Genomic DNA, 54,337 nt, shown 5'->3' with positions numbered 1-54,337 from the left:
GCGATGTCGATGCACGCATAGACCGAATGCCGGCCGTCAGTGCACAGCGCGTCGACTGGCGAGGCGTCGATCTGCCAGAGCTGGTTCGGTTCGGTGATGTGGCGCAGCATGCCGACGCCGGCCGGGGCCAGGTGCGAGCGGTAGCGGTCCGGATTGGTGAGCTTGATCAGCTCGACCTTGTGGCTTTCCTTCAGCCCCTTCAGCGCGTGCTGAAAGGTGCGGACCGGCGGCATCGGAATGATGGTTTCAACGCCCTTTGAAACCGTCTTCAAAGTGTCGCCGAACTCCGACCGGCAGAGGGTCCGCACATGATGGCCGGAAAGGTGCGGCTGATGGGCGATCAGGGCCAGCATAAAGGCGCTGACCGCACCGCCATTGGCGGTTTCGAGAACACCTGTGCCCTTGCGCGCCTGGGCTGGATCATGCCCGAGCGCGTTGATCTTGCCGTCGCGCTTCTGCGACTGCCAGCGGGCGAGCGAGCGCTTCGACAGGGTAGGCACGATCTCTCGCACCCACTCGTCGATGTTGAGCGAGCCGACATTGTATCGATCGGTGAAGACCTGGACGCGGGTGGCGTAGCCGAGCTGCAGGCCGCGCGAAAATTTCTCGAAGGCGGCGACGATCGCCAGCCGGGCGTCACGCTCCTTTTGTGCGCGGGCGGTCAGGCTGGTGTCCGGCGCGGCACTCGCTGGCGTGACCGGCCGTTCAATGACGAGGTGCTTCTGCTGATAGGCGACCTGGGCAAGCACCGGTAACAGCGAGACGTGATATTCGGTAGCACCGCCCCGACCGGCGCGTTGGCGGGCCTGTGTGGCGCGCTCGTCCCAGCCTTCACGCTCAGCCATCAACTGGACGCCGCGTTCGCTCCACGGCATGTCCGGCAAGGCCTCGGCGGCGATCTCGCGGGCGGTCAGGCAGTCTTTCATGCGGCCACCTCGGCACCCATGCGCCGCAGCATCCGGCGGACCAGGTAGCGGCCCTCAGCGGTCAGCTCCAGCCGGCCGGTCAAGCCGCCGCCACGGTATTTCAGGCGACCGCTCAGCAATCCGGCTTTGAGTGCGTCCTTCGTGACGGAGGGCGCGTGCGCCACGGCCAGGTAGAAGCCCGTCGGCCGGCAGAGATCATCCTTCCACCACAACAACACGAGGTTGCTGATGATGTCGGGGCGGAACTTTTCGAGGAGGTCGAGGCGCGCTTCGATCATGGCCGCACCGCCGGAAATTCATCGTGGGTGCGACCGTCGAGCAGGCGGCCGGCGTCGCCCTTCTTCATCCGCAGCAGCGTGGTGCCGTCGCTCTGATGCTCGAACGAATGGCCAAGGAACTTGGCAAGCCAGGCGGCGTCGTCGAAATTGAGCGGTACCGGCGGAACCCAAGTCTTGCCGTCGCGCACGATCCAGGCGGCGCCCGCTTCTGTTACTGCCGCGATGCGACTGGCGACCTGGTCGGCATCGATCAGGCAGCCCCACTGTTTGAACAGGTAGGGAATGCCGTTCGCCGCACCGAAATCGCGGGTTGCACGGTGCCAGTCAGGATGATGCGGGCGAGCGCTTTTGCCGTTCGCATCGCTCTCGCCGCCTGACACGATCCAGTCGAGGAACTCCCAGCCGGTCCAGTCGACCGGGCCAAGGGCGGGCTCGTAGCTGACCCACGTTTTCCAGCCCATTTCCGAGAGCCGGCGCATGCTTTCGCGGCGTTCGTCGGCGTGAGCTTGGTCTTCAACCGAGACCCCGAGCCAGATGTTGGGCGAGGGAAACGCCATGCCGTCGAAACTCGGCCAGGGCGACGGCGGCATCGCATCAGCGAAGCGCTTCACTGTGTTTCGGAAGGGCTCCTGCTCGACACGGGCCAGATAGTCACGCATCCGACCGGGTCGCTTCGTCAGCACCTGGAAGGCGTGTTGCGGCGCCATCGACATGACGGCAAAAACCCTGTCAATCCATACGTCCGGCACAGCCTCATAGAACAGGTCGGCGTGCGCGCAGACGAAGATCATGCGCGGCTTGGTCCAATGCAGCGGCTGGGTCAGCCACTGTTCGTTGAACCGAACCTCGCCCGTCCACACCGGGCCATTCTTGGTGTCGACGGTGAGGCCTTCGCGGCTCGGATGATGCTTCAGCCGAGTGCCGGCGAGCTTCATCGCGTAGCAGAACTTGCAGCCGGGCGATTTGACCTGGCAGCCGGTGATCGGGTTCCAGGTCGCGTCCGTCCATTCGATGTTTGTGCCGTCAGCCATTGGATGCAGCCTCGCTTGCCTTCACGCGGTCGTGCTCGCTGGTCAGCCAGTCGATCGCCGCGTGCATGGTCGAGAACTTGGCGCTGTTGGCTTCGCTGACGGAAATCCGGTGGATCGAATAGGCGACCCATCGTTCCGCGCGGTTGTTGCCGGCGAATTTGGCGATCGTGCCAAGGCGAACGCCGTCGATGACGATGCCTGTCATGCTCGTGCCTGTTGGTTGGCGCCCCCCCCGTCTGTGCGGCGGGCGCTGCTGGCCGGGGCGGCTTGGGAGATCGCCTCGGCGGATTGGAGGGTGCGGATGGCTTCTTGCGTGTAGCCGTGCAGCTGCTCGCGCATGTGCTGCTTGGTGTCAGCATCCTCGCAGCGCAGCATTTTGAACTGCCAGCGGACGAGCCAGTGCGCCTGCGAGGCCGGAAGCCTGAAATAGTGATCGGGGCAGAAGATGCCTGTCGCAGCGTTCGAGCATGCCGGCATGGCGCAGTGGCTCATGACCAAAGGCCTCCGCCATGGACATGCTTCTGGACACGGCGCCGGAATGCCGCGCCGGCCGCGAGACGGGCACCCTGCTGGCGCGTGAAAAACACGTGCAGGCCGTAGAGAAAGACAGCGTAGAGCAAGGCGCCGGCGAGGGCGATTGCGAGGAAGCTCATTGGCCGAGCCTCCAGGCGATGACAGCCGCCGAAATGCCGGCGCTGCCGAAGGTGGCGAAGGCGACAAAGCCGGCCACTGCCAGCAGCGACAAACAGTCTTGTGCAAGGTCGAGAAGATCGCGTTTCATGTGAAAGCCTTTCATCGTTTCGCTTTCCACTGTGCATCGAACGCCTGCCTATCGAGGGTCGCCCGCTGGATGGCCTCGTCGGCCATTTCCCGCATGATCAGCGCCTCGTATTTTTTGGGGACGACGATCATCCCGGCCTCTTCCAGAAGGGTGTTGAGCGCGCGTACGTCGCCGGTGACCGCGATTAGAGCGAGCAGGCGGAGCGCCGAAATCGAATGCTCCTTGGCCTGGCTGGCGTAGGCATCCAGCATCGGCTTGGAGACCTCGTCCTTCAGGTAGTCGGACATTGCCTGGGCAATATCGGCCCGGCTCTTGTCCGCTTCCGTCAGCGTCAGGCTGACGGCCTTCGACAGTCGTCCCGCCATCGACCAGGCCTGGACCTTTTCCGCATCGAAACGCTCGACCACTGGCGCCGGCTGGTAGTCGCGGAACAGATCCAGGGTCGAGTTGTTGCGGGGTGGCCTGGCCATCAGCTCTGCCGGTCTTTCATCCACCGTTGGATGGCGGCCTCGTGCAGCTCGAAGAACCGGTCTTGCTCGCTTGTCTTCATCTTCGAGAAGTCGGTTGCGAGCTTCTGCCAGCGCGGCTCGGTCGCCGGTTTGGGCGTCCGGTCGAGGGTGGCGATAGCATCGGCTACCGAGCCAGCTTGTGGGGGCTCACTGGTCAGCAGCGCGGCAATATCGGCCTGACGCGTTGGCTGTTCGGCTGCTAGCGCCAGAAGCTCGGATTGCTTGTCGGCGATGCCGTGTAGGGCGATCTGGTCGCGGACGTCTGTGGCAATCGTTGCGATCTTCACGGCGTTGAAGATGCTGCGTTCTGACAGGCCGAACGCCTTCCGAGCGGCCTCCGAAAAACTAACTGCAAACTTTGCAGTAGTTTCTTCTAATGTAATCTTCTTCGGCCGCCCCCCACGATTTGCAACGTGCGCAGCCTCGTAGATCTCGCGCCAGCGGGCGATGTCGACGGCGCGATCAAGGGCGCTCAACTCCCGCCGCGCGAGGTTCTCGGTAATTTCGGCCAGCGCGATTTCAGCCTCGGACGCGAAGTCCTCGGGGCTCTTCACGACGGCTGCGATCGCGGGCGAAGCGAGAAGTTTCGCGGCGGCTAGGCGGTGATGGCCGAACACCAGCCGGTAGCGCTCGCCGGTGGCGATCACCTCGATCGGTGTCTTCTGGCCTTGGGTCCGAAACAGATCAGCCAGCGTTTCGACCCATGCAGGATCAAGCTTGCGCCGGCCGGCTGCGACATCGATCAGGCACACGTCAATGGCAGAAATGACGGCCGGTTTGGACAGATTGGCCATCAGAAGCGGCCTCCGATGTCAAAAGCAGCGCTGCGATTTGCTCTAGTCGGCCCAAAATCGGCGCTGATAATCTCGGCGTTCTGTGCTGCGTGGAGTTGCGTGATGTCGAACGGGTTTATTGACGGTCGCCGGATTTCCGGCATGCGTGCAAGGGCGCTCGGCATGGCTCAGGCAGCCTCGCCGGGTATCTCGAAGAACCAACTGTCATCCCAGGACAGGCCACGGCCGATCGCCGCCGCACGAATGCGCTGCATCTCGCGCAATGAAGGGCGCCTGATACCACTTTCCCAGCGCGAGACTTGGCTCTGTCGAACGCCCGCTAAGGCGGCCATTTCAACCTGAGTGATGGCAAATATGTTGCATCGAATGTGATGGAGTTGGTTCATGCTCGCATTTCATCCCAACAGGGATAAAAGTCAATCCCTATTGGGATTAGGTTTTGATTATCCCTTCTGGCATATTGAGGCGATGGATGTTCCGGTCGTTCTGAGGGCGCTATTGAAGGCTACCGGCTGGACGCAGGCCCGGTTGGCGGGACGTTTGGGCGTCAATCAAAATGACATTTCGCGATGGTTAAAGGGGCGGGAACCACGCGGGAACGCAATGGAAGCGATTCGGACGCTGGCCCTTGAGCACGGCGTCCTTGAAGATCCTACGCTTCGCGGATCCCCTCAGGATCCGAACGAACGTCGCCTACAGAGCGTGTTCGCGCGCGTAGCCGCAGCGCCACTACTGCTTCAGGATCGAGTTATCAGTTTCGCGGAATTTCAGCTTGAGCAGTTCGAACGTCAAAAGAAGTCGCGCGAAACCGCTACGTAAGCGCTTTGATGATCGATGGCCCATTCGCCGCCATAGGCGGCATGCATGGCCTCAGCGAGCGCTTCGGCACATCGCTGAATTCGGTCCAGCGGCGCCGCAGCCCCTACCTCGCTCCCTGCCATCGACGCCGCCGCCAGCAAGAGCCCCGATAGTGCTACCCGCCGATTGACGTTGATACTGCCCGCCGCTTCTTGCCCGTCCAATTTCCGTGACCCGCCCTAGTTATTATTTTAGAACCATACAGGAAGATATTCCTCGCCGAGGTACCCTTAGGGCGCCTCCGAGGTGTCCCAATACGAGACGCTTACAACCATCTGTATCTGCTTAACAGCTTCCCTCAACCTTTAGCGATCGGCTGTGGATAGTGGGGATCAATTGCACATTTTTCGATGTTTTTTGCACCATATCGAGTCGCCTGGGTTTCCGCCATAAAATCGGCGCCATGCCGCCGAAGCAAACAGACGAGTCGAGCCCGGAGCGCGAGCGCCACAATCTTCATATGACGCCGGAACTGAAGGCACGTCTGGCCGATGCGCGTAATAAGAGCGGCAACAGCATGAATGGCGAAATTCATTCCCGCCTGGAAGCGACATTCGACGACTCTGCTCAACGCATCGCTGCAGTGATCTTGCCGCTCCTTCAAAAGCTCGACGAGGACGATCAGGCAAAGTTTGCGGACTTGATTGCCGCTATGGCTAGATGACGCGTAGCCGAGGGCTCTCCCAGCCAGCGGGAAATTCGGGCGCGGGAAGCTTTCGGAGTTCGGTCGCCTCGTCCTGAGCTGTGGTTACGGGGCAACTCTCTGATCTCGTTACCGATTTCCGGCTGATGGGCGTTGTTTTCAAAACTCCGAAGTCGTTTCGGAGTTTGTCGCCGGCGCTCCAGCCCCTCAGATGAAGTTTGAACGCCTTGTTTTCCGGGCTTTTGCCCGATCTAAGTGGTGCCATCTGATCTTGCGCGCGGTCGGCCCGCCGGCCGTTTTGGTGCCAAGTGAAGTTGCGCGGCCGTTTTCTGGCCACCGGGCTTTCTGGCCCCGGCTGTTTACCGCTGAACGCCTTGTTTTCCGGGCTTCTCGCGGCTGTTCCCGGCAATTATCACCTTTTCCCAGGATTAGGCGGCTGATGCCATCTGATCTTGCGCGTTACACATGGCGGTGGTGTCACCGAAATGGTCGGCCGCCGGCATTTCGTGCCGCATGTGCCGGGCACCCGCTTTCTCGACGCGTCCTCGGCCGGCGAATTCGCCACCGATGCCGAACTGGCACTGGCGGCAAACTGGGACCGCACGGCGTCGAGCGTCAAGCACATGACGTTCATCGCGCTGAAGACGACCGAGGCCTGATCGGGCGAAGGGGCGGGCGTCAGACGTCCCGCCCCTTCGGGACACCAGGTCGGCGAATCCCAAGTTCACCCGCTGCGCTGCGTCGGAGTGATGTGAATTTTGGCGTTCGCTACAACATTCATGTTGCCCTTTGGCCAATCGACGGCACCAAACAGTTACAAGAAAGGGCGATGCTGCCTTGTCTTGGTAAGGGAGGTCACCATGAACATGAAGTACAAAACAGTTCAGGAAGTGCTCCGAAAAGCGGGCATTGTCATGAGCAAGAAGGGGGAAGTTCATCGCATAAACTTCTTCAGCGGCCTGGAAGACACCGCCTACTACACGCCAAGTCTTCAGGACGCCCTGGACAGGGGCTTGGCTTTGGCAGGAGGTGCCGGAAGGGTGAAAGCAAGCGTCTTTGCCAAGTCAGCTGAAACAGGAATCTCGACCGGCGCACACGTCGGCTGACACAATTCAGGCAAGACATCGCCGCGTTGCGCGGCGGTGTCGTGAAACTGCAATAGCCGAAGCATTGCCGTCTTCCTTGCTCGAATGGGAAAAAGACGGCTGACGCAGCGCCTGCCACCCGTTTCCTGACGGGCGGTTGGAGTCGTGACGTTCGATGCACGAGACGTGCAACGTTCCGCCCAAGCCAAAATCACAAGAAATCCCAGCCGCCTTGAAGCGGCTTTTTGCCGTGGAGGCACCATGCCCCGTTTTCCCCGACCAACCACACAGCCGGAGGCCTGAGCCATGGCCATCACCCCGCTCGACATCGCCAACATGGCGCTCGCCGTGCTCGACGAGGCGCCGATCGAAAGCCTCGACCAGGACGCCAAGGCGGCACGCCTGCTCAATCTGCATTTCGACCTGACCCGCGAGGCCGAATTGACCAAGCACGCCTTTGTCTTCGCCATCCTGGCGGCCTCGGTCGCCGGCTTCGACACCGGCAGCGGCGCTGGCACGCTGAACTTCGCCTATGAGCTTCCCGCCGACTGCCTGCGGCCCTTGCCGCTGACCCATAGCGGCGAGCCGGATGGCGTGCCGCTCTCATGGCGGCAGGAGGCCGGGTTGGTCTATTCGGATCAGGCCGGGCCGCGCATCCTCCGCTATGTCGCCAATCTGACCGACCCCAACGACTGGGACGCGCTGTTCAGCGAAGTGCTGGTGGCGGCGCTCGCCATCAAGATCGCCCATCCGTTGACCCACAAGGCCAGCATGATCGACGTCGCACGCAGCGCCTATGACAGAGCGCTGGATGCAGCCTACTCGGCCAATGCCATCCAGCGCGGCGGCAGATTTTCGACGACGTCCTGGGCTTTCCAGCGCGGCGACAGCCGGGGCGACGGCCGATGACCACGCTCTATCCGGTCCAGGACGCTTTCATCCGCGGCGAGATTTCTCCCCGCTTGCATGCTCGCGCCTCGCTCGACCTCTACCGGGCGGCGCTGTCGAAATGCACGAACTTCGTCACGCTGCCGCATGGCGGCATCAGGAAGCGTGGCGGCACCTATTTTTGCGCGGAGGTGAGGGACTCATCAAAGGCGACACGGCTGATCCCGTTCATCTTCTCGGCTGATCAGGCCTATGCGCTCGAATTCGGCGATCTTTACATCCGCGTCTACGCCTATGGCGCGCGTGTCGGCACGGTCGAAGTCGTTTCGCCTTATCTCGAGGCCGATCTGTTCGACCTGCAATTCGTCCAGTCGGCAGACCAGATGTGGATCACCCACAAGGATCATCCGGTCAAAGTGCTGACGCGCACCGCGCACACGACCTGGACGCTGGCCGATTTCGTCTTTCTCGACGGCCCTTACGACAAGATCAACACCACGGCCACGACGCTAACGCCGGCCGCAACCGGCAACGCCATGCCGGTCATGGCCGCGAATACGCTGCCAAGCGGCACGGTCAGCAACAGCAACGGCTCATCCGACGTGTGGCAGGTGTTCGATGGCGACAAGCAGAAGGGGGAGAACATAGCGGGCTTTCCGAGCGGGTATCTGCGCTACCAGTTCGGCGGCGGCGGGGCCAAGACGGTCGACGCCTACTGGATTACCGCCACGAATGATCACTCAGACACTGCATCGCCGACCCAGTGGCAATTCCAGGCCTCGCACAACGGCACCGACTGGACGACGCTCGACAGCCGGGACGGAGAGACCGGCTGGTCCAAGTCGGAAACCCGCTTCTTCGACGGCTTCAACAACACGGTTGCCTACGAATATTATCAGCTGCTGTTTTCAGGTGGCGGCAGCGACGGAACCGCTATCGCCGAACTGGCCCTGCACGAATACGCGCCGTCGCAAACGCCATTTGATCTTTCGGCCTCCTCGATCGTCGGCATCAATGACGGCATCGGCTTCCAGACCAGCGATGTCGGCCGTGCCATTCGTCTGCTTGGCGCGGATGGCTTCTGGCGCTGGGCCAAGGTCGTTGCCCGGACCAGCACCATGGTGGTCACGGTTCAGTTGTACGGGCACGCTCTGCCCGATCTCAGCCCGATCATCCGCTGGCGTCTCGGCACGTTCGTGCCCGGCAAGTACGTGCAGAGCGGTTCGCTTTACGAGGAGCGCCTGGCGTTCAGCCGCAAATTCTCGGTCTATGCCTCGCAAACCGGCGATTTCGACAACTTCGCCACCGGCGAGAAAGACACCGACGCGCTGGAATTCGTGCAGGCCGGCGGCGGCCAGGCCAATGACATTACGTGGGTGGCGGAATCGGACGGCGCGCTGATCATCGGAACGCTTGGCGGGGTGAGGGCGCTGTCTGGCTCCGGCATCGACGAGGCGCTGACGCCGTCCTCGTTCAAGAACCGCCGGTCGCGGACTTTCGGTTGTGCCCCGCTGCGTCCTGTCGATGCGGGGCAGTCGTTCCTCTATATCACCCGCTCCCGCAAATCGATCGCCGAGCTGACGCAAAACGCCACCGGCCGCTTCACCTCCGACGATGTCGGTCAAATATCGGAGCACATTCCCAAGAGAGGCGTCGTCGAACTCGCCTTCCAGACCGACCCCGATCCGCTGCTCTGGTTCCCGCTCGGGGATGGCGAACTCGGCGGCTACACGCACCAGCCGTCGCAGGACGTTCGCGGCATGCACATCCACCAGATCGCCGGAAGCTTCGCAGGATCGAGCTGGGCCGTTGTCGAAAGCGCCGTGGTGACGCCCGGCCAGGACGGCAACGACGATCTCTGGCTGATCGTCAAGCGCACGATGGGCGGCGTGACCAGGCGCTATATCGAAATAAAGACCGCGCCGTTCGAGTATGGCGGGATCGGCGATGCATTCGAAGTCGACTGCGGCCTGACCTATGGTGGCGTCGCTGTGGGCACGGTCTCAGGGCTTGATCATCTCAACGGCGAAACAGCCGACGTCCTGGCCGATGGCAAGGTCTACAAGGGCCTTGCTGTGGCCGCTGGCGCGGTCTCGCTGCCCGGTGGGGCTACGGCAGCCAAATGGCAGGTCGGGCTCGGCTACCAGTCCGAAGCCAACACGCTGGAGCTCGATGTCGGCGGCCGCGACGGATCGATCGTCGGGCGGCGCAAGAAGGTGGCCAAGCTCATTCTTTCGCTGCTGGAAACCGACACAACCGGGCTTCAGGTCCAGTCGTTCATCCGCGGCCGCTGGGAGCAGGTTCGCATCCCGTCCGTGGTTGCACCCGACGGCGTGGCGAAATTGTTCACCGGCAATGTCGAGGTGCCGATCGACGATAGCTGGGAAGGGCAGGGGCGGGTGAAGATCCGCCACGTCAATCCAACGCCCTGCACGATCAGGGCGATGACACCGGTGTTCGACGCCGAGCCTTAGAAACTGCTGATCTCCCCCCTCGAGGGGGAGATGTCGCCGAAGGCGACAGAGGGGGTCGGTTCGTCCTGACGCGGCCTCCTATCGCCTCCATCGCGGGGGAAGAACGCCGGCGCTCCACGCGAGACGACCCCCTCTGGCCTACCGGCCATCTCCCCCTCGAGGGGGGAGATCACCCGCTCCGTCTTCCATCGCTTCCCCAACCAAGGAACCCACCCGTGACCCCAACCCATCCCGAAGACCTCGGCAGGGCGCGGACGGCTGCCGATTTCGCTGCCATCCGCGCCTTGCTCGACACCGACCTCAACAATGCGATCGCCCGCAAGGCCGAACTGGAAACGGAAAAGTTTCACGCGATCTTCGGCGCCGGCAATTTGACGGCGGCGCGTGCCGCATTGGACGACTGCAACGCTGAAATCGCGCTGATCGAGAAAACCATCGAGGACGCGGACGAGCGCCGCGTTGGCGCCCCCCTGGACGAACCCCCCGCCGAAGCTGCCGTCGCCACGCCTGCGCCCGGCGACGAAGTCAGGACAAAGGCCGAGGCGCTCGGCGAGCGCTGGCGCACGGTCCACTGGCTGATCGAGCAACTGCGCCAGGAGCTGTTCGCGGCCGATGCCTTGAGCCGCGCCGTCATCGCCGCCAACGGCCTTTTCGATGCCGACGGCGCCGTCGGGCTGAAGGTCAACCTGACCACCATCCGGCGCACTGCCATGGCCGGCCCGAGCGCCGCCGCGCCATCGCGTCTCAGCCGCCCGGCGATCCAGGCCGACCGACTGCTTTTGTCCTTCCTCAGCCCCGGCGGCGTGCTCGACCGGCGCCCTGCGATCGGCGGGCCGGTCGGCGGCATCAAAAGCAAATTCATTCCCGCCGGCGAACGAGGCTGACCATGTGCACACTAGCTCTTATCGGTACGGCGCTTTCGGTCGGCGGCGCGCTGGCGGAAGGCCAGCGGTCGAAGCAAATGGCCGACTACCAGGCCAAAGCCTATGAACAGCAGGCGCGGGCCGACGCCCAAAGCTCGGCCTTCGAGCAGGGCCAGGAGCGCCATAAGCAGGACCTGCGGCAGGCGCAGGCGCGTGCCCAGGCCGGCGCTTCGGGCGTCGCCATAGCAGGCTCGCCGACCGAGGTGCTGGCGGCCAATGCCAGGCAGGGCCAGCTCGACCTCAAGGCGATCCAGTACGGCTCGCAGCTGCGCCAGAACGGTCTCGCCACGCAGGCTGCGATTTCGCGCTTTTCCGGCAGGCAGGCAGTGGGCGCCTCGATCTTCAAGGCCGGCGGCAGTCTCGTGTCGGGCCTTTCCGGCCTCTACGACCCGGCCAAGGCGGTGACGTTCGGCAGAAGCGCCTTCCCGCCGGCGCCGGGTGGAGGCCTCTACTGATGGCCACCATCCCGCTCCAGCTTGCCCAGCGCCGGCTCGATACCGGCAGTGTGGCCTCCTATCCCAACGGCTCGCCGGTGGACGCCGCTATGCAAGGCTTTGGCGACGAGCTGTCGGCGATTGCCGAGCGCTTCAAGCAACAGAAGCAGCAGCAGGATGCGTTCGACGCCGATATTATCGGCCGCGAACTGAACGCACGCATAGCGCACGCCGAGGCCGTGGCGGTGCAGACCGCGCCGGCCGACGGCGGCGGCCTGCACGACTTCATGTATGGCCAGCTCGATCCGCGCAGCGACGGCGTCGTCAAGCCCGGCCTGTTCGACCAGATCTTCGACGACACCGTGGCGAAAGTGCCGGAGGGCGAACGCGCCAATTTCCTCGCCCAAAAGCAGGCTCTGCGGCTCGCCGGCTCGGCGCGCATGGCCGCGCAGCAGCACGCGCGGCGCCAGAACTATGAGCAGGCCGAGTGGAGCAAGGTCGAGGACGGTTACACAAGCGCCATCGCGCAGGGCGACCCGGACGACAGCGGCACGTTCGAGGCGATCAGGCAGAGCGGGCTCGACCTGATCGGCAAGATGGGCAACCCGGTGGCCCGGCAAGCTGCCGAGGCCGCCTGGCGCAGCAACGCGGCAAAGGCGCTCGTCCAGGCGATGATCGCCCAAGACCCGAAGCGCGCTGCGGGGATGCTGGGTGGGGGGTCGGGAGCGACTGACGGCAGGACCAAGGACGATACCGTCGAGGCTGTGAGTGGGCCTCCGGCGGATGGAACTGCCGCACCGGCTTCGCTCCGTGACCGCGTAGGCAAGCTTACGCCGGACCAAACGTTGGCGCAGGCTTTTGGGGACGACATTGCCCCCGAAGAGCGGCCAGGGTTGGTCCAGCAGGCCCGAGCCGCCGACGCGATGCGGCAAGTCGAAAAACGCACAAACATTATCCTGGCCGAGCAGAATGCGCCGGCCGACATCAGGGACAATGGAACCTATTCCGGCCCGATCCCAACGCCGGAACAGTTCGTCGCTCTCTATGGCGCTACCGAAGGCGCCAGGCGCTTCGAGGCGTTCAACAGGACCGTTGAGGTTAATCGTCAATTCCACGGCATGCGCGACCTGTCGAATAACGCCGTGCGGGCCATGGTCAAGGACGCCGACCCCACCGCTGATAGTTCAACGCCGGAAGTGGACAAGGCGCGCCATGACGCTATCGCCACCGCCGCGGACCTGACGTTCAAGGCCAGGCAGGCCGATCCGGGCGGCTATGTCCGCGAGGCATTCGCGAACCTTGATGCGGCCTGGAGCAACCTGTCGAGGCCGGGAGACTATCGGGCGGCGATCATTGGCTCCATCGCCGCCCAGCAACAGTTGGGTTTTGAGACCGCCCAGCCGCTACCCAACTCTGTCGCTGAGGACATTGTCGGCAGACTCAAGGCCCAGCCGCAAGACCAGACCACAGAGCTGCGCAATGTGTTCGCCGCGCTACCGAATCAAGCCGCGCGCGAAGCGGTGCTCAGCCACCTGTTTCAGACCAGCGCGTCCCAAACAGATAACAGCATCGCGGATAGGTCGGTCCGGGCAGCTGTAGTCGACCCGATGATGCTGCTCGATTTAGCCAACACTGTCGAGCCAGGACGATCGGTATCAAACGCGGAACTCACCAACTACTTACCGACGAATCAAGAGTGGCTCGGGAGATTGATAGCCGGCGACAGTGAGCGGGGGAGCCTGTGGCGTCGTCTCGCACAAAAACTCGTGGGCTCCGATGGGCTTGGCGAAGACAGCATCTCGGTGGCCGACTTCACGCCGTTGGGGACGTCATTTGCACTGGAGAAGGCTGGAAATGCAGCGCTGGAAGGCAACTACGAAGAAACACTGCTCAATGCCGCGGGCGCAATTCCTGGCGATAGGTTGGCGGCCGTGGCCCTGGAACGCGCCGCGGCGAAGATTGCCAAGCCCTGGGTAGAGAAACTCTCAATATTTTCGAGGCGGCCGACTGACCTAGTCGAAGGCGGCGAGGCACTTGTTCGTGGGGTCGATGCCGAAACCCTTAGGCACCAGCAAGCGCTTGCGCGCTCGGTCTCGCCACCAATGCCACGCCGGAAGACACCACCCGGCGAAATATCCGACAGTGCAGTTGAAACCGCGCTATTAGCTGCGATGCTTGCCAGGGATACGTCCAAAGTTAAACATGCCGGGGCGAAGGTTGGGTGGGCTCCATCCAACGACTATCGAAAAGTCTTTTTCGATGCGAATCCTAGTCTCAACAAAAGCGACTATAGAGTGCATCATGGCGTCGAGCAGGGAGTTTTTAAAAGGTATCCCGGGCTTTTTACAGAGAAAGAGCTGCATTCAATCGAGAATCTTCGTGGAATCCGGAACGAGTTCGACATAATTTTGCACCTGAAGGTAATTCGGAGCGAGTGGGAATATTTCTATAAGAAAAACCCTCATGCCACCCGTCAGAAGGTCCTTGACTATGTTACCGAAATCGACAAGAAGTATGGACATTTGTTCTATCCGCCAATAGGTGAATGATGAGATACTTTGACATTCTGCCCGATGTGGCCGGCGGATTGGGTGACGGCACTGTCATGGATACCAGCGTCCACCCTCCTATCGTGAGCAAGCTTGTGTACCAGATGGAGGGATGGATCGGTGATGTTCTTATAACAAGCTTTCCATGTTTCCTCGTGACGGAAGAGGCCGCGCACGCGTTGTCAGAAATCGGCTTCACCGGAGCGACATTCGCCCCTGTTGAAGTCACAACGTCCGAAGATTTCCGCGAACTTCAGCCCGAGGTAGAGCTTCCATCTTTCGTGTGGCTGAAGGTGAGTGGGAAAGCGGGTCACGATGACTTCGGCATAGCCAAGAACCTTAACCTCGTCTTATCGGAGCGAGTCTTCGAGGTGTTTGATGAACGAGGTCTCCCTTCCGCTACCATCAAGCCGTTCGACGGCTGACGGCCGAAGGGGCAGGGATGGTCTCGGCAATAAAGCAATGGGTAGTCACGGCACGCCGGAAGTTACCTGGATGGGCACGGCCATCCACTCAACCAATCGACAGTTCAATGATGCAATATTTCTACAGAAAACCCGATGTTGCCGGCGGCTTCGGCAAAGGAACTGTCCTTGATACGAGTGTCCACCCACCTGTCGTAAGCAAGCTTATTTACCAAATGGAGGGATGGTTCGGTGACGTGCTCATCACAACATTTCCTTGCTTTCTTGTGACCGAGGAGGCCAAGCGCGCTTTGTTGGAAGTTGGCTTCTCCGGTGCAACGTTCGCCCATGTTGAGGTCACGACGTCCGAGGATTTTCGTGAACTGCAGCCCGAGGTGGAACTTCCAGCTTTCGTCTGGCTGAAGATTAATGGACAAGCAGGCCGCGATGATTTCGGCATCGCTCGGGACCTACGCCTTGTTGTCTCGGAGCGCGTGCTGGATTTGCTCGAGCAGTTGGGAACCCCCTCTGCTGTTATTGAGCCTTTCGACGTCAAGCAAGGATAGTGAAGACAGGCGTTGGTTCCGCTCGCAGCGACGATCTTTCGTCGGTAGACGTTTTGGGTTCAGGTCCTTGCCCAAGGATCCGGACACAGGCTGGAATATGGATGTGTCTCATGAGATACCACCAGGCGACGGTGGGGCAGATCATGTATCAACATACTACCCCGTACCCGGCAGCCGGCTCGACCGGATCAGCGCTGGCGCGATCACCAGTGAGTATGCCACTCCGGCGATGGCAACCAGGCCGGGGGTTGGTGCCGCCATCGGGACAGCGGTCTGATTGTGGCCACGATGCTGGCTTATGGCCTGCTAACCGCAGAGCGGTACCAGTCGGTGGTGCCTTCTGGATCGCCTCCCATCCCAGATGAAGGATTGACCTGTTGCGCACAGACTCTTTTCCGACCATGGCAAGGATCGTTTTTCTGCTCACCTTGGCCGGCGTTCTCCTGCTCGCGCTTTCGCCGGTGCGGTTCCTGCAGGAGTTGGACATGGGCTTCACCTTCCAGCATGACAAGCTCAACCACGCAGCCGCCTTCGCCGTGTTGGCGGCGCTCGGAAGCCTCGGCTGGCCGGAACACAAGACGAGACTGGTCCTGCTCCTCGCTCTTACCGGCGCGGCGATCGAGCTGCTTCAAGGCGCGCAGCTGATCGCGCGCGATATGGATATCCTCGACTGGGTCGCCGACTGCGCCGGCATGGCCTGCGGGCTGGCGGCCATGGGCGGCACAAGAAGGCTGATTGGCGGATTGCTGTAGCCCTGGACCGCGTTGCCGCTCGCTGTCTGAAAAATGTAAATCACCGGCTGCGCCGGATAGCGCGGTGTCCGGCCGCGTAGCTTAGCTTTCCCACACCAGCACCGAACCCCTTCCAGCCTCGCTTATGCGGGGCTTTTTTATGGAGCAAGCCCTCATGTCCCGACCTGCAACTGCCGCCGTTCGTCTCCTGACCGGCGAACGCGAACCCGTGCGCCTCGCAACCACGGCCGACATCCTCCTGCACGGCCTGCAGGCCATCGACGGCGTGCCGGCCGAAATCGGCGACCGCGTGCTGGTCAAGGACCAGGCCGACCCGACGCAGAACGGCATCTACACCGCGAGCGAAGGCGAATGGTTCCGCGCCGCCGATGCCCGCACTACCCGCACCCTGCAGAAGGGCACGACGGTCCATACCCAGATCGGATCGGTCAATGCCGGCCGCGTGTTCGAGTTCACGGCCGACGAGCCGGCCGTCGGCACCGATGCCATCACCGTCGCCGCATCCGTTCCGCCCGACATCGCCGACGTGGTCGATGAGGTCGAAGCGCTGCGCGATGAAACCCAGGCGCTGAAGGATGCTGCCGAAGCCAGCGCCGGCCAGGCAGCCGCCAGTGCCGCCGCTTCCGCCGCGAATGCCGGCCAAACCGCCGCCGACCGGGCTGCGACCAATTCCGATGCCGTAGCCGCCGCGGCCGCCGTCATCAGCGCCCAGGCCGCACGCGACGCTTCGCTCTACGGCAAGGGCATTTTCCCGACGACGGCGGCGGCAATCGGCTTCGGCGTCGCCGGCAACGGTGCGATCACGCCAGGCTCGGGCGGCGCCAATGGCACGTTCGACCTGGCGTTTACCGGCGGAACTGGCTCGGGCGCTGCCGGCCGCTTCGTCGTGGCGGGCGGGGCGCTGACGCAGATACTGATCACGGCGCCGGGCTCCTACACAGTGGCGCCGACGTTCAGTTTTGCGGCGTCGGCAGGGCTCGCCGGCGCCGCCGCAGCGGCGGTGCTGGGCAGGAATGTCGATGTCGGCGAGTATTTCTGGACCGAAGTTTCGACTGGTTCGTTGGGGTTGTACAATGTCGGGGCAGGGCCTGTGGCGGCCGACACGGGCGTTCGCGCGGCAACGGCTGCTCTCCTTTCGAGCGTCGATAGCCTAGCAATGATCGAAGGCCTTAGCGTTCCGACCGCCAGGCTAACTGAGGCGGCCGGATCAGTCAGCCCATCTGTATACCGATCCTACTCTTTTGTGTCGGGCGACACGATCGAGCACATTGCCATTGCCAAAGCTGGAGAGCGAAGCATTCTGCAGCTTATTCACGCGGGGGCTGGTGCGGCCTATACAGCCAACTTCAATCTTGAGGAGGGTATCGTCTCAAGCAGTTCTGGCGCGAACCTCGTCAGCGCTGCCATCATGGATATTGGCTCCGGCTGGTACGAGTGCAAGGCTGTCGTCCTGGCTGCGGCAAATATTACGAACAATGTGCAGGCACGCATGTCGGCTGCTGGCGTTTTTCCGTTCACCGGCGATGGAACCAGCGGTATGTACATTCGCAGTATCGTGCTGCGCAAGCAGGGCCTGCCGCCTAACCTGTTCCCGAGCAGCGACCCCGCCAACGCCGCCTTCACGAAGCAGAACGTGACGGTTACCACCACGGTCAGCCCTTATGAACCGGTGCTGATCTCCCTGCCTCCGCTTGTCGATGGCCTCGACGTGACCGTCAGAGGCCGAATGACGGCATCGAAGCTTGTCGAAATGGTCGGCTCTGGCAATCCTTCCGTTTATCAGGGCAGGTCCGTGGTCAATGGCGACAATATCGTCTGGAAAGTCACCGCCAAAAAGGCCGAACGCAATCGTCTCAATCTCTACTCCAACAACGCCGTCATCTTCGACTGCACCTTCAATCTCGACACCGGGACTGCGACCGGCACGGGCGCGAGCATCGTCGCTCTTGGCAACGGCTGGTACGAATGCACGGTCACGAAGACGGCAACGGCCACGGCCGCGACGAACTGGCAACAGCGTATTTTCCCGTCTGCTGGCGGTCACCCGTATGTCGGCGATGGTGTGTCTGGATTCTATGTCCAAAGGTCGGCTCTAAGCATCAATGGTGGGCCGAATGTCTTCTCGTCTTCGGAAAACCTCTCCAACTCGGCCTGGACCAAAAGCGCCGGCGTGACGGCAGTCGCCAATGGCGCTCTGTATCTTGGCCTACTGTCGGATCCGGCCAACATCGGCGGCGATCCATATGACGACGGCTCGGCCGCCCTGGTTGGTAAGAAATTGACGCTGATCGGCTCTAGTATTTCGGCCGGAGCCTACTACGTTCCCGTCCTCGCCGGTCTGACCGGTATGGTCCCTACCAATCTAGCAGTCAGTGGCTCGGCCTTGGGGCTGAGCACCACCGCCTATCCGAGCTACGGAATGTCCAATGCGATCACCAATATTCCGGTCGACGCGGAGTTGGTAATCCTGGAGCCGGGCCCGAACGCCTTTGGCGCGCAGGAGACGCCCCTGGGCGCTCTCGGCGACACGACCTACGCCACTCACTATGGTTCGCTGTGGGCGGCGTGCGCCGCCATCCGAGCGCGTGCGCCGAACGCCAAGATCGTCATGATTGGCACCTACAGCGGCGGCCCTGGACACGCGACGCACCGGATAGGTCGGGTGAATGGCCAGGGCAACACCATGGACCAGTTCTTCAACGCCGAGCGCGAAGTGGCGAAGCTGCTGTCCATACCGTTAATCGACGTAGGTGGTGAGAGTGGCATCGGCTACCTGACCTCGTTGCTTTACATGGGCGATGAGCTCCATCCGAATGCTGCGGGCAGTCTGCGTCACGGAACTTTCGACGCTGAGGAACTCCGTTGTCTGTCGCGCCGAGGCTTCTTCGGAGCCTAGACTGGAATGGTCCTGTGTGGCAGATGTTCGCGAATGCGCGTCTTCTCCACCGTTCTCACTCTTCGCCGCCGCTTTTGGTCGTGGATCGCCACGGGCGCCGCTAGGGAGAATGCCGTCATCGGGCCGCGCACGAAGTTCGGCGCCGGGGCAGAGATCTTTAATATCCACGGTGACCGGTCTCGCGTCTCAATCGGCGCGGACAGCCATTTGGATGGGCATTTGCAGGTCTTTGCCCACGAGGGTCGGATCAACATTGATGATTGGTTCTATCTTGGCCCAAGCTCGACGATTTGGTCGTCAGACCCGGTGGGGATCAAGATCGGAAAGCGGGTACACGTCTCATGGGGTGTGGCGATCCACGACACCAACTCGCATCCTATGGACCCGAAGAAGCGCTTCGCGCAGATGCAAGCCATCTTCAAGCGGGGCCATCCTAGAGTCGACCCTGGCATCCGCTCAGCTCCGATCGTGATTGGAGACGATGTCTGGATTGGGAACAGTGCCATGATCATGAAGGGTGTCACGATCGGCGATCGGGCGATTATCTCCGCCGGTTCCATAGTGCGAACCGACGTCCCTGCTGACGCCCTGGTGCGGCCTGACCGGGTCGTGAAATGATGCCTTTGGGTTAATGCTCATCACACGGTTAGCTCACAGTCACGAAGGGCATGTGCTTGATCCGCTCCCATTGCTCCTTCGCCGTGGTTCCTGACCAGCCGTTGCGAAGTGCACTCTCGCGGTACGCCTCCACAGGCTCTAGTCCGGGCAAGGCCACAGTCTGCGGCAAGAAGAACAGGTTGCCGCCAGCCGCCGAGACAGCGACGAGTTTGTAGCCGTGACTATTGCAGAGCTGCGTCAGAGCGGTGATCGAGGCGCCGTGATACCAACCGCTTTCGTGCTTTGCGGCCCTATCGAACGACGGATCGTATGGCACGGTGACGGGGTTGAGCCCGAAGCTGGCATTGTACTCCGCGACAATGACGGCCGGGCGCACTGGCAGCAAGGCTTGCAGAAACCAGTAGTCGTTTCCATCGACATCGACGGAAAGCACTCCAAGTTGCGGAAAATGCGTGGCGAGACTTTCGATGTTGTTGAGATCAATGAAGCTCTGGCGCACTTCAATCCGCTTTGGAAGCAGCGAGCGCGCCAACCGCACGGTCGTTGCGTCGCCGTCGACGAGCAGACCCCTGAATTCACTAAGCCCAATGCAGTTGTACTCCGTCGGATGGAAACCAAATTCCAAGAACGTTTTCGGGCTTTGGCCAACAATCTGCGACAGGATCACACTTTCGTCTGATTGCGGAGACCCGGCAAGGCGAGCCTTTGCGAGGTGAAAATAATATCGGAGGGGGCTTGAGCGAAGGAAAGCATGCATGCGCGATTGGACATTCATCAATGGATGACTCCTGATCGCCCGCCCGCGGACAATTATTTGCGACAAGCGGCGGCGGTTTGCAAGCTTGCAAACGCGCGTGTCCGCCTGTCTGGAGGCCATTTGAAAATCGCCGAAAAGTTCGTCAGAAGAATTGCTCTGCGAGGCCGCTCGGGATGCTGTGCGCACCAACAATGGCACAGCAGGCCGACCAGAAATCCTACAGCTGGGCAGTATTTCGGAATTGTCAGGGTTCATCGCCGACGCGGACCCACCGCGGGCAGAGCCGCTACCGTCTGCTGTCCTGCGGCTTCTGGTGCGGGTCCTGGGATTTCGACCACCAGACAAAATACAGCGAGCCCATCTTCATCACAGGCACGCGGCGGTCGCGTTCCCTGGCCCGCAACTCACGATAGGTCTTCATCTTCAGAGTGCCGCCCGGCAACCTGATACGCACTGCCATCGGTCCAACTCCCGTTGTGCAACGCAGCAATTTTCGTGCAATGCGGTAAGTAGAGACCTTCCGTTGCGGAAGAGTCAACAGCAGGGTCATCAACTTATTTTGCGAGCTGGCCGGCGGAGGTCGGGGCGGGCTTTCCCAGGCGCATGGCAGCCGAAAAAATTCATGCGTCACCCTGGCGACTGATCGTCAATCAGGCGCTGGCGGTTCGACCACCAGGTGAAATAGATCCGGCCGATCTTGACGACGGGTATGCGGCGGGCGCGTTCGCGGTCGCGCAATTCGCGGTACACCTTCACCTTCAGTGTGCCGCCAGGCATCCTGATACGCACCGCCATCGATTCCGCCACCCCATTGTGCAATGCAGCATCAGAGACCTTCCGCTGCGGAAGAGTCAATGCCTGCCCGCTGACTATTTCTGGGACTAGTCGAGCGGTCTTGAGGTTTGGGCGCGCGCGGCCGTTCCCGATCCCGCACGGAGGCGTCATTGCTCAGTCGGCATCGTCTGGTGCGCGGGCTATTTCCTCGGCGAGGATTTTCTGGGCGAGGATGGGCGATCGGACACGCCGCTCGGCCACCAGATGACGAAGTAATTGCCGACCTGCCAAACCGGCACCTCGCGATTCTGCTCGCGGCGCCGCAGCTCGTCCCTTTTCTTGATCTTCAAAGTCCCGCCTGGAAGCCTGATTCTTATCGTCACGTGTCCTCCCGTACCCGCTACAGGTACGAACGATAGACGGGAACAGTTTCATCCCGGCTAAGCAATTTCATCCAGGTCGAGCAATTTCGGGCGCGGTAGACGCAGGAACCGGGACCTGAGCGAGATCGCCGGAACTGGCTTCATTTGAAGAAATCCGCAATGCCGTTGATGGCCAGCACCGCATAGACGATCGGTCCGGCGATAAACGCACAATAGAGGCAGAGGATCGCCGCCAGCACCAGCAGCAGCGGCTTGTCGCGACCGACGGCGCGGAGCTCGGACTTCACCGACCAGCGCGCCGCAGCGGTTTGTTCATCATCAGACATGTGCACCATCCCGCGGCCATTTCACACGGCAGGTGGAAAACATCAACCTTCCTTGCCACGGCAACATCGGCACGGGCTGCCGCCCAATTCTGCTTTGCCGCCAGGCATCTGCTTTTTCAACCTCAAAACCTTGCCCGCGAGGGCGGAAAGGACTGCCCATGGACATGACGTTCAGGGGCGCCGCGAGGCGCCTCGATGATATAGACTTGCCGAAACTCGGCGCCCGGATCGGCGTCGGCGAGGACGAGATGCACGCGTTCCTCGATGTTGAAACCAGCGGGCACGGCTTCGACGCCGTTGGCCGGCCGGTCATCCTGTTCGAACCGCACGTCTTCTACCGCAACCTGTCGGGTGCCAAGCGGGCACAAGCGGTAGCCGCCGGCCTCGCTTATCCGAAGTGGGGCGAGAAGCCCTATCCCAGGGATAGCTACCCACGGCTCAGGGCAGCTTGTGCGATCGACGAAAGCGCGGCGCTCAAATCCGCCTCATGGGGCTTGGGCCAGGTTCTCGGCGAGAACTTCAAGGCCGCGGGCTTTCTTACCGTGCAGGCGATGGCCGAGGCAATGATGGCGGACGAGGCGCTGCAGCTCGGCGCGGCAATCGATTTCATCGTCGCGAACCGGCTCGACGACAATCTGCGCAATCATGACTGGGCTGCTTTTGCCAAGGGCTACAACGGCGCCGGCTATCGCAAAAACTCCTACGATACCAGGCTTGCCGAGGCCTATCGCAAATGGTCGCGCATCAAGGACACGCCCTGGCCGTCTGCCGGTCCGGTGTCATCCGCGGTTGTCCCTGCAGCCCCGCCAGAGCCCGCGAAGCCAATTGCCGTTCCACAACCGACCGCGGCGTCCTCTGCACCTCCCGTGCCTGCCGCCAGGCCCGGCCTCTGGGCAGCGCTGATCGCCGCCATCCTCAAACTATCAGCCATCCTCAAACTGTCTGGAAGGAAATGACATGTGGACCCGGATCAACAGCTTCTTCCGCGACAGCGAGACAATATTCTGGGCGCGGCTTCAGGCGGCCATCGGCGTCATCGCGACCATCGTTACCTATGTCGACCCGCAGGTGCTTTCGCCGATCATTCCGGGTGAATGGTTCCCCTGGTTTCTTGTCATCAACGGCATTTTGACCGAGTTCCTGCGCCGCCGCCGCGCGGAGGATTTGTGATGGCCGCGCTCCTCGCCATTCTCAGCGCCATCATCGGCAACAAGGTCGTCATGACGGTATTGGCCGCCGTGGCCGGCGGCATCGGCCTTTATGTTGCCGGCGGCATCAACCGGGCGAAGAAGGAGGCGGTCAAACAGGCCGAGGCAAAAGTCGCGGCCGCCGAGGACCGCCTCGAAATGAACCGCGAGGCCGCCGCCGAAGGGCGCAAGGCCGCCGGCATGACCGATGCGGCAGCAAGAGCGGAGGCTGAGAAATGGGCAAGGCGCTGATCCTCTGCGTGGTGCTCGCCGGCTGCACGACAACCGCACCGGCCGGCGATCCGCGCCAGGTCTGGTGCGACCACAACCAGCCGCGCCGGCCATCGGCGGCCGTCGTTGCCGCCATGAGCCGGCCCGAGCTCGACGAGATGAACGCCTTCAACGGGCAGGGTGCCAGATGGTGCGGGTGGACGCAATGATGCACGAATTACTCGACGTCCTGGGCATCAAGGCGCCGGTGTTGGTCGCCGGCCTGTCCGGCGGCATTTTGCGGGCCTTGTCGCGCCACCCCTACAAGGTCCGCGAAATGGTGGCCTCGCCGATCTGCGGCGCGCTGGCGGCGGCCTATCTGACGCTGCCGGTCGTGCATTATTTCCGCGCCGCCGGCCTGCCCATTCCTTCTCCGGACGACGACACCACGACGCTGGCCGCCGCGTTCCTCATCGGCGTCTCGGCGATGTGGATCTCGGACGTCGTCTTCGAGGTTATCGTGCGCCGGTTCGGGCCGGTGAAGGAGGAGTAAGCCGCCCAAGCCCGACGAAATAGTGACGTTCAGTTGGAGCCCACCGCACCGAAAGGTGCGGCGGGCTTTTTGCATTTTCCCTCGCATTCTGTACGATCTTTCTTTCGCGACAGGGCGGCTCGATCCGGCGCTGCCCGACCAAGATGCGCGTTAGGCATGGGAGATGGTGTCATGCTTGCCAAGGTCCTGACACAAGCGGCAGTCCTGACAGCCGGGGCGCTTCTGTTTGCCGCGACGGCCCACGCCCGGCCGGACAGCCGCGCGATGACGTGCGAACAGACACAGCTTCTGATCCAGAGGCATCGCTCGGTGGTGCTGACCACCGGCCAGAACACCTACGACCGATACGTCCGCCAATTCGGCAATGAATGCGACTGGCCGCAGGTGCCGCGCGCCGCTTATATCAAGACGCGTGACGGTCAATGTCCGGTCTATCGCTGCCAGGATCCGGTCTTCGACCTCCCGGACTGAAAGCAAGGGTTTTTCATCCGACCGCCGATGCAGAATGCGGAAGGCGGTGGCTCATTCCTCGTCGAAAGCACCACCTTCCCGTTGGAGATCGCGCGAAATGACGCGTTCATCGGTGTCGTCCGGCAAGGCCTCGTCGCTTTCCTGGTAAGCGTTATCGTCGTCCTCCTCCGGCAATTCGCCGCTTTTCTCGACGTCATAGCGAATATCGCCGTTTTGCGGCACGCCGTCAGGGAGGATTCTCCCGCTCCGGATGGCGTCCCAGTCCTGCTGCTGGATCGTCGGGCTCTCCGTCTCGTCGTCGGTTCGTTCTTTCCTGCGCGGTTCCATCGCCGGTTCTCCATAATGTCAGCGGCCCTGAATTGGCTCAGTGGTTGAACTCATAAGTCTGGCGGCCGGTTCCGTGCCGCTGCGGTCCGGGCGCATTGCCGCACGACGGAACCAATCGCGCCTGCCCGCCTTCACATTCAGAAGATACTGGCGCGAAAGGAGCTCGATATGAGACCGCTCATTTTCTTGCCGTATATGCTAGGTGCGCTGCTGCTGGCGGTGCCGGCGGCCGCGCAGCCGGGCGAACAGGCGCAATCCGACCGCTGCAAAGTCGAGCTGCCCGACCAGAACAGCGAGCAGCAGAAGCCGGCCGGCAACAATTTGTCCGATACGCTCGAGCCATGCGGTGGGGTCCTGAAGCCCCCGCCAACGGGCGATCAGGGCATGGCGGCGCCACCGCCGGACGAGGGCAGGACCCCGGTGATCAAGCCCGGCGAGGTGCCGCCACAGCCGCCAAAGCAGTAGCAGCGACGAGCGGCAACTTCGCGCCGCTTGCGCCGGCAGGTTTGTTGCACTCGCTTAGGAACATTAGCTTGTCCTAAATGTTATTTCAGACGCAGTAGATATCACCCCCCTCCGGTATCGCTGCTGATCGGGAAACCGATCGGCCCGCGTCTTGCGACGCGGGCCACCGCAGTTCATTCGCAGTCCATTCGCCGCATCGCGCGGGCACTTCACCGCTGTTCGATTAGCCGCCACTTACGGAACAACAAGGTGGCGTGGGCGTTTGCCTAGAGGGTTCGCCGCTTCGACCGGAATGCCGCGTCGCAATTGTAAGGGCGAGGCCCGTAACAACAGGAGTAGACGATGAAAATCCACCTTGTTCCTGCTGCGGCGGGATTGGCGTTGCTTGCCGGCGTCGGCGTGGCCACCGCGGACCAGGTGATTGTCACGCCCGAACAGCAGACGGTCATCCGCGAATACGTCCACAAGCACCCGCTTGCGTCGATCAGTCTTCTGGGGGTGGAGCTCAATATCGGTTCCACGTTGCCCGATACGGTCGAGCTGCAACCGATCGATGTTCCAGACGTGCGGTACAGATACGTCGTCGTCGGCAATCGCACCGTGCTCGTCGACCCAGGCACCCGCAAGATCGTGCAGGTCATCGAGTGATCGGCGTTGCCAAACCGCGAACCGGGTTTGGAAAGGTCACGGTCTAATAACCAAATCAGAGCTTCATCCCGAGCGATCGGGATGGAGCCGCTGTCGTCTCGAAACAAGGAAAGGAGCCATTCCCATGCTGCCGCATGTCGAGCCGGTCAACGTGGCCGCCGCCGTCGACAAACTGCTTGCTGAACGAGGCGATGGCCTACTGTCGATGAAGGCGGCGATCGCACTGTTGCGCAAACGCACCGGAACCGAGCGCTCGGACGCCGACCTTGAAGGGCTGATCATCAAGAAGGCGGCGCTCCTTGGCGTCGCTGTCCTGTGTGACAGAGAGGTTCAATGACGGTGTTGCCTACGCCTCAAGACGCGGGTCGAAATTTCAGCTAGAACAGCGTTGCTTACGCATGAACCGAGCCGACGGAGGCAACAGTGACGGACAGGCAGGAACGGATTCGCCAGCGAGCACACGCGATCTGGGAACAGGCAGGCAGGCCCGACGGGGCGCATCAGCAGCATTGGGATCAGGCTACCACAGAAATCGACACGGAAATCGCCGCGAAAGAGAAGACCGCCAGCCGGCCGAAGCCGACACCACGTCAGCCTAAGACGGCGCCCGCCACCAAGGACGGAAGCAAACCCAAGGCGCGACCACGCAAAGCGTGAACTCGAGCGGATTTAGGCAGACTTGGATTGAACGCGTCCAAACGGCAGAATTCAGATCCATCATTGGCTACGTTCATGGTATAGGCCCGGCCGCCTTGTCCGGATCGGTCCGGTCACGGCGGAACTGCCCTGCCCAAGGCAATGGCAACAGCCATTCCTCGTGCCTGCCAGCGCAGAGCTCATATTCAGGCGCGAGATTCGTCGGCGCCAAGCCCGCCATCCCAATGGCGGGCTACTTACCGCCTTGCACGTGGCGGCAGCAGGGCGGGGCTCACACGAGCACGCGCCTCAGTGTGTTTGACGGCCAGGATCCGGCGAAGCGGACGCTCCGTCTTCCAAGGCGTCCCAGCCCACGGCGGGGCTGCTTTGCATCAGCTGAGGGCACGCAAACTCCGCCAGATCGGTTTCCGCGAAGCCGTCGAACTCGATAGCCGCGCCGTAGAGCTGGGCTGCTTGCATGACGAGCCATTCGATGTCTTCGCGCGCAACATTCTCGGCGAGGTTCTGCAGTCGCGCGGCTTCGGCGACAGCAGTCAGATTGATGGCAATCCCGGACCGCAATGTAGCCCGAACTCGGGAACTGACGTCTTCGTGCAGGCGAACCGAAAATCCGTAGCGCATGGAAAACCTTCCCTTCAGGAGCGGTTTGTCCCTCGCTTTCACCATGCGCCCAGAGTCGGCGATTGACAAGCGAAAATCTTGAAAAATCATTTAGTATCAAATAGTTAGTGTATTTTGTCGATTGTGCGGTTGATGCTTGATCCGCTTCATTGGATTTCTGCACGGATCACGCATCTGGAGATCTTGACGTACTCTGCCAACATACCTAACTCTACGAAGAATTAGGAACATGCTAACTCAGCTAGTTTTAGCCTGGTATGACTGGAGGCCGAGATGTCCGAACTGGAACGCCCGGAACGATTGCAGATCATGCTGACCGCCGATGAACTGGCGGCGTTGGAGAACTGGCGCTTCGACAAGCGCATGCCGAGCCGGTCGGCCGCGGTACGGGAACTTTTGAGGCGAGGCCTCACAGCCGATGGTTTCCTGACGGCGGCGCATGGGACCAAGTCGCGCGACTTCGGCATCCTGCCGCATTCTGCAGATGGCGACGGGGCAGTCGACGGGGTGCCCCAGAAGGAATAGCGTCGTTTCCGCGGCGATCGCCCGCTCTGCGACCGTGCTTCGCGACTCTCTTGCTTCGCGATGAGCTGTGAACGTCTGGTCCGCTGATCGCCGCGAAGTAGAAGAGATCCAAAGCTCTGTCTTGCCAGACGCTCCGCAATCAGGGAGTGCTCGATCGGCATGGTGTGGGCTCGGGAATTTGCCGATGACGCTGGAATTGACGGCCGGCGACCAGTCGATGCTGCATGGCGAGCAAGGCTCGGCAGCGGCTGCCGCCATGAAGATCCTGGTCGCTTTCGCGAAGGCGGTCGGCGCGCGCAAATTGCTGGACATTGCCGGTGCCCATATCGACGGCTGCCTTTATCACGGCCAGGCCAGCCTCGATTTCGTCGAAATGCTGATCGAGGGCGGCGGCCGCGTTCGGGTGCCGACGACGCTGAACGTCGGTTCGTTCGACCTCATCCATCCCGGATTGGTGAAGATGCCGGTGTCGCAAGAAACGCCGGCGCGACGCCTGATGAAGGCGCATCTGGAACTCGGCTGCCAGGCGACCTTCACCTGCGCACCCTATCAGACCCGGTTCCGGCCAAGGTTCGGCGAGCAGATCGCCTGGGGTGAGTCCAACGCCATCGTCTTTGCCAATTCGGTGATCGGGGCGCGGACCAACCGCTATGGCGATTTTATCGATTTGTGCTGCGCAATGACCGGGCGCGCGCCGGCATGGGGGCTGCATCTGAGTGAAAATCGACGAGGCCAGGTCCTGTTCGAGCTGACTGACGCTGCTTTCGAGCCAAGCGACGCTCTGTTTGTCGGCGTCGGGCTGATCATCGGGCAAAGGGCTCGCGACCGCATCCCTGTCATATCGGGCCTGCCGCAGCCGCGCGACGAGGACCAATTGAAGGCGCTGGGGGCGGCGGCGGCAACGACGGGTGCCGTGGCGCTGTTTCATGCCGTCGGCATCACGCCGGAGGCGAAGACGCCGGATGAGGCGTTGCACGGCCTGGCGCCGGAGGAAAAAATCCGGATCTCTCGCGCTGACATCCACCATGCGCTGGCCAGGCTGTCGAGCGTCCCCGACGGCGTGCAGCTTGCAGCCGTGTCGTTAGGCACGCCGCATTTCTCCCATGAAGAGTGGATGCGCCTGTTGCCGCTGCTGCGCGAAGTCGGTCCAGGCAAGGGTGTCCCAATCTATGTCAACACAGGGCGCGCGACGCTGACGCGGCTGCAGGACGAAGGCGCACTGGCCGGCATGGAAGCCTTCGGCCTCGTTCCGGTCACCGACACCTGCACCTATGTCACGTCGATCCTCGAGCGTCTCGATGGCGTGGTGATGACCAATTCGGGCAAATGGGCGCATTACGCACCTGGCAATATCGGTGTCTCGGTGGCCTTCGGTGACATGGAAGACTGCGTCCGCTCGGCTGCGGCCGGCCGCGTCGTGCGAGGCGCGCCATGAAGACGCCGGCCAGAACCGGTACATTCCACCTTTCCGGCTCGGCACAAGGCCCAGCGCTGGTGCTTTCGCAGGCGCTCAGCTTCTGGGGCGGGATCGACGTCGAAACGGGCGACATCATCGACCATTCGCATCCGGACCTGGGCGGCAATATCGCCGGCAAGATCCTGGTGATGCCGAGCGGGCGAGGGTCGTCGTCCTCGTCTTCGGTTCTAGCCGAAGCGATCCGCAGAGGCACGGCGCCGGCCGGCATTATCCTGGAGCGGCCGGACCCGATCCTTGCCGTCGGCGCCATCGTTGCCGAATTCCTCTACGAAATCAGCATGCCGCTGGTTGTCTGCGACATGTCAGGCATTGTCTCCGGCGACCGGATCGCAATCGGTCTGGGCGAAGATGCGCAAGCGATGGTGAGCAAGCTCTAGCCGGCCATCAGTCCCGCCGCGCCCCGCCGCCAGTAGGCTGCCGCCAGTGTTTCGTTGCGGCCGAGCGCCAGCGTGCCGCGCCAGTGTTCGCGCACCGTCGTGGCGGCTGCCGCTTCGGCCGCGAACCAGCCGAATGCCGAACCGGTCGGCCATGCGAGCAACCTTACCCACAGGAGCGAAATGGCATGGTCGGCAGTGATAGCGGGCGCGGGCACATGCGCTGGTTTCGATCGGGCAGCATGACGGTTATGCTGCCGATGGCGTGTCTGTCCTTGCGCCGTCTTGCGGGTTCAAGGCACTGGCCGCCGAGACGGTCGTCGCCGGCGGCGGAGACGAAGGCGCTGTTCGTATTGGGCGGCGCATCTATGATCGGCTTCGGCCCTTCTTTCAGATCTCCGGGATGCTTTCCCTGAAGATCACTTGCAGCCGTGGCTGGTGCAGTTCGTAAGGCAAGCCCCTGACCGCATGGGTCAAGGTGTTGAGCGCTTCGCGGGCTTCGACGCGCGGGTTCTGGTCGATGACCGCGTCGAGCGTGCCGTCGAGCAAGAGCTCCTTGGTGCCCTCCGTTACCTCATGGCCGAGAAAGACCGTTGACAGTGCACGCCCGCGTTCCCTTAGCGCGCGGGCGATGCCGGTGTTGCCGGCGCCGACATTGTAGATGGCGGCCAGGTCCGGGTGCCGGTCCAGCAGGGCGGAGGCCTCCGAATAGGCCTTCTCCCGGTCGTCGAGCATCTCGCGCATCTCGACGATCTGCAGATTGGGCGATTCTTCCGCCAGTATGTGGCGGAAGCCCATCTCGCGCTCCTCGTGGCCGCGGTAGGAGAGCGAACCGGCGAACAGCGCGACCTTGCCCGGACGCCCGGCACCCATGAAGCGGTTGAGAAGGTAGCCGGCGAGCCGGCCGGCGGCGCGGTTGTCGATGCCGATATAGGCAACCCGCGGCACATGCAGGATGTCGGAAGCGATGGTGACGACCCTGACGCCGCTGGCCGAAAGCGAGCGGATCGCCTCGCGGACCGTCGGATGGTCGAGCGCGATCACACCGACGCCTTGCGTCTGCCCGTGCAGTTCCTGCAGCAGACGCGCAAGCCGGTCCGGATTGAAGCCTTCGATGGTAGCGACGCGGACGTCGAGGTCCGGCCGCGCCTGCGCCTGCGCCTCGATCTGGCGGTGCAGCATCTTGATGAAGGAATTGGTGCCGGCGGGCAGGGCGAAATCCAGCCGTATGACCTCGCCAGTAACCGCGTTGCGCTGGTTCGGATTGTTCGAATTTTCAGCGATATAGCCAAGCCGCTGTGCCGTTTCGAGCACGACCTCGCGGGTGCGCGCCCGAACCCCGGCGCGGTTGTTGAGCACACGGTCGACCGTGGCGGCCGAAACGCCGGCCTCCCGGGCTATGTCTGTCAGGGTGGACCGCACTGTCGATCACCTCATTCCAAAACGCGCCAGGGGCGCATCGAGATCACGCATTTCATGGGTCCACCGTCGGAGAGCGGCTTCATCGCCGTCCGCGATTCTGATGGGAAATGATGTAACCGGCCTTGGCCGATGCGCAAGCCGCCGCGCTACACCAAAATGCCCAAGCAGACCAAAGCGGGGAGGTGGGCAGCCGGGCTCCCTCAAATTCAAGCACCGGCTTCAGTATGAGAGCCTTTACAAACGCCATTCTTCCCCTCCCATGAGATGTTATGAGGTGTATTGATTATTTATGATGTTGACAGCCTTCGTATAGTGCCGTCAATATCCATCATAAGGGCCGTGGAGGAACAAGGCCCTGAGGGAGGAGTTCCAATGTCGAATTTGATCCGCGTGTCGCGGCGCCGTTTGCTGGCGTCCGGTGGAAAGGCGGCAGTCCTTGTTGCCGCCGCAGGTATTGCACCGAAATTCATTCGCCCAAGCCGTGCCTATGCGGCCGATGCCCTGGCGCCCGGCATGATCGGTGGCCCGACGGGCTTCGACGGCTCGGAGCGCTACCAGTATGGCGCCGACACGCCCGAGGGCCGCGCCATCGAGGCGGCCAAGGCGATGAAGGGCGCCGGCAAGGCGCCGGCCAAGATCGTGCTTGGCCTGTCCGACGGCTCGATCGGCCAGCTAACCCAACCGTTTCCGGCCGGCGCGCCGTCGATCAAGGATCTCTGGGAGAAGGAAACCGGCATTCCGTTGGAAATCGTCGGTGTGCCGAACGGCCAGGAATTCACCAAGACGATGCAGGACATCTCCACCAAGGGTGGGGCGTATGACATCTACGCGGTCGAATGGAACCGCCTTGGCGACCTCGCCGAAACCGGGGGCATCCTCAAGCTCGATGACTTCGTCGCGCAGTACAAGCCGGAATGGGACGATCCCGAGCGTGGCTACGTCAATGGCGCCAAGGGCGTGTCGCTACTCAACCAGTACCGCGGCTCGACCTATGGCGTGTCGCTGGATGGCGACTTCCAGACCTGGGTCTACCGCACCGATCTGTTCGGCGACGCAAACGAGAAGAAGGCCTTCTCCGACAAAAACGGCTATGAACTGGCGGCGCCGAAGACGTGGAAGCAGCATGACGAGATCGCGGCCTTCTTCCAGCGCCCGGACAAGGGCCTGTTCGGCTCGACCGATCTGCGCAACCAGGGCTGGGGCTACACCAACTGGTATCAGCGTTATGTCTCAATGGCTTCGCCCAATCAGTTCTTGTTCGACGATGCCGGCAAGCCGCTGATCAATTCGGAGCAAGGTATCGCGGCGACCAGCGAGTACATTGCGTCGCTGTCGCATCATTCGCCGGATGCGATCTCCTGGGGCTGGCCGGAGCAGTACGGCAATTTCGCCAAGGGCGGCGCGGCCATGACCTGTGCCTTCTCCAATCTGCCGAAATTCCTCGACAATGCCGGCAACAAGGATTCAGCTGTCACCGGCAAGATCGGCTCGATGCTGCCGCCCGGCCGCGAAATCGACGGCAAGCTGGTCAGCCGGTCGGTGCTGTGGCTCAATCTGTCGGCGTCGGTGTCCTCGCAAGCCAAGAATCCGGAGGCCTGCTACCTGTTCCTGCAGTGGCTGGGCTCAAGCCGCATCTACGCCTGGATGACTGCCAATCCGGGCGGCTACTTCGATCCGTTCCGACTATCGGATTTCTCGGATCCGCTGGTTCGCCAGACCTATCACGCCTACCACATGGACGTGGTGCGCGAGACGGTCGCCCGCACCGTGCCCACCATCAACTATCCCGGCGCCACCGCCTTCCACAACGCGCTGGACGAGAACCTCGTCGCCGCGCTGACCAAGGCCAAGACAGCCGAGCAGGCGATGGCCGACACCGAGGCCGAGTGGAAGAAGATTGCCCGCCGCACCGGCGAGGAGAAGCTTCTCGAAGCCATCAAGACCAACAAGGAGGCCTGGCCGACCGTCCTCGATCCAATCGCCTGATCCTTCCAGGATCCTACCAAGAAGGGGAGGAGCGGTCGCTCTTCCCCTCGGCAACGAAGGACCCAGCAAAGCCGCAAGATGAAGCGTTCAGTTCCTTTCGAGATATTCCGCTATGCCGCGATCCTTGCGGCGATGGCGGTGACGCTGGTGCCGATCCTGTGGATGGTGTCGATGGCGTTCAAGCCGATCGCCGAATGGTCGGCGACCGGCGCCGACCTGACCTGGTGGCCGAAGAACCCGACACTCAGCAATTTCCGCTTCGTCTTCGGTGAATCGACCAACAATCTGATCGTCGCGCTCGACCGCACAGCTTTGAAGCCGATCCTGTCGTCGCTGCTGTCGGCCACATTCGGTACGGCAATCGCCATGTCGGCGGGCACCGCGGCGGCCTACGGCCTGTCGCGCTTCGGCTCGGGCCAGAACCTGCCGCTGGCGCTGATCCAGCTTCGCCTGTTTCCGCCGATGGCGGTCATGACCCCGGTGATGATCATGTGGGCCTTCCTCAATTTCACCGACAGCTGGTGGGGGCTGTCGTTGATCTACGGCATCGTCACGCTGCCTTTCGCCTTCTGGCTGATGAAGACCTTCTTCGACGACATGCCGCGCGAGATCGAGGAAGCGGCGCTGGTCGAGGGCTGCTCGCGGTGGCGCGTCTTCACCCGCATCACGCTGCCGATGATGCGCGCGCCGCTGGCCAGTGCTGCGCTGTTCGTCTTCATCCTCAACTGGTCGGACTATCTGATTGCATTGCTTCTGACGACGCGCGAATGGGTGACGGTCCCCGTCTACATGGCCTCGCTGTCCTCATCGATGACCGGACAGCTCTACGGCGCCAAGGCAGCCCTCGGCCTGATAGCGGCAGTGCCGCCTGTCATCATGGGCATCGCCATCCAGCGCCATCTGGTGCGCGGACTGACCTTCGGGGCGCTCAAGCAATGAGCGCGGTGACTGCGACGATTTCGGAGGGCGACATGCAAGCCTCCAAAGCGGCGTCGGTGCTGCCGGACGAGGGCGCAAAGCTCGGCTTCCGGCTGACGCTGCCGGCGCAGATCCTGGTGCTGTTCATCGCCGTCTTCCCGCTCCTGATGCAGCTCTACATCAGCCTGACCGACTGGTCGCCGCTGTCGGGCACCGGCTGGTGGAACGCCTGGTCGATGTGGAACAGTTTCGCCAACTACACCGACCTTGCCGCCGATGCGCGCTTCTGGAGTGCGCTGAAGCGCACGGCCATCGTCATGATCGTCTGCGTGCCGGCGGAGTTCCTGCTCGGCTTGGCGCTCGCGACACTGTTTGCCGACGAGTTCCCCGGCAAGCGGATCTTCTACTCGATCCTCTTGATGCCGATGATGGTGGTGCCGGCGGTAGCCGGCTACATGTTCTTCATGCTGTTTCAGTCAGGCGGCCCGGTCAACGACATCCTGTCGGCGATCTCAGGCTTTCCCGTCACCATCGCCTGGCTGTCGGACCCGACGCTGGCGCTCATCGCCGTCATGGTCGCCGACATCTGGCAGTGGACGCCGCTGATGTTCCTGATCCTGCTTGCCGGCCTGGTCGGCGTGCCCGACGACCAGATCAAGGCGGCGACGCTGCTCGGCGCCAACCCGTGGCAGCGCTTCGTCACCATCGTGCTGCCGAAGATGAAGACGATCATCATCATCGCGCTGGCGATCAGGGTGATCGAGAACTTCAAGATATTCGACACGCTTTACATCATGACCGGCGGCGGTCCCGGCGTCGCTACCGAAACCATCTCAGTCTACATCTACAAGCTCACCACCCAGGACCTGATCTGGGGCTATGTGGCGGCAATCGCGCTGGCCATATTGATCGTGCTGTCCATCGCTGCGGTGTTTGCCATGAAACGCATGGCCCGGGTACGCGAGGTGGCGGCATGAGCACCATCCACCTGCAGAACCTGGTCAAGAAATTCGGCGACTTCACCGCGCTGAAGACGATGGACCTGGCCATTGCTGACGGCGAGTTCATGGCGCTGCTCGGGCCGTCCGGCTGCGGCAAGTCGACGACGATGAACATGATCGCCGGCATGGAAGGGCCGACCAGCGGCAAGATCCTGTTTGGCGAGCGCGACATGGCCGGCGTGCCGATGGGGCGGCGCGGCGTCGGCTTCGTCTTCCAGAACTATGCGATCTTCACTCATATGAGCGTGCGGCAGAACCTCGCCTACGGGCCGAAAATGCGCGGCGCACCAAAGGCCGAGATCGGCCGCCGTGTCGACGCCATTGCCGAGATGCTGCAACTGACGCCGCTGCTCGACCGCAAGGCGGACAGACTGTCGGTCAACATATTGCAGCGGGTGGCGATCGGCCGTTCGGCGATCATGGAGCCGGCGATCTTCCTGCTCGACGAGCCGCTTTCCAATGTCGACGCCGCCTTCCGGGCAGTGATGCGGACCGAACTGAAGCAGTTGCAGCGGCAGTTCCGGCAGACCATGGTCTACGTCACCCACGATCAGCTCGAAGCAATGACCATGGCCGACCGCATCGCGGTGATGGACCACGGCGTGCTGCAGCAGGTCGGCACGCCGCTCGAGGTCTACAACAACCCGGCCAATGTCTTCGTCGCCCGCTTCATCGGCGCGCCGGGCATGAACCTGCTCAAGGGCAGGCCGGCGGAAAGCGACCGAGGTCTGGTCATCGATCTCGGCCCGCTCGGCGTGACACCGCCGCTGCCGGTCGAGATCGCCGATGCCGTACCCAGGATGCGCGGCGAGGTGTTTTATGGCTTTCGACCGGAGCAGGTGACGCTGGCTGAAGGTGGCCGTGGCCTGTCCATGCCGGTGAGTTTCGTCGAGCGGATCGGCGCGCGCACCATCATCCACCTTGGCGACGGCGAGACTGCGGTGAAGGCGGTGTTCGACAATGATGTCGGGCTGGCGATCGGGCAGACAGCTGTCGTCGCGCCTGCGGCGGAGGCGGTGCGCGTCTTCGACGCCGCCTCCGGTCTTGCATTGAGAGCAGGTTGAGATGGCCGATATCGTTTTCCGTAATGTGACAAAACGCTATGGCGGCACGCTTGCCGTCGACGATGCGTCGTTCGCGGTGAACGACAACGAGTTCTTCTGCTTCTTCGGGCCGCCGCTGTCGGGCAAGTCGACGATACTCCGTCTGGTGCTCGGGCTGGAAACCCCGGACGCGGGCGAGATCCTGATCGGCGGAAAGCCGGTCAACACAGTGTCGCCGGCCGACCGCAACGTCGCCATGGTGTTCCAGAATTTGGCGCTGTTTCCGCATATGAGCGCGCGCGACAACATCCGCTTTCCGCTGGTCGAACGCCGGGTCGCCGAAGCCGAGATCGAAAAGCGCGTCGCCGATGTCGCGGCCAAGCTGCATATCGGCCATATCCTGCACAAGCCGCCGGCACAGCTTTCCGGAGGTGAGCGGCAGCGCGTGGCGATTGCCCGCGCGCTGGTGCGGGATCCCGCCGCCTATCTGATGGACGACCCGATTTCGGCGCTCGACGCCCGGCTGCGCGAGGAGACGCGGGTCGAGCTCAAGCGCATCCAGCGCGAGCTCGGCAAGACGCTGATCTATGTCACGCACGACCAGGAAGAAGCGATGTCGGTCGCCGACCGAATGGCCATTCTGGAGAACGGCAAGATCAGGCAGATCGGCGCGCCGGCCGAGATCTATGACCGGCCGGCCAGCACCTATGTGGCGCGGCTGCTCGGGTCGCCGATGATGAATATATTGAAGTCGGTGCACGGCGCGGAAGGCGTGGAGGCGGCGGAAGGCACGATCCGCGTCGCGGACAAGGCTGCGCCGGCCGATGCCGTCGAGATCGGGCTCAGGCCGGAAGACATCAAGGTCAGGTCTTGGTCGGGTGGAATGCCGGAGGGGGGCGCGGGCCGCCCGGCGCGAGTGTTCGAGGTCGAGCCGCTCGGCGGCTACACCGTTGTGACGCTCGCCGCCGGAAAGACGCGTCTGCGGGCGCTGTTACGCGGCCAGCCGGACATCAGGCCGGACGCGATGGTAGTGATATCCTGCGAGCCGGGCAGGGTGCATTATTTCGGACAGAGCGGGGGAGCCTTGGCACGATGACGGCGGCTGCAAGGAACGAGCTTCGGGAGGAACATATGGCAAGCCAAGAAATGGTGGGCAACGGCTTCGAGCCGGACGTTAAAGTCCGCACCAGGGAATACAGGATCGGCTGCGTCGGCGCCGGCATGATCATGGCCGAATGTCACCTTGCCGCCTACAAGGAAGCCGGTTTCCCGGTGGTGGCGATTGCCTCGCGGACCAAGGCCAGCGCCGAGAAAGTCGCCAAACGCTGGGATATCCCAACCGTCCACGACACGCCGGAACAGCTCATCGAGGACAAGAACGTCGAGATCATCGACCTTGCCTTTCCGCCGGACAAGCAGCCGGCACTGATCCGTCATGCTCTGAAGCAGGCACATATCAAGGCGATCCTGGCGCAGAAGCCATTGGCGCTGTCCCTTGAAGAGGCCGTCAAACTTCGCGACGAGGCGGCCAAGGCAGGCAAGATCCTCTCGGTCAACCAGAACATGCGTTACGACCAGTCGATGCGCGTCTTGAAGCAGATCATCGACAGCGGCGCGCTCGGCGACATCGTTTTCGCCCAGATCGACATGCATGCGATCCCGCACTGGCAGAGCTTCCTCGAGGACTATGACCGGCTGACGCTCGCCAATATGAGCGTCCACCATCTCGACGTATTGCGCTTCCTGTTCGGCGATCCCTTGGAGATCACCACCCTGACCCGCAAGGATCCGCGCACCCGCTTCGATCATTCGGACGGCATCACCGTGTCGACGATAAAGTTCCCGTCGGGCGTGCTCGCCGTATCGCTTGAGGATGTCTGGTCCGGTCCGCGCCAGGAGGGCTACAAGGACGACCAGCACATCAACTGGCGCGTCGACGGCACCAAGGGCGTCGCCAAGGGCACCATCGGCTGGCCGACAGGTTCTGCCTCGACGCTGACCTATGCCTCGACCGAGACCACCGGTGGTGAATGGGTGACGCCCAGCTGGGACACGATGTGGTTCCCGCATGCCTTCATCGGCGTCATGGAGCAGCTCCAGCACGCGGTCAAGACGGGCGAGCCGCCGGCGCTGTCCGTCGCCGACAACGTCAAGACCATGGCGCTGGTCGAAGCCGGCTACCGCTCCATCGACAAGGGCCGGACCGTCAAGCTTTCCGAAATCTCGATCAACTGAAACACCGGACGACTGAATCACTTACAGGGAGGACTTCACACCATGATGCAGGCAGGTATTTTCACGGGTTATTTCCCGTATGGCCTCAAGGAAACCGCGCAGAAGATCCGTGCGCTCGATTTCAACACCGTGCAGCTCGACCTGCATTTCAGGGATATCGACCTTTCCGCCGGACAGATCACCAAGGACAAGGCCAAGACTGTCCGCGATACGTTCCGCGACCACAATCTGCCGATCTGCTGTGTGTCGGGCTACACCAACATCATCCATCCGGACCTGGGCGAGCGCGAGCGGCGCGTCGGCTATTTGAAGGAGATCATCCGCAACGCACGCCATTTCGGCACCCCTTACGTGATCTCGGAAACCGGTACCTACAACACCGAGTCCGACTGGGTGCATCACCCGAAGAACAAGACCGAGGAAGGTTTTGAGGAATGCCGCAAGGTCATCGCCGACCTTGCCCAGACCGCCTATGACCACGGCGCAGTCTTCCTGCTCGAAACCTATGTCAACAATGTCGTCGGTTCGGTCGAAGAGACGGTGAGGATGTTCGCGCAGATCGACCACCCAGGCCTCGGCCTGCTGATGGACCCGACCAACTATTTCGAAACGCACAACATCGACAGGATGGACCAGATCCTGAACCAGGTGTTCGACACATTGACCGACAAGATCAAGATTGCCCACGCCAAGGACGTCAAGCGTTCCGGCGGCGACAAGTCGGAAAAGCACGCAGACATCGGCGACGAGGACGCGCTGGAGAGCCACACCTTCCGCGGCGTCGGCGAGATCGAGCTGCCGGCGCCCGGCCTCGGTTCGCTGAATTACGACCTCTATCTCAAGCGGCTGGCCGAAAAGCATCCGAACATCCCGGTCATCATCGAGCATCTTTCGGAAGACGACGTGCCCCGTGCCAAGAAATTCCTCGACGGAAAATTCCGCGCCAACGGACTGTGATGGCGCGGTTCGGCTACGAAACAAGGGAGGAAGAGAAATGTTGAAATTCGCGTTGAAAATCGCTGCCGCGGCGACGGTTCTCGCCGGTGTTGCGCTGGGTACGCCGGCGCTGGCGCAGGACGCCCAGAAGACGTTCTACCTGCTGTCGCATGGCGGCCCGTCGGATGCCTTCTGGATCGACTGGAATGCCGGCGCCACCAAGGCCTGCGACCAGCTCAAGGTGACCTGCAAGATCTCGTTCAGCGGCGGCGACATGGCGGCGCAGAAGGAAGCCTTCAACTCGGCACTCGCCGCCAAACCGGACGGCATCGCCACGACCTCGGCGCAGCCCGGCCTGTGGACCGAGGAGGTCAAGGCAGCCAAGGCGGCCGGCATCCCGATCGTGTTCTTCAATACCGACGATCCGGCAACCGGCCGGCAGGCCTATGTCGGCGCCGACCTTAAGGAAGCCGGTGTCATCTGGGCGAAATATCTGGTCGACCACAAGATGGTGAAGCAGGGCGACAAAGTGTTCCTGCCGGTCGAAGTGCCGGGCGCCAGCTACCAGCAGCTCGAGACCGAAGGCATTGCCAGCGTCTTCGATCCGCTCGGCATCAAATATGACGTGGTCGATTGCGGCACCGATCCGGCCGGCATCATCGCCAAGATGACCGACTACATGGTTGCCAACAATCCGCCGGCAATCATCGCGCTCGGCGATTCCGTCGCGGCCAGCGTCAAGCGGGTGTTCGACGGCGCCGGCGTGCCGGCCGGCAAGATTCCGGTCGTCGGCTGGGGCAATTCGAAGGAAACCGCCGAGTCAGTCAAGTCCGGCTTCATCAACGCGGCTGCCTGGCAGTTCCCATCGGCGCAGGGCTTCATGCCGGTGGCGCTGCTCGGTCTCGCCGCCGCGGGCGAACCGATCGGCTACGACATTCACACGTTCAGCCTCTACGACGCCTCGAGCGTCGAACCGATCCTGAAACTCTACAACAAATGATTGAAACTGACGCTCGCCGCGCAGGCGGCGAGCGTCACCCTGGCGTATGGTTCGAACTGTCATGACAATTGCCGCAGAAGAGGAAATGCCGCGTGCCAAACGCAGGTCGAGCCTGATGCGCTCGCCGCAGTTCTCTTCGCTCGTCATCCTGATCGTCCTGCTGGCGGTGTTCGCGATCGCCGACGCGAATTTCCTGTCGCCGCTCAACATCTCCAACATGATGGCGTTCCTGCCCGAGCTCGGCATCATCGCGCTCGGCATGACGCTGCTTCTGACGGCGGGCGAGTTCGACCTTTCGGTCGGTGCCGTGTTCGGGCTGGCGCCGGTCGTCGTCATGCTGCTGGTGCAGAACGGCGGGTTTGATATTGGCGTCGCGCTGTTGGCCGGCCTGCTGCTCTGCATAGCGATCGGTGCGATCAACGGCCTGATCGTCACCAAGATCGGGATCTCGTCCTTCCTGGTGACACTGTCGATGTTGCTCGTCGTGCGTGGGGCAGCGCTTTACATCACCCAAGGCTTTCCGCTGAAATCCTGGAACCAGCCAGGCTTCTTCGTGACGCTGCTGGCCGGCAGCTTCAATATCGGAACGTTCCGTTTCTATACCTCGCTTTGGTGGTTCATCGGCCTGTCGCTACTGGCGATCTATGTGCTGCACTACGCCAAGCTCGGCAACTGGATCAGCGCTATCGGCTCGAACCGTAACGCTGCCGTGGCGCGCGGCGTGCCGGCCGATGCGGTCAAGATCTGGCTGTTCATCCTGACCTCGGTGCTGGCCGGTCTCGCCGGCATGATCAGCGCCTTCCGCATCTCTGCCGCCTCGCCGGTGGCCGGCACCGGCTACGAGCTCGAAGTGATCGCCATGGTGGTGGTCGGCGGCACTGCGCTGACCGGTGGGCGCGGCACCATCCTAGGCACCATCGTCGGCGCGCTGATGCTGCGCAGCATCCGCAACGGCATCGTGCTGATCGGCGTGCCCGGGCTCGCCTATAACATCTTCGTCGGCGTCATCATCCTTGCCATGCTCATCCTGCACGCTTTGCTGCAGAAGAACGCCGCCAGGAGCTGATCATGGAAGTGCTTCGGCTGCAGAATTTGCAAAAATCCTTCGGCAGCGTCCGCGCCCTGAAGAGCGCCTCCTTCACGCTCAACGAGGGCGAAGTGGTGGCCTTGCTCGGCGACAACGGCGCCGGCAAATCGACATTAATCAAGGCGATCTCCGGGGTCTTTCCCGTCGATCGCGGCGACATCTATGTGCGCGGCCAGAAGGTCTCCATCCGCTCGACGCGCGACGCGATGGATCTCGGCATCGAGACCATCCACCAGGACACCTCGCTGGCTCCCGATCTCAGCATCGCGCGCAATCTTTTCCTTGGCCGCGAGCCGGTCAATCTCAAATGGCTTGGCGTGTTCGCGCCGCTCGATCTCGCTCGATTGCGCGATGCTGCGTCGGCTCTATTGAAGCGCGTCGGCATCTCGAAGAAACTCGACGCCGATGCGCTGGTTAGCACGCTGTCAGGCGGCGAGCGTCAGTCGATCGCCATCTCCCGCGCCATGCAGTTCGCCGCCAAGGTCATCATCCTCGACGAGCCGACCAACAATCTCGGCGTCGAGGAAACGCACGGCGTGCTGCGCTTCGTCAAGGAAGTGCGCGACGCCGGCCACTCGGTGCTTTTGATCACCCACAACATCCATCACGTCTTCCAGGTCGCCGACCGCATCATCGTTATGCGCCGCGGCGAGATCGTCGCCGAGCAGACGGTCGCCGGCACCGATCTGCTGACCGTGGAAAGCATCATCACCGGCGCCGACATGTCGGCCCTGCTCAAGGAGACGAGAGCGAAGTGAAGGACGGGAGCAAAGTGAAAGAACTGGCCGTCACATGGTAGAGCTTTACGGCAAGACGCTGTCGCGCCGGCAGGTCTCGGAACGCTCGGGCATGCTGTCGCAGTTCGCCGGCGTGCGGCTGATGACGCTTGGCGACGGCGTCGAGCGCGGCATCCGCATGCTCGAATTCCGCACCGGCTCCGGCCTGCGCTTCACCGCGCTGGTCGACCGGGCGCTCGATATCGCCGATTGCGATTTCAGGGGCCAGGCGATCGGCTGGCACTCGCCGAGCGGTTTTCGCCATCCCGGCCTGCACGAATATGAAGGCGAGGAGGGATTGGCGTGGGCGCGGTCGTTTTCCGGCCTTCTGCTGACCTGCGGCCTCGACCATATATTGTTCATGAACGAAGTACCGGCCGATACCTACAACTACCCGCCGAAGACAATGGTGCGCCATTCGCTGCACGGCCGCATCAGCACCATCCCGGCGCGGCTGACCGGCTATGGCGAGACCTGGGACGGCGACCGCTGCGTGTTGTGGGCCGAAGGCATCGTTCAGCAATCGACTGTATTCGGCGAGGATCTGCACCTGCTGCGGCGGATCGAGGCCGATGTCGGCGGCAACGAGATCCGGCTTTCGGACCGTGTCGTCAATCACGGTTTCAACCGTACGCCGCATATGTATTTCTACCACATCAATATCAGCCATCCGGTGCTCGACGAAGGATCGCGCTACCTGGCGCCGATCCGCGACGTCGTCTGGGCGGGCCATGCCGGCGAGCGCTATGAAGTGCAGAAGGTCGGCTACCGCACGGTGCCGGCGCCGCAACCGGGATTCAAGGAACAGGTCTGGCAGCACGAGCTCGGCGCCGACAGCGCCGGCGAAGTGCCGGTCGCGGTGGTCAACGACAGGCTCGGCCTCGGCTTGCAGGTGGTCACGCGCAAGGACCAGTTGCCTTGCGCCTATCAATGGCAGAATTTCCAGGCCGGGCAGTACGCGCTTGGCATCGAGCCCTCGACGCATCATGTGCTGGGAAATCTGGCCGCGCGCGAACGCGGCGAGATGATCTGGCTGGAGCACGGCGAGAGCCGCTCCTACGATGCCGTGTTCCGGGTTCTCGACGGCGCCGGCGAGATCGCCGATGCGGAGAGCCGGATCGCGGCAATCGCCAGGCAGCCGCGAGAGGACTACCCGCAGCCGTCGGGCCGTTTTCCTGTTCTTGGAGGCAGGTCGTGATAATGGCGAACAAGATACGGGACACCAGTTGGGAGGCTGGCTCCGGCCGGAGCGGGGAGGGCTCGCGGCAGATCGGGAATCGGAGGTCACAATGGCTGGCACGGTAAAGCGCGATTACAGCCTGGTCGGCGAAAGCACGCGCAGGGCGATCGAGACGGGACTGGCCTCGGCGGAGTGGTACCACACGGATGTCCCTCGCAAGGCGATCAAGGAGCTGATGCAGCGCTCAGACGGCCCGGCGATCCGCGACACGATCATCTGGATCGTCGCCATCCTCGGCTCCGCCGCCGGCGCCATCTATTTCTGGGGCACCTGGTGGTGCGTGCCGTTCTTCTTCGTCTACGGCGTGCTCTACGGCTCCTCCAGCGACTCGCGCTGGCACGAATGCGGCCATGGCACTGCCTTCCGCACGCGCTGGATGAACGATGTCGTCTACCAGATCGCCAGCTTCATGCTGATGCGCAACCCGGTGACTTGGCGCTGGAGCCATGCCCGGCACCATACAGACACGATCATCGTCGGCCGCGACGCCGAGATCGCCGTGATGCGCCCGCCGGACCTTTTGCGTGCGGCGCTGGCTTTCACCGGCATCCTTGATTTTCGCTATTCGCTTCCGGCGCTGGTACGCCAGGCGCTCGGCAAGCTGACGCCCGACGAGAAAAGCTACGTTCCCGAGATGGAACAGCACAAGGCCGTCATCGCGGCGCGCTGGCATATTGCCATCTACATCGCCACGATAGCACTCGCCCTCTACATGCAGTCGTGGGTGCCGGTGGTGCTCATCGGCGTGCCGCGCCTCTACGGCACCTGGCACATGGTGATGACCGGCCTGCTGCAACACATCGGTCTGGCCGACAACGTCGTCGACCACCGGCTCAACACCCGTACCGTGTACATGAACCCGATCAGCCGGTTCATCTACTGGAACATGAACTACCACGTCGAGCACCACATGTTTCCGATGGTGCCCTATCACGCGCTGCCCAAGCTGCATGAATTGATCAAGCACGATCTGCCGGAGCCGAACCCGTCGATATGGCATGCCTATCGCGAGGTCTGGCCTGTCCTGCTCAGGCAGCTCAAATACGAGGATCATTTCCTCAAGCGCGAACTGCCGCCAACGGCCAGGCCCTATCGTGGCGAGTTCCACGAAGTGAACATGTCGGCGGCGGCTGAATAGGCACCGCACCGGCGCCATGCAGAAAATTTCAGGAGAGATATAGAATGGCCGATTGGGTCGAAGCGTGCGCCGTGAACGATGTCGAAGAGGAAGATGTCATCCGCTTCGACCATGGCGGCCGCACCTTCGCGATTTACCGTTCGCCGGACGATGAATTCTTCGCCACCGACGGGTTTTGTACGCATGAGAAGGCGCATCTGGCCGACGGGCTTGTCATGGACGACATCATCGAATGCCCCAAGCACAATGGCCGCTTCAATTATAAGACCGGCCAGGCGAAGGGCGCTCCCGTTTGCGTCAATCTCGCGACCTATCCAGTCAAGGTCGAAGCTGGCAAGGTGATGATCCAGATCGCCTGACCGGCCTTCTGTCACGTAGCAAAGGGGACCAAAATCCATGAGCCGGAAAAGACCGACCGTCGCAGACCTGCGGGCCATGAAGGGCAAGCGGCAGTTGACCATGCTGCGCGTGCTGACGATGGACGAGGCCGAGGCCGCCGAACGCGCCGGCGTCGATATCGTCTCGGTGCCGCCGGAGCTGGTGCTCAATCCGCAATACCGCGATGCGGCACCCAGCCTGTTCACCATGCCGGGCGAGAATTTCTTCGAGATCGGCACCGCCGACGATTTCGTCCGCTGGGCGTTCCGGCTCTACAAGGCCAGCGCCGATGCGGTCTACTGCAGCGCCGGGTACGCCACCATCAAGCGGATGGCCGACGATGCCATTCCGGTAATCGGCCATGTCGGCCTCATCCCGTCACGCGCCACCTGGACCGGCGGCTTCAAGGCCGTCGGCAAGACCGCCGACACCGCCATGCAGGTGTTCGAAGCGGTGAAGCAACTGGAGGCCGCCGGCGCGATCGGCGCCGAGATCGAAGTGGTGCCGGTCGAGGTGGCCAAGGCGATTTCGGAACGCACGTCGCTGATCATGCTGTCGATGGGAGCGGGCACCGGCTGTGACGCGCAGTATCTGTTCGCCGACGACATCCTCGGCCAGAACCGCGGCCACATGCCTCGGCATTCCAAGGTCTATCGCAATTTCGCCGCCGAATACGATCGCCTGCAGGCCGAACGCATCGCCGCCTTTTCCGAATATGTCGCCGATGTGAACAGCCTGGCCTATCCCGAAGACAGGCACGTCGTGCACATGGACCCGGACCAGCTCAGCCTGTTCCTGGAGAAGATCGAAGCCGCATAAGACGCCCCGGCAGCGGCACAAAGCGTCATCGCGGATCGTAAAAGGCCGGTTCGGCGCCAGGGCCAGGTCATCGCATGGCCGGCTGCGATGCCACACGAAAGTTTGTTGGACCAGGTCTGGACGGCACCGGCCAGATGCTGTTGAAACCGGTGCGTCATCGGTTTGCCGGACAATTGTGCGGTTGCCGATGGAGCGGGTGAAAATTCCCCTTCGGACAGTTCTGTGCATGACCGCCATTCCCGAAAACAAAGCCTTGCCCGAAACCGCGCCGGCGGCGCGGCAAGCCCGGCGGGTGGCGCTGATCGTCGCCGTCGCCTTCTTCATGCAGCTTCTGGATTCGACCATCATCTCGACCTCGCTGCCGCAGATGGGAGAATCCTTCGGCGTGCCGGCGGTGGCGATGAGCATCGGCATCACCGTCTATATGCTGACCATGGCGGTGTTCGTGCCGCTGTCCGGCTGGCTTGCCGACCGTTTTGGCGCGCGCAACATCTTCCTCGTGGCGATCGCCCTGTTCACGCTGGCCTCGCTCGTTTGCGGCATCTCACAGAACCTGGCCGAGTTCGTCGTCGCACGCGCGGTTCAGGGCCTGGGCAGCGCGCTGATGACGCCGGTCGGCCGCATCCTGGTGCTGCGCAACGCGCCGAAATCCGAGCTTCTCAACGCCACGGCGCTGATCACCTGGCCGGCGCTGTTTGCGCCGGTGGTCGGGCCGGTGCTTGGCGGCTTCATCACCACTTATCTCTCCTGGCACTGGAATTTCTTCATCAACATTCCGCTTGGGGTTGCCGGTTTGGCGCTGGTTGCCCGCTTCATTCCTGGGGACCGCGAAGCTGGGGCCAAGCCGCTCGACTGGCCGGGCTTCCTGCTGACCTCGGTGGGGCTCGCCGCGATGCTCTATGGCCTCGAGCGCATCGCGCATCCGCAGGAGGGTGTGTTGCCGACCGTGGCACTGCTCGGCACGGGCATTTTGGTCGGCTGGCTGGCGGTGCGGCATCTGCGACGCGCCAACCATCCGCTGCTCGATCTCACAGCTTTCAAGGTGCAGACCTTCGCCATCTCGACGCTGTCGGCCGGCACGATCTTCCGGATCGCCATCAACGCCACGCCATTCCTGCTGCCGCTTTTGTTCCAGGTCGGCTTCGGCCTGAGCCCGGTCGATGCGGGCATGATGATCCTGACCTATTTCCTCGGCAATCTCGGCATGAAGGCGGTGACGACGCCGACGCTGAGGCGCTTCGGCTTCCGTTCGGTGCTGATCGTCAACGGGGTGATCGCTTCCTTGTCGATCATGGCCTGCGCGGCGCTTTCGCCGCAGACGCCGCAAGCGTTGGTGGTGGTGCTGATGCTGATCGCCGGCCTTTCGCGCTCGATGCAGTTCACCGCGCTCAACACGCTGGCCTTCGCCGATGTGGCCTCACAGCAGCGCAGCTCGGCGGCGACATTGTCCAGCATGCTGCAGCAGGTGGCGATGCTGTTCGGCGTGGCGGTGGCGGCGGCGCTGCTCAACCTGTCACAGATCGCCAGGGGCGCGGCAGCGCTCGATCTCGTCGACTTCCGCCTTGCCTTCCTGGTGATCGGCGCAATCGGTCTCGTCGCCTCGTTCCGCTTTCTCGCATTGTCGAACGCTGCCGGCGCCGAGGTCTCGGGCCATGTTTCGCGGATTTGACGCGGGAATCCAGCGGCGATCGCGGACATAAATTCTGCCTGCTTCGCTCGTTGTGGAACAAACTTTTGCGAGCGCTCCGATCGGCACGGTTAATTGCAAAAGTGCTTGAGTTCCTGGCATTGCGCCAGCCTCGCCAATCGGCGCGTCCAACCGCAGAATTTCCTCGCAAGCCGGCCTGCAATGCGCGGATTCATTTGACGAATTGGTCTTGAGCCGATTAGCTTTCGTTCCGATGGCCGCAGAGGGAGCAGGGCGTAGCCATCGCGGGTGAAAGCGGGCAATGAACGCGACCGGCTGGCTAAACTGGAGAAGCCTGAACCAGGAGGGCATTGTCTTTGCCATCGCGGTTGTGCTGTTCATTGCCGCCGCCATCGGACTGCCCGGGTTTATCAACTCGAACAATCTCGTTGCCATCGTACGCTCGGTCTCGGTGCTGGGCATATTGGCGCTTGGCATGGCGGTCGTCATTATCGGCAGGGGCATCGACCTGTCGGCGGTGGCGATCATGGCGATGTCGGTCGCCTGGTATCTGCAACTGCTGAATTCGGGAACATCCGACGGGCTGGCCTTCGCCTATGTGCTCGCTGGCGTTCTCGCCATCGGGCTGTTGAACGGAATCCTGGTCGCCTACGCCGAGGTTCCGGCGATCTTCGTGACGCTGGCGACCGCATCCTTCGTCTTCGGCTATGTGCGTTCACAACTGATCACGCAGGACGCCGTGCCGGTGCCGCCCGGCCATTGGGTCGAGCTTCTGGGCGGGCTGCGTTTCCTCGACATCCCGGTCGAGGTGTTTGTCTTCGCCGGGCTGGCTTTCGCCTTCTTCCTGTTCCTGCGCTACACCAAATGGGGCCGCTACGTCTATTTCGCCGGTGACAACCCGGTCGCCGCGCGCAACATCGGCATTCCAGTGCGCCCGATGCTGGTGCTGCGCTACGTGCTGTCGGCCCTAGTCTCGCTGGTGGCCGGCCTGCTCACCGCCGCCAGCCTGCATTCGATCAACACCCGCATCGTCAATTCCACGCTGCTCTACGACATCGTGCTGGTGGCGGTGATCGGCGGCATCGGTCTGTCTGGCGGGCGGGGCGGGGTGCGCAACGTGCTGGTGGGTGCCGCGCTGATTGGCATCCTGCTCAACGCCATGACCATCATCGATATTCCGCTGCTCTATCAGAACCTGATCAAGGCCGCGATCCTGCTGGCGGCGATCATCGTTGATGGGTTCATCAATCCGCGCGATGAGCAGACCGCGCAGCAAGGCGACATTTAGATTGACGCGAACGGTTGGGGCCGGCCGCGAACGACATACCAAACCAGAGGATGTGACATGAAAATCATCAGGACATTTATGGCTGCCGCGGCAGCGCTTGCCGTCTCCGCCTTCGTGGCGCCAGGCTTCGCCGCCGAAGATCCGGGTCCGGCCGCCTATTCGCAAGCACTCAAGGGCAAGCGCGTGATGCTGGTACCGATGGCGATGGGCTTCGACCTGGCACAGGGCTGGGCGCATTACCTGAAGACGGAGGTCGAGGCCTGGGGCGGCGTGTTCGAGACGCGTGACCCGAACTGGGTGGTCGATGCCGGCGCGCAGGCGATAACCGACGCAATCTCGTCGGACGCGAGGCCGGACGTGCTGATCATCCACTCGCCGGACCTCAACTCCTATGCCAAGCTGATGAAGAAGGCGCAGGCGGCCGGCACCTATGTGCTTTTGGTTGACAATCCGGCGAACTTCCCGGCCGATGCCTTTGTCGGCAGCGACTGGGATCGCCTCGGCCAGCTGGAAGCCGAAGCGGCGATCAAGGGTTGTGGGCCGAACTCCTCCAAGAAGATCGGGCTGGTGCAGGGCGACCAGGCCAACTCATCGAGCCTCTACCAGTATGCCGGCATCATGAAGGTGCTGGACAAGAACCCCGACTTCAAGGTCGTGGCCAAGCCGGACTCCAACTGGGATGCGACGACCTCGCGCAACGTGACGACGACGATGCTGCAGCAGAACCCCGACATCTGCGCCATCATCGATTTCTGGGATGGTGACGCGACCGGCGCATCTGCTGCGATCCGCGATGCCAAGCTCGAAGGCAAAGTCTTTCTGGTCACCACCGGCGGTGGCGAAAAGACCGCCGACTGCGACAAGCTGCAGGACGGCACCTATGGCGCGGTGGTGATGACCGACCTTGCCCGCCAGTCGGGCGACATGAACGCCGTCATCAAGTTCCTGTTGCAGAGTGGCCAGCCGGCCGGCACCTCGCACACCTACATCTACACGCTGGAGAAGGCGACGACCAAGGCCGACCTCAAGCCGGACAGCTGCTGGGACTTGAAAGCACTGCAAGCCCAAGCTGCGGCCAAGTAGGCCGGCTTTCCTGAGCTTGGCGCTGCCCCTCATCCGCCTGCCGGCACCTTCTCCCCGTATAGTGACGGGGAGAAGGGATACGCTCCAACGCTGGCGACCCCCTCTCCCCGTCTCTATACGGGGAGAGGGTAAGGGTGAGGGGCAGCGCAAACCTGAGGCGATTGTTCTGCGGATAGCCCGGCCTCTTTTTCCCTTTTCTCTCGAATAGCAGCAACCGATGTCCTTTCGCGAACGCCTCCAGTCCTGGCGCTACAATCTCGTGCCCGACCATCTCGTCGGCGAGATATTGAGCAAACGCTGGACCGACAACGCCATTCCGTTCCTGGCGCTGGTGGCGACGCTCGGCGTGTTCGGTTCAATCATTCCCGGCTTCTTCAAGCCGATGTCGCTGCAGGAATCGACCCGCCAGCTCGGCGAGTTCTCGCTGGTCGTCATCGGCATGACGGTGGTCATGCTGGGCGGCGGCATCGACCTTTCGGTCGGCTCGATCTTCGCGCTGTCCTGTTTTTCCGCCGTGTTCGTCTTCTTCATCCTCGAACAGTCGGTGTGGCTGGCGCTGGCCGCCTCGATCGTCACCGGCCTGCTGTTCGGCGCGATCAACGGTTACCTGATCGGCTATTTCAGGCTGCGAGCTTTCCTGACGACACTGGTCACCTTCATCTTCGGGCGGGCGCTGTTCGACATACTGGTCACCACCTATGCCGCCGACGTCCAGCTTTCCGATGCCACATCGGATGTGCTGGACTTCATCGGCGACGATACCTTCTGGGGCCTGTCGGTTGCGGTGTGGGCGGCGATTATCCTGGCGATTATTACGCATGTCGCGCTGACGCGCTCGCGGCCCGGCTGGCATGTGCAGGCGGTGGGCGGGTCGCGGCGATCGGCTCACAATGCCGGCATCCGCGTACGCCGCACCGTGTTCATGACCTATGTGTTCTCCGGCTTCTGCGCCTCGCTCGGCGGCTTCCTCATCGCCTGCCGGCTGAGCGGGGCAGGGCCGGGCACAGGCCTCAACCTCGAGGTCATGGCACTGACAGCGGCGGTCGTCGGCGGCGTCAGCCTGGGCGGCGGCCGCGGTTCGGTGATCAAGGGGCTGATGGGCGCAATCATCGTGCTGACGATGACCAACGGGCTGATCCGGCTGGGCTATGGCACCGGCACCAACCAGATGGTGCTGGGCATCATGCTGGCCGTCGCCGTCACCATCGACATTCGCTGGCTGAAGAACCGCCACAAGGTTCTGGACGAGGTCTATGTCGCACCGGTCTATCTGAAAATGGGCGCAACGCAGTCGGCCGCACCGGGCTCGGGCACGCCTTACGAGCTCGACAATCGGCTGTCTGGGGCTGACCATATCGGGCTCGGCGAGCTGGAAGGGCCGGAAGACGTCATCCTCGACCGCGACGACCATCTCTATTGCGGCACCAGGCATGGCGAGATCGTCCGTTTCTTCGCACCGGACTACAAACGCTCGGAGGTCTTTGCCCATATTGGCGGCTTTCCGCTCGGCCTGGCCTTCGACAAGACAGGCAATCTGATCAGCTGTGTTGGCGCGATGGGCCTTTATTCGGTTTCGCCGCAGCGGGAGGTGAAGCGGCTTTCGGCGGAAACGTCGCGCTCCTGGACCTCGATCGTCGACGATGCGCGGCTGCGCGACCCCAATGATTGCGACATCGCGCCGGACGGCCGCATCTACTTCACCGATTCCACCAAGCGCTATGACGCGCACGACTGGGCGCTGGATTCGATCGAGAACCGCGCCACCGGGCGGCTGCTCGTCTATGATCCGACGGACGGTTCGACCAAGACATTGCTCGACGGCTACCGTTACACCAACGGCGTCTGCATGGCGCATGACGGCAAGTCGCTGTTCTTCGCCGAAAGCTGGGCCTGCCGCGTGCACCGCTACTGGCTGGAAGGGCCGAAGGCGGGCGTTGCCGAATGCGTCATCCGCGACATGCCTGGCTACCCCGACAACATCAACCGAGCGTCGGACGGCAATTACTGGATGGCCTGGCTCGGCATGCGCACGCCAAGCTTCGACCTGTCGCTGCGCCACCCCGACATGCGCAAGCGCATGACGCGCCGGCTGCCGCAGGACGAATGGCTGTTCCCCAACATCAACACCGGCGGCGTGGTGAAATTCAACGAGAAGGGCGGCATCGTCGAAGCGATGGGCGACCTGTCGGGCGCCGCGCATCCGATGGTCACCTCGATGCGCGAGCACAAGGGTTTTCTGTTCGTCGGCGGTATTCTCAACAACCGCATCGGCCGCTACCGGATTGCCGGGGCCGACCCGAACTGGACCAGCCCCGCTTCTTACTGGGGGGCGAAGGCATGATGCTGGACCCGATCCTCGACATCTTCCGCGGCAAGGCGGTGACCATCCCGCCGCTCGACGGCGCCTTCAGGCCGAACACGCTGCTGGACGATGCTGCGGCCTTCGCCGAACTGCTCGAGCCTGATAATCTGCTGGTCGCCGACGGCCGGCTGCTGGTTTCCAGCGGCAATGCCGTCTACGCGCTCGCCGCCGGTGGCGCGCCTGTTCTGGTCGAGACATTTCCGGCCGCAGTCACCGCGCTCGCGCGCTCGCCTGCCGGCGAACTGACGGTCGGGCTCGAAAGCGGCAGGCTGCTGATTGCAGGCAAGGAGGCCGCCCTGCCGGCCGAGATCCGCTGCATCACAGCACTCGCCTACGCGGAAGATGGCACGCTTTGGCTGGCAAATGGCTCGGCCGACCACGGGCCGTCGCAATGGGCCGCCGATCTGATGAAGAAGGGTGCGTCGGGTTCGCTGTGGAAGCGCGATCCGGCAGGCAGCGAATTCCGCAAGCTCGCCGGTGACATCGCCTTTCCCTATGGGCTGCATCCAACCGGCAAGGACGTGTTGGTCGGCGAGAGCTGGCGGCACCAACTCGTCCGCTTCGACGGCGCGACAGGCAGCCGCTCGACGGTGCTGGCGCATCTGCCCGGCTATCCCGCGCGGCTATCGCCCGCCGCCGATGGCGGTGCCTGGCTGGCGCTGTTTGCGCCCCGGAACCGTCTGATCGAATTCGTGCTACAGGAAACGCACTATCGGAACGACATGCTGGCGCAAGTGTCGCCGCAACACTGGATCGCGCCGGCACTCGCCTCCAACCGCAGCTTCCTCGAGCCGCTGCAATGCGGCGGCATCCGCACCATGGGCATCCACAAGCCGTGGTCGCCGAGCCGCTCCTACGGGCTGGTGGTCAGGCTCGATCGGGACATGCGGCCGCGGTACAGCCTGCACAGCCGCGCCAACGGCACGCGCCACGGCATCTGCAGCGTGGCGGAGACAGACGGTCGCCTGTTCATTGCCTCGAAAGGCGGCGATTGCCTGCTGGCCATCGATCTGGCTTCAGGAGGGCATCGCTGATGGAACCGATCGTCCGCCTGGAGAACGTGACCAAGACCTATCGCGGCGTGCCTGCGGTGAAGAATGTCAGCTTCGAGCTGCGCAAGGGCGAGATCCACGCGCTACTCGGCGAGAACGGTGCGGGAAAATCGACGCTGACCAAGATCATCGCCGGCGTCGTCGACGCGACATCGGGAAAGATGTTCCACAAGGGGCAGGAGATCGCCTACGGCTCGCCGCACGCGGCGCTTCAAGCCGGCATCGCCATGGTGTTCCAGGAGACCAGCCTGGTGCCGTCGATGACGGTGGCGCAGAACCTCTACCTCGGCACGGAGCGCTTTCTCAACCGGCTGCGCGGCACCTACATCTCGGCGCAGCAGTTCCTGCAGTCGCTGAACTTCCCGGTCGACCCGAACGCCATGGTGGCGACGCTGGGCGCCGCCAAGCGGCAGATGGTCGAAATTGCGCGCGCCGTCCACCACAATGCCGAGATCATCATCTTCGACGAGCCGACGGCGACGCTGACGCCGGAGGAGAAGCGGCACTTCTTCGCACTGATCCGCCGGCTCAAGGCAAGGGGGGTGTCGATCGTCTTCATCAGCCATGCGCTCGAAGAGGCGCTTGATATCGCCGACCGCATCACCATCCTGCGCGACGGCGAGCTGGTGATCACCGACAATACCGCCGCTTTCGATCGCGACAGGATCGTCGCCGCCATGGTCGGGCGGACGCTTTCGGGACAGCTCTACAGCCAGCGCGACGAGGCCAGGCTGCGCAGGGCCGGCAGGAAGGTGCTGTCGGTACAGGACATCTCGATGAGCAATGTCGTGCGCAACAATTCCTTCTCGATCTTCGAGGGCCAGATCACCGGCGTGTTCGGGCTGATCGGCTCGGGCCGCACCGAGACGTTCAAGATCGTCTCCGGCATCTACAAGCGCGACTTCCTGCGCGGCGGCAGCATCGAACTGCACGACCGGCCGGTGCGCTATCTCGTGCCGAGCGAGGCGGTGGCGGACGGTATCGTCTATGTCACCGAAGACCGCAAAAGCGAGGGGATTTTCGAGACGATGGACGTCGCCGAGAACCTGTTCGGCGGCTTTTTGGCGGCGGGGCGGGAAAAGGGCTGGGTAATCAACGCGCAGGAGATGCGGGCGATGTCTGCCGAATGGACCAGGACGCTGAACGTCAAGGCGATCAACGACAATGCCCGCGTGGTCGAGCTTTCCGGAGGCAACCAGCAGAAGGTGGTGATCGGCAAGGGGCTGGTGCAGAAGCCGCGCATCGTCGTCTTCGACGAGCCGACGCGCGGCGTCGATGTCGGCGCCATCGCCGAGATCCACCAGATCATCAACCGGCTGGCCGATGAAGGCCTCGCCGTCGTCGTCATCTCGTCCTACCTGCCGGAGATCATGAACCTCTCCGACCGCATCCTGGTCTGCCGGCAAGGCCGCATCGTCGAGGAGTTTTCGCCTGCGGAGGCCACGGAGGAGAAGATCATGTACGCGGCCGTGCATTAGGTTCCCGGGCGCGGAAGGTTGACATTTGGATGGTTTTTGCGCCGGCGGATCGTACACTTTGGAGATTGGCCGAGGCGGCCGTCGTTTCGTCATCCTGGGGCGAAGCAAGGAGCGAAGCGACGCGGCGCAGACCCCAGGATCCATGCCGCTACATCAGAGCGCTGCCGCGGTGCAGCATTCTGCTCCGCTGCACGCTTCGAGTTGTGTGCGTCAAGTTCTGCAAAATGGCGTGGCATTGCGGTGACGTCGGCGTGTCCGCCGCGCAGCCCCCGTGTTTAGCGGA

At 62.7% G+C, this 54,337-nt stretch carries 65 protein-coding genes (1 of these 65 cut by a window edge); 47 read left to right on the top strand and 18 right to left on the bottom strand.

Going from position 1 to position 54,337, the window contains the following annotated elements:
* The 10 genes from NKJ73_RS23715 to NKJ73_RS23670 all read right to left on the bottom strand — a co-directional run.
* A protein-coding gene (locus NKJ73_RS23715) for a DDE-type integrase/transposase/recombinase (protein ID WP_352571282.1) crosses the window boundary here: on the bottom strand, positions 1-926 show its 5' portion. 1,327 nt of this gene lie to the left of the window's left edge; 926 of the gene's 2,253 nt are visible here — the first part of the coding sequence; it begins with the start codon at positions 924-926; its stop codon lies off the left edge, out of view.
* Positions 923-1,204 carry a hypothetical protein gene (locus tag NKJ73_RS23710; protein WP_352571281.1) on the bottom strand — a complete coding sequence of 94 codons (282 nt, stop codon included), beginning with the start codon at positions 1,202-1,204 and terminating at the stop codon, positions 923-925. The genes NKJ73_RS23715 and NKJ73_RS23710 overlap by 4 nt, the downstream gene beginning before the upstream one ends.
* Positions 1,201-2,235, bottom strand: coding sequence for a phage Gp37/Gp68 family protein (locus tag NKJ73_RS23705; RefSeq protein ID WP_352571280.1), 1,035 nt, complete (start codon positions 2,233-2,235; stop codon positions 1,201-1,203). Before NKJ73_RS23705 ends, NKJ73_RS23710 begins: the two co-directional genes overlap by 4 nt.
* Positions 2,228-2,440 carry a hypothetical protein gene (locus NKJ73_RS23700; RefSeq protein WP_352571279.1) on the bottom strand — a complete coding sequence of 71 codons (213 nt, stop codon included), beginning with the start codon at positions 2,438-2,440 and terminating at the stop codon, positions 2,228-2,230. Before NKJ73_RS23700 ends, NKJ73_RS23705 begins: the two co-directional genes overlap by 8 nt.
* Positions 2,437-2,727 carry a hypothetical protein gene (locus tag NKJ73_RS23695; protein ID WP_352571278.1) on the bottom strand — a complete coding sequence of 97 codons (291 nt, stop codon included), beginning with the start codon at positions 2,725-2,727 and terminating at the stop codon, positions 2,437-2,439. Before NKJ73_RS23695 ends, NKJ73_RS23700 begins: the two co-directional genes overlap by 4 nt.
* Positions 2,724-2,888: a hypothetical protein gene (locus NKJ73_RS23690; protein WP_352571277.1), complete on the bottom strand. Its 165-nt coding sequence runs from the start codon at positions 2,886-2,888 to the stop codon at positions 2,724-2,726. The genes NKJ73_RS23695 and NKJ73_RS23690 overlap by 4 nt, the downstream gene beginning before the upstream one ends.
* Positions 2,885-3,031, bottom strand: a complete 147-nt coding sequence (locus NKJ73_RS23685; protein WP_352546967.1) for a hypothetical protein — start codon at positions 3,029-3,031, stop codon at positions 2,885-2,887. The genes NKJ73_RS23690 and NKJ73_RS23685 overlap by 4 nt, the downstream gene beginning before the upstream one ends.
* Positions 3,028-3,486 carry a hypothetical protein gene (locus tag NKJ73_RS23680; RefSeq protein WP_352452374.1) on the bottom strand — a complete coding sequence of 153 codons (459 nt, stop codon included), beginning with the start codon at positions 3,484-3,486 and terminating at the stop codon, positions 3,028-3,030. Before NKJ73_RS23680 ends, NKJ73_RS23685 begins: the two co-directional genes overlap by 4 nt.
* On the bottom strand, positions 3,486-4,319 hold the full coding sequence (locus tag NKJ73_RS23675; protein WP_352571276.1) for a ParB/RepB/Spo0J family partition protein: 834 nt from the start codon (positions 4,317-4,319) through the stop codon (positions 3,486-3,488). Before NKJ73_RS23675 ends, NKJ73_RS23680 begins: the two co-directional genes overlap by 1 nt.
* A gap of 167 nt (positions 4,320-4,486) precedes the next feature.
* On the bottom strand, positions 4,487-4,705 hold the full coding sequence (locus NKJ73_RS23670) for a helix-turn-helix domain-containing protein (protein ID WP_352452376.1): 219 nt from the start codon (positions 4,703-4,705) through the stop codon (positions 4,487-4,489).
* Here NKJ73_RS23670 and NKJ73_RS23665 point away from each other — a divergent pair.
* The 14 genes from NKJ73_RS23665 to NKJ73_RS23600 all read left to right on the top strand — a co-directional run bounded on the left by NKJ73_RS23665 (position 4,704) and on the right by NKJ73_RS23600 (position 19,409).
* Positions 4,704-5,138, top strand: a complete 435-nt coding sequence (locus NKJ73_RS23665) for a helix-turn-helix domain-containing protein (RefSeq protein ID WP_352452377.1) — start codon at positions 4,704-4,706, stop codon at positions 5,136-5,138. The two genes, NKJ73_RS23670 and NKJ73_RS23665, sit on opposite strands and share 2 nt — an antisense overlap.
* Positions 5,139-5,502: 364 nt before the next feature.
* Positions 5,503-5,841, top strand: coding sequence for a hypothetical protein (locus NKJ73_RS23660; protein WP_352452378.1), 339 nt, complete (start codon positions 5,503-5,505; stop codon positions 5,839-5,841).
* A gap of 431 nt (positions 5,842-6,272) precedes the next feature.
* On the top strand, positions 6,273-6,479 hold the full coding sequence (locus NKJ73_RS23655; protein ID WP_352571275.1) for a hypothetical protein: 207 nt from the start codon (positions 6,273-6,275) through the stop codon (positions 6,477-6,479).
* 201 nt (positions 6,480-6,680) lie between these two features.
* Positions 6,681-6,926: a hypothetical protein gene (locus tag NKJ73_RS23650; protein ID WP_031211513.1), complete on the top strand. Its 246-nt coding sequence runs from the start codon at positions 6,681-6,683 to the stop codon at positions 6,924-6,926.
* Positions 6,927-7,211: 285 nt separating this feature from the next.
* Entirely contained in the window at positions 7,212-7,814 is a 603-nt protein-coding gene (locus NKJ73_RS23645) for a phage connector family protein (RefSeq protein WP_352571274.1), read from the top strand.
* Entirely contained in the window at positions 7,811-10,267 is a 2,457-nt protein-coding gene (locus NKJ73_RS23640; protein ID WP_352571273.1) for a phage tail protein, read from the top strand. Before NKJ73_RS23645 ends, NKJ73_RS23640 begins: the two co-directional genes overlap by 4 nt.
* Before the next feature lie 215 nt (positions 10,268-10,482).
* Entirely contained in the window at positions 10,483-11,151 is a 669-nt protein-coding gene (locus tag NKJ73_RS23635; protein WP_352571272.1) for a hypothetical protein, read from the top strand.
* 2 nt (positions 11,152-11,153) lie between these two features.
* Complete coding sequence (locus NKJ73_RS23630) at positions 11,154-11,645, top strand: hypothetical protein (RefSeq protein ID WP_352571271.1); 492 nt, start codon at positions 11,154-11,156, stop codon at positions 11,643-11,645.
* Positions 11,645-14,173: a hypothetical protein gene (locus tag NKJ73_RS23625; protein WP_352571270.1), complete on the top strand. Its 2,529-nt coding sequence runs from the start codon at positions 11,645-11,647 to the stop codon at positions 14,171-14,173. The genes NKJ73_RS23630 and NKJ73_RS23625 overlap by 1 nt, the downstream gene beginning before the upstream one ends.
* The gene (locus NKJ73_RS23620; RefSeq protein WP_352571269.1) at positions 14,173-14,598 is read left to right on the top strand and encodes a hypothetical protein; all 426 of its coding nucleotides are present in this window, start codon (positions 14,173-14,175) and stop codon (positions 14,596-14,598) included. Before NKJ73_RS23625 ends, NKJ73_RS23620 begins: the two co-directional genes overlap by 1 nt.
* Positions 14,599-14,705: 107 nt before the next feature.
* Positions 14,706-15,143, top strand: coding sequence for a hypothetical protein (locus NKJ73_RS23615; RefSeq protein ID WP_352571268.1), 438 nt, complete (start codon positions 14,706-14,708; stop codon positions 15,141-15,143).
* A 377-nt stretch (positions 15,144-15,520) separates the two neighbouring features.
* Complete coding sequence (locus tag NKJ73_RS23610) at positions 15,521-15,895, top strand: hypothetical protein (protein ID WP_352571267.1); 375 nt, start codon at positions 15,521-15,523, stop codon at positions 15,893-15,895.
* Between the two features lie 154 nt (positions 15,896-16,049).
* Complete coding sequence (locus NKJ73_RS23605; protein ID WP_352571266.1) at positions 16,050-18,791, top strand: SGNH/GDSL hydrolase family protein; 2,742 nt, start codon at positions 16,050-16,052, stop codon at positions 18,789-18,791.
* A gap of 33 nt (positions 18,792-18,824) precedes the next feature.
* Positions 18,825-19,409 (top strand): acyltransferase, encoded by a 585-nt coding sequence (locus tag NKJ73_RS23600; protein WP_352571265.1) that lies wholly within the window; start codon positions 18,825-18,827, stop codon positions 19,407-19,409.
* Between the two features lie 28 nt (positions 19,410-19,437).
* On the opposite strand, the gene NKJ73_RS23595 is transcribed toward NKJ73_RS23600, so the two are convergent.
* The 4 genes from NKJ73_RS23595 to NKJ73_RS23580 form a co-directional block, all read right to left on the bottom strand.
* Positions 19,438-20,184, bottom strand: coding sequence for a hypothetical protein (locus tag NKJ73_RS23595; RefSeq protein WP_352474245.1), 747 nt, complete (start codon positions 20,182-20,184; stop codon positions 19,438-19,440).
* 268 nt (positions 20,185-20,452) lie between these two features.
* On the bottom strand, positions 20,453-20,626 hold the full coding sequence (locus NKJ73_RS23590; protein WP_352452704.1) for a hypothetical protein: 174 nt from the start codon (positions 20,624-20,626) through the stop codon (positions 20,453-20,455).
* 167 nt (positions 20,627-20,793) lie between these two features.
* Positions 20,794-20,961 carry a hypothetical protein gene (locus NKJ73_RS23585; RefSeq protein ID WP_023675755.1) on the bottom strand — a complete coding sequence of 56 codons (168 nt, stop codon included), beginning with the start codon at positions 20,959-20,961 and terminating at the stop codon, positions 20,794-20,796.
* 502 nt (positions 20,962-21,463) lie between these two features.
* Positions 21,464-21,649 (bottom strand): hypothetical protein, encoded by a 186-nt coding sequence (locus NKJ73_RS23580; RefSeq protein ID WP_352571264.1) that lies wholly within the window; start codon positions 21,647-21,649, stop codon positions 21,464-21,466.
* A 158-nt stretch (positions 21,650-21,807) separates the two neighbouring features.
* On the opposite strand from NKJ73_RS23580, the gene NKJ73_RS23575 reads away from it, so the two are divergent.
* The 6 genes from NKJ73_RS23575 to NKJ73_RS23550 all read left to right on the top strand — a co-directional run bounded on the left by NKJ73_RS23575 (position 21,808) and on the right by NKJ73_RS23550 (position 24,070).
* A complete protein-coding gene (locus NKJ73_RS23575; protein WP_352571263.1) occupies positions 21,808-22,605 on the top strand; it encodes an N-acetylmuramidase family protein in 798 nt (265 codons plus the stop codon).
* Position 22,606: 1 nt separating this feature from the next.
* Positions 22,607-22,819, top strand: coding sequence for a hypothetical protein (locus NKJ73_RS23570; protein ID WP_352571262.1), 213 nt, complete (start codon positions 22,607-22,609; stop codon positions 22,817-22,819).
* Complete coding sequence (locus NKJ73_RS23565; protein ID WP_352571261.1) at positions 22,819-23,088, top strand: hypothetical protein; 270 nt, start codon at positions 22,819-22,821, stop codon at positions 23,086-23,088. Before NKJ73_RS23570 ends, NKJ73_RS23565 begins: the two co-directional genes overlap by 1 nt.
* On the top strand, positions 23,073-23,276 hold the full coding sequence (locus NKJ73_RS23560; protein WP_352571260.1) for a hypothetical protein: 204 nt from the start codon (positions 23,073-23,075) through the stop codon (positions 23,274-23,276). Before NKJ73_RS23565 ends, NKJ73_RS23560 begins: the two co-directional genes overlap by 16 nt.
* Positions 23,276-23,599, top strand: coding sequence for a hypothetical protein (locus NKJ73_RS23555; protein WP_352571367.1), 324 nt, complete (start codon positions 23,276-23,278; stop codon positions 23,597-23,599). Before NKJ73_RS23560 ends, NKJ73_RS23555 begins: the two co-directional genes overlap by 1 nt.
* Before the next feature lie 171 nt (positions 23,600-23,770).
* A complete protein-coding gene (locus tag NKJ73_RS23550; protein ID WP_023675763.1) occupies positions 23,771-24,070 on the top strand; it encodes a hypothetical protein in 300 nt (99 codons plus the stop codon).
* Positions 24,071-24,121: 51 nt separating this feature from the next.
* On the opposite strand, the gene NKJ73_RS23545 is transcribed toward NKJ73_RS23550, so the two are convergent.
* Positions 24,122-24,397, bottom strand: a complete 276-nt coding sequence (locus tag NKJ73_RS23545) for a hypothetical protein (RefSeq protein WP_352571259.1) — start codon at positions 24,395-24,397, stop codon at positions 24,122-24,124.
* A gap of 168 nt (positions 24,398-24,565) precedes the next feature.
* Between NKJ73_RS23545 and NKJ73_RS23540 the strand changes: the two genes are divergently transcribed.
* From NKJ73_RS23540 to NKJ73_RS23525, 4 genes are all read left to right on the top strand, one after another.
* Complete coding sequence (locus NKJ73_RS23540) at positions 24,566-24,862, top strand: hypothetical protein (protein WP_352571258.1); 297 nt, start codon at positions 24,566-24,568, stop codon at positions 24,860-24,862.
* Positions 24,863-25,204: 342 nt separating this feature from the next.
* Positions 25,205-25,510, top strand: coding sequence for a DUF1236 domain-containing protein (locus NKJ73_RS23535; protein ID WP_023675766.1), 306 nt, complete (start codon positions 25,205-25,207; stop codon positions 25,508-25,510).
* A 124-nt stretch (positions 25,511-25,634) separates the two neighbouring features.
* The gene (locus NKJ73_RS23530) at positions 25,635-25,847 is read left to right on the top strand and encodes a hypothetical protein (protein WP_352458318.1); all 213 of its coding nucleotides are present in this window, start codon (positions 25,635-25,637) and stop codon (positions 25,845-25,847) included.
* Between the two features lie 86 nt (positions 25,848-25,933).
* On the top strand, positions 25,934-26,167 hold the full coding sequence (locus tag NKJ73_RS23525) for a DUF2934 domain-containing protein (protein WP_352571257.1): 234 nt from the start codon (positions 25,934-25,936) through the stop codon (positions 26,165-26,167).
* 288 nt (positions 26,168-26,455) lie between these two features.
* Here the strand turns inward: NKJ73_RS23525 and NKJ73_RS23520 are convergent, their stop codons facing one another.
* A complete protein-coding gene (locus NKJ73_RS23520; protein ID WP_352571256.1) occupies positions 26,456-26,878 on the bottom strand; it encodes a hypothetical protein in 423 nt (140 codons plus the stop codon).
* A 183-nt stretch (positions 26,879-27,061) separates the two neighbouring features.
* On the opposite strand from NKJ73_RS23520, the gene NKJ73_RS23515 reads away from it, so the two are divergent.
* The 3 genes from NKJ73_RS23515 (at position 27,062) to NKJ73_RS23505 (ending at position 29,167) form a co-directional block, all read left to right on the top strand.
* Positions 27,062-27,313 carry a hypothetical protein gene (locus NKJ73_RS23515; RefSeq protein WP_023675770.1) on the top strand — a complete coding sequence of 84 codons (252 nt, stop codon included), beginning with the start codon at positions 27,062-27,064 and terminating at the stop codon, positions 27,311-27,313.
* 184 nt (positions 27,314-27,497) lie between these two features.
* The gene (locus NKJ73_RS23510) at positions 27,498-28,748 is read left to right on the top strand and encodes an aconitase X (RefSeq protein WP_352571255.1); all 1,251 of its coding nucleotides are present in this window, start codon (positions 27,498-27,500) and stop codon (positions 28,746-28,748) included.
* On the top strand, positions 28,745-29,167 hold the full coding sequence (locus NKJ73_RS23505; protein WP_023675772.1) for an aconitase X swivel domain-containing protein: 423 nt from the start codon (positions 28,745-28,747) through the stop codon (positions 29,165-29,167). The genes NKJ73_RS23510 and NKJ73_RS23505 overlap by 4 nt, the downstream gene beginning before the upstream one ends.
* On the opposite strand, the gene NKJ73_RS23500 is transcribed toward NKJ73_RS23505, so the two are convergent.
* Positions 29,164-29,382 carry an SIP domain-containing protein gene (locus tag NKJ73_RS23500; protein ID WP_352458312.1) on the bottom strand — a complete coding sequence of 73 codons (219 nt, stop codon included), beginning with the start codon at positions 29,380-29,382 and terminating at the stop codon, positions 29,164-29,166. The genes NKJ73_RS23505 and NKJ73_RS23500 overlap by 4 nt on opposite strands.
* A gap of 172 nt (positions 29,383-29,554) precedes the next feature.
* A complete protein-coding gene (locus NKJ73_RS23495) occupies positions 29,555-30,586 on the bottom strand; it encodes a LacI family DNA-binding transcriptional regulator (RefSeq protein WP_352571254.1) in 1,032 nt (343 codons plus the stop codon).
* 372 nt (positions 30,587-30,958) lie between these two features.
* Here NKJ73_RS23495 and NKJ73_RS23490 point away from each other — a divergent pair, with 372 nt between their 5' ends.
* From NKJ73_RS23490 to NKJ73_RS23395, 20 genes are all read left to right on the top strand, one after another.
* Positions 30,959-32,572: an extracellular solute-binding protein gene (locus NKJ73_RS23490; protein ID WP_352571253.1), complete on the top strand. Its 1,614-nt coding sequence runs from the start codon at positions 30,959-30,961 to the stop codon at positions 32,570-32,572.
* Between the two features lie 78 nt (positions 32,573-32,650).
* Positions 32,651-33,511 carry a carbohydrate ABC transporter permease gene (locus NKJ73_RS23485; protein WP_254820511.1) on the top strand — a complete coding sequence of 287 codons (861 nt, stop codon included), beginning with the start codon at positions 32,651-32,653 and terminating at the stop codon, positions 33,509-33,511.
* A complete protein-coding gene (locus NKJ73_RS23480; RefSeq protein ID WP_352458309.1) occupies positions 33,508-34,467 on the top strand; it encodes a carbohydrate ABC transporter permease in 960 nt (319 codons plus the stop codon). The genes NKJ73_RS23485 and NKJ73_RS23480 overlap by 4 nt, the downstream gene beginning before the upstream one ends.
* The gene (locus NKJ73_RS23475) at positions 34,464-35,555 is read left to right on the top strand and encodes an ABC transporter ATP-binding protein (protein ID WP_352465290.1); all 1,092 of its coding nucleotides are present in this window, start codon (positions 34,464-34,466) and stop codon (positions 35,553-35,555) included. Before NKJ73_RS23480 ends, NKJ73_RS23475 begins: the two co-directional genes overlap by 4 nt.
* Position 35,556: 1 nt before the next feature.
* Complete coding sequence (locus NKJ73_RS23470; RefSeq protein WP_352571252.1) at positions 35,557-36,630, top strand: ABC transporter ATP-binding protein; 1,074 nt, start codon at positions 35,557-35,559, stop codon at positions 36,628-36,630.
* 50 nt (positions 36,631-36,680) lie between these two features.
* Positions 36,681-37,769, top strand: a complete 1,089-nt coding sequence (locus NKJ73_RS23465) for a Gfo/Idh/MocA family protein (RefSeq protein ID WP_023675779.1) — start codon at positions 36,681-36,683, stop codon at positions 37,767-37,769.
* 42 nt (positions 37,770-37,811) lie between these two features.
* Positions 37,812-38,726 carry a sugar phosphate isomerase/epimerase family protein gene (locus NKJ73_RS23460; protein WP_023675780.1) on the top strand — a complete coding sequence of 305 codons (915 nt, stop codon included), beginning with the start codon at positions 37,812-37,814 and terminating at the stop codon, positions 38,724-38,726.
* Between the two features lie 37 nt (positions 38,727-38,763).
* Positions 38,764-39,705: a sugar ABC transporter substrate-binding protein gene (locus NKJ73_RS23455; protein ID WP_023675781.1), complete on the top strand. Its 942-nt coding sequence runs from the start codon at positions 38,764-38,766 to the stop codon at positions 39,703-39,705.
* A gap of 61 nt (positions 39,706-39,766) precedes the next feature.
* Positions 39,767-40,771 (top strand): ABC transporter permease, encoded by a 1,005-nt coding sequence (locus tag NKJ73_RS23450; protein WP_245274659.1) that lies wholly within the window; start codon positions 39,767-39,769, stop codon positions 40,769-40,771.
* Entirely contained in the window at positions 40,768-41,550 is a 783-nt protein-coding gene (locus tag NKJ73_RS23445; protein WP_023675783.1) for an ATP-binding cassette domain-containing protein, read from the top strand. The genes NKJ73_RS23450 and NKJ73_RS23445 overlap by 4 nt, the downstream gene beginning before the upstream one ends.
* A gap of 34 nt (positions 41,551-41,584) precedes the next feature.
* Positions 41,585-42,766: an aldose 1-epimerase family protein gene (locus tag NKJ73_RS23440; protein ID WP_023675784.1), complete on the top strand. Its 1,182-nt coding sequence runs from the start codon at positions 41,585-41,587 to the stop codon at positions 42,764-42,766.
* A gap of 91 nt (positions 42,767-42,857) precedes the next feature.
* Positions 42,858-43,946 (top strand): fatty acid desaturase family protein, encoded by a 1,089-nt coding sequence (locus tag NKJ73_RS23435; RefSeq protein WP_023675785.1) that lies wholly within the window; start codon positions 42,858-42,860, stop codon positions 43,944-43,946.
* Between the two features lie 44 nt (positions 43,947-43,990).
* Positions 43,991-44,305 carry a MocE family 2Fe-2S type ferredoxin gene (locus NKJ73_RS23430; protein ID WP_352571251.1) on the top strand — a complete coding sequence of 105 codons (315 nt, stop codon included), beginning with the start codon at positions 43,991-43,993 and terminating at the stop codon, positions 44,303-44,305.
* Between the two features lie 37 nt (positions 44,306-44,342).
* Positions 44,343-45,143 (top strand): 3-methyl-2-oxobutanoate hydroxymethyltransferase, encoded by an 801-nt coding sequence (locus NKJ73_RS23425; protein ID WP_023675787.1) that lies wholly within the window; start codon positions 44,343-44,345, stop codon positions 45,141-45,143.
* Positions 45,144-45,369: 226 nt separating this feature from the next.
* A complete protein-coding gene (locus NKJ73_RS23420) occupies positions 45,370-46,812 on the top strand; it encodes a DHA2 family efflux MFS transporter permease subunit (RefSeq protein ID WP_023675788.1) in 1,443 nt (480 codons plus the stop codon).
* A gap of 280 nt (positions 46,813-47,092) precedes the next feature.
* Entirely contained in the window at positions 47,093-48,079 is a 987-nt protein-coding gene (locus NKJ73_RS23415) for an ABC transporter permease (RefSeq protein ID WP_023675789.1), read from the top strand.
* Between the two features lie 57 nt (positions 48,080-48,136).
* Positions 48,137-49,162 (top strand): sugar ABC transporter substrate-binding protein, encoded by a 1,026-nt coding sequence (locus tag NKJ73_RS23410; protein ID WP_352571250.1) that lies wholly within the window; start codon positions 48,137-48,139, stop codon positions 49,160-49,162.
* Positions 49,163-49,379: 217 nt separating this feature from the next.
* A complete protein-coding gene (locus NKJ73_RS23405; protein ID WP_352571249.1) occupies positions 49,380-51,503 on the top strand; it encodes an ABC transporter permease in 2,124 nt (707 codons plus the stop codon).
* Positions 51,500-52,558, top strand: a complete 1,059-nt coding sequence (locus tag NKJ73_RS23400) for an SMP-30/gluconolactonase/LRE family protein (RefSeq protein WP_352571248.1) — start codon at positions 51,500-51,502, stop codon at positions 52,556-52,558. The genes NKJ73_RS23405 and NKJ73_RS23400 overlap by 4 nt, the downstream gene beginning before the upstream one ends.
* Positions 52,558-54,054 carry a sugar ABC transporter ATP-binding protein gene (locus NKJ73_RS23395; protein WP_352571247.1) on the top strand — a complete coding sequence of 499 codons (1,497 nt, stop codon included), beginning with the start codon at positions 52,558-52,560 and terminating at the stop codon, positions 54,052-54,054. Before NKJ73_RS23400 ends, NKJ73_RS23395 begins: the two co-directional genes overlap by 1 nt.
* Positions 54,055-54,337: the final 283 nt, after the last annotated feature.

It is taken from the genome of Mesorhizobium sp. M0074 (assembly GCF_040322975.1).
Lineage (GTDB): Bacteria > Pseudomonadota > Alphaproteobacteria > Rhizobiales > Rhizobiaceae > Mesorhizobium.
The sequence above is the reverse complement of the archived record's forward strand: the minus strand, read 5'-3'. Positions and strand labels throughout refer to the sequence as shown.

Bases quoted from the DNA above. Each gene is read 5' to 3' on its own strand.
- NKJ73_RS23710 (WP_352571281.1), bottom strand. From the start codon at position 1,204: ATGATCGAAGCGCGCCTCGACCTCCTCGAAAAGTTCCGCCCCGACATC.
- NKJ73_RS23705 (WP_352571280.1), bottom strand. From the start codon at position 2,235: ATGGCTGACGGCACAAACATCGAATGGACGGACGCGACCTGGAACCCG.
- NKJ73_RS23700 (WP_352571279.1), bottom strand. From the start codon at position 2,440: ATGACAGGCATCGTCATCGACGGCGTTCGCCTTGGCACGATCGCCAAA.
- NKJ73_RS23695 (WP_352571278.1), bottom strand. From the start codon at position 2,727: ATGAGCCACTGCGCCATGCCGGCATGCTCGAACGCTGCGACAGGCATC.
- NKJ73_RS23690 (WP_352571277.1), bottom strand. From the start codon at position 2,888: ATGAGCTTCCTCGCAATCGCCCTCGCCGGCGCCTTGCTCTACGCTGTC.
- NKJ73_RS23685 (WP_352546967.1), bottom strand. From the start codon at position 3,031: ATGAAAGGCTTTCACATGAAACGCGATCTTCTCGACCTTGCACAAGAC.
- NKJ73_RS23680 (WP_352452374.1), bottom strand. From the start codon at position 3,486: ATGGCCAGGCCACCCCGCAACAACTCGACCCTGGATCTGTTCCGCGAC.
- NKJ73_RS23675 (WP_352571276.1), bottom strand. From the start codon at position 4,319: ATGGCCAATCTGTCCAAACCGGCCGTCATTTCTGCCATTGACGTGTGC.
- NKJ73_RS23665 (WP_352452377.1), top strand. From the start codon at position 4,704: ATGCTCGCATTTCATCCCAACAGGGATAAAAGTCAATCCCTATTGGGA.
- NKJ73_RS23670 (WP_352452376.1), bottom strand. From the start codon at position 4,705: ATGAACCAACTCCATCACATTCGATGCAACATATTTGCCATCACTCAG.
- NKJ73_RS23650 (WP_031211513.1), top strand. From the start codon at position 6,681: ATGAACATGAAGTACAAAACAGTTCAGGAAGTGCTCCGAAAAGCGGGC.
- NKJ73_RS23645 (WP_352571274.1), top strand. From the start codon at position 7,212: ATGGCCATCACCCCGCTCGACATCGCCAACATGGCGCTCGCCGTGCTC.
- NKJ73_RS23640 (WP_352571273.1), top strand. From the start codon at position 7,811: ATGACCACGCTCTATCCGGTCCAGGACGCTTTCATCCGCGGCGAGATT.
- NKJ73_RS23630 (WP_352571271.1), top strand. From the start codon at position 11,154: ATGTGCACACTAGCTCTTATCGGTACGGCGCTTTCGGTCGGCGGCGCG.
- NKJ73_RS23625 (WP_352571270.1), top strand. From the start codon at position 11,645: ATGGCCACCATCCCGCTCCAGCTTGCCCAGCGCCGGCTCGATACCGGC.
- NKJ73_RS23620 (WP_352571269.1), top strand. From the start codon at position 14,173: ATGAGATACTTTGACATTCTGCCCGATGTGGCCGGCGGATTGGGTGAC.
- NKJ73_RS23615 (WP_352571268.1), top strand. From the start codon at position 14,706: ATGATGCAATATTTCTACAGAAAACCCGATGTTGCCGGCGGCTTCGGC.
- NKJ73_RS23605 (WP_352571266.1), top strand. From the start codon at position 16,050: ATGTCCCGACCTGCAACTGCCGCCGTTCGTCTCCTGACCGGCGAACGC.
- NKJ73_RS23600 (WP_352571265.1), top strand. From the start codon at position 18,825: ATGCGCGTCTTCTCCACCGTTCTCACTCTTCGCCGCCGCTTTTGGTCG.
- NKJ73_RS23595 (WP_352474245.1), bottom strand. From the start codon at position 20,184: ATGAATGTCCAATCGCGCATGCATGCTTTCCTTCGCTCAAGCCCCCTC.
- NKJ73_RS23590 (WP_352452704.1), bottom strand. From the start codon at position 20,626: ATGGCAGTGCGTATCAGGTTGCCGGGCGGCACTCTGAAGATGAAGACC.
- NKJ73_RS23585 (WP_023675755.1), bottom strand. From the start codon at position 20,961: ATGGCGGTGCGTATCAGGATGCCTGGCGGCACACTGAAGGTGAAGGTG.
- NKJ73_RS23580 (WP_352571264.1), bottom strand. From the start codon at position 21,649: ATGTCTGATGATGAACAAACCGCTGCGGCGCGCTGGTCGGTGAAGTCC.
- NKJ73_RS23575 (WP_352571263.1), top strand. From the start codon at position 21,808: ATGGACATGACGTTCAGGGGCGCCGCGAGGCGCCTCGATGATATAGAC.
- NKJ73_RS23570 (WP_352571262.1), top strand. From the start codon at position 22,607: ATGTGGACCCGGATCAACAGCTTCTTCCGCGACAGCGAGACAATATTC.
- NKJ73_RS23565 (WP_352571261.1), top strand. From the start codon at position 22,819: ATGGCCGCGCTCCTCGCCATTCTCAGCGCCATCATCGGCAACAAGGTC.
- NKJ73_RS23560 (WP_352571260.1), top strand. From the start codon at position 23,073: ATGGGCAAGGCGCTGATCCTCTGCGTGGTGCTCGCCGGCTGCACGACA.
- NKJ73_RS23555 (WP_352571367.1), top strand. From the start codon at position 23,276: ATGCACGAATTACTCGACGTCCTGGGCATCAAGGCGCCGGTGTTGGTC.
- NKJ73_RS23550 (WP_023675763.1), top strand. From the start codon at position 23,771: ATGCTTGCCAAGGTCCTGACACAAGCGGCAGTCCTGACAGCCGGGGCG.
- NKJ73_RS23545 (WP_352571259.1), bottom strand. From the start codon at position 24,397: ATGGAACCGCGCAGGAAAGAACGAACCGACGACGAGACGGAGAGCCCG.
- NKJ73_RS23540 (WP_352571258.1), top strand. From the start codon at position 24,566: ATGAGACCGCTCATTTTCTTGCCGTATATGCTAGGTGCGCTGCTGCTG.
- NKJ73_RS23535 (WP_023675766.1), top strand. From the start codon at position 25,205: ATGAAAATCCACCTTGTTCCTGCTGCGGCGGGATTGGCGTTGCTTGCC.
- NKJ73_RS23530 (WP_352458318.1), top strand. From the start codon at position 25,635: ATGCTGCCGCATGTCGAGCCGGTCAACGTGGCCGCCGCCGTCGACAAA.
- NKJ73_RS23520 (WP_352571256.1), bottom strand. From the start codon at position 26,878: ATGATTTTTCAAGATTTTCGCTTGTCAATCGCCGACTCTGGGCGCATG.
- NKJ73_RS23515 (WP_023675770.1), top strand. From the start codon at position 27,062: ATGTCCGAACTGGAACGCCCGGAACGATTGCAGATCATGCTGACCGCC.
- NKJ73_RS23510 (WP_352571255.1), top strand. From the start codon at position 27,498: ATGACGCTGGAATTGACGGCCGGCGACCAGTCGATGCTGCATGGCGAG.
- NKJ73_RS23505 (WP_023675772.1), top strand. From the start codon at position 28,745: ATGAAGACGCCGGCCAGAACCGGTACATTCCACCTTTCCGGCTCGGCA.
- NKJ73_RS23490 (WP_352571253.1), top strand. From the start codon at position 30,959: ATGTCGAATTTGATCCGCGTGTCGCGGCGCCGTTTGCTGGCGTCCGGT.
- NKJ73_RS23485 (WP_254820511.1), top strand. From the start codon at position 32,651: ATGAAGCGTTCAGTTCCTTTCGAGATATTCCGCTATGCCGCGATCCTT.
- NKJ73_RS23480 (WP_352458309.1), top strand. From the start codon at position 33,508: ATGAGCGCGGTGACTGCGACGATTTCGGAGGGCGACATGCAAGCCTCC.
- NKJ73_RS23475 (WP_352465290.1), top strand. From the start codon at position 34,464: ATGAGCACCATCCACCTGCAGAACCTGGTCAAGAAATTCGGCGACTTC.
- NKJ73_RS23470 (WP_352571252.1), top strand. From the start codon at position 35,557: ATGGCCGATATCGTTTTCCGTAATGTGACAAAACGCTATGGCGGCACG.
- NKJ73_RS23465 (WP_023675779.1), top strand. From the start codon at position 36,681: ATGGTGGGCAACGGCTTCGAGCCGGACGTTAAAGTCCGCACCAGGGAA.
- NKJ73_RS23460 (WP_023675780.1), top strand. From the start codon at position 37,812: ATGATGCAGGCAGGTATTTTCACGGGTTATTTCCCGTATGGCCTCAAG.
- NKJ73_RS23455 (WP_023675781.1), top strand. From the start codon at position 38,764: ATGTTGAAATTCGCGTTGAAAATCGCTGCCGCGGCGACGGTTCTCGCC.
- NKJ73_RS23450 (WP_245274659.1), top strand. From the start codon at position 39,767: ATGACAATTGCCGCAGAAGAGGAAATGCCGCGTGCCAAACGCAGGTCG.
- NKJ73_RS23440 (WP_023675784.1), top strand. From the start codon at position 41,585: ATGGTAGAGCTTTACGGCAAGACGCTGTCGCGCCGGCAGGTCTCGGAA.
- NKJ73_RS23435 (WP_023675785.1), top strand. From the start codon at position 42,858: ATGGCTGGCACGGTAAAGCGCGATTACAGCCTGGTCGGCGAAAGCACG.
- NKJ73_RS23430 (WP_352571251.1), top strand. From the start codon at position 43,991: ATGGCCGATTGGGTCGAAGCGTGCGCCGTGAACGATGTCGAAGAGGAA.
- NKJ73_RS23425 (WP_023675787.1), top strand. From the start codon at position 44,343: ATGAGCCGGAAAAGACCGACCGTCGCAGACCTGCGGGCCATGAAGGGC.
- NKJ73_RS23420 (WP_023675788.1), top strand. From the start codon at position 45,370: ATGACCGCCATTCCCGAAAACAAAGCCTTGCCCGAAACCGCGCCGGCG.
- NKJ73_RS23415 (WP_023675789.1), top strand. From the start codon at position 47,093: ATGAACGCGACCGGCTGGCTAAACTGGAGAAGCCTGAACCAGGAGGGC.
- NKJ73_RS23410 (WP_352571250.1), top strand. From the start codon at position 48,137: ATGAAAATCATCAGGACATTTATGGCTGCCGCGGCAGCGCTTGCCGTC.
- NKJ73_RS23405 (WP_352571249.1), top strand. From the start codon at position 49,380: ATGTCCTTTCGCGAACGCCTCCAGTCCTGGCGCTACAATCTCGTGCCC.
- NKJ73_RS23400 (WP_352571248.1), top strand. From the start codon at position 51,500: ATGATGCTGGACCCGATCCTCGACATCTTCCGCGGCAAGGCGGTGACC.
- NKJ73_RS23395 (WP_352571247.1), top strand. From the start codon at position 52,558: ATGGAACCGATCGTCCGCCTGGAGAACGTGACCAAGACCTATCGCGGC.